The following is a 56,896-nucleotide window of genomic DNA, read 5'->3' on the forward strand; positions in this document are numbered from 1 at the left end:
CTGCCCGGCGCCGACGAGACCGCCGGCCCCGCCACCCAGGGCACCGAGGCCGGCCTCGGCCAGTCCTCCGCCGAACATGCCTTCGGTGGTGAGCCCCAGGAAGGCGGTCGCCGCCAGCGCAAGCAGCGCGGTTCCGAGGCCGCCGATCCGGCCGAAACCGCCGACGCGACCGCCTGACGCGATCCATCTCCCCCACGCCGCGCCCAGCCTCCGGGCGCGGCCCCTTGAAGGGTCCGCTTCGCACGCCGCGAGGCGGGCCCTGTTTCTTTTGACAACACGCCCGCGCGTCGACCATCAGCGAGGATTCCCACATGCCTTCACTTGCGCAAGACAGCGTCCCGACCCGATCGCCCCACGATCTGTGCGGTCTCACTGCCGACTACGTCGCACTCACCAGCGCTGAAATCGTTTCCGCCGAGGACCGCGTGGGCAAGTTCTGGGCCGGTGACGGCAGCCGCGAATGCATGCTGGATGACGATTGTCTGGTCGCTCGCCATGTCGTGCCATTCGGCAGCTATCCCTGGCACCTCTGGCACCACATCGCCGCAGAAATCCTCGGCGAGGCCTATGACCTGCAGGACGCCTCGCAGATCGAGCGACTGATCCAGCTCCGTGGCCTGTTTCCGCGCGACGGCGCGTCGGCCCCGCACTGGATCGCGCTCGACCAGACCGATCTCGCGACCTTGCTGGAACGCCAAGAGCATCCGGATAGCGAACGGGCCCAGCTTTCCCGTCTGCGCCTCGATGGTCTCGATGCGGGTCTGGGCCTTCCCGCGCCCGATTATTATGTCGATGCGCGCGGGATCTCCCGAGAGACCTGGGAATCGATCTCGCCCCTGACCTTCGACCAGGCCTATGCCGATCCGGAAGGCCAGCCCTACGACCTCATCTTCGACCGGCCCGACCTCACCACCGCACACGCGTCCGGCCTCGCATTCGCGGCGCTTCACGAACTGCAAATCGTGTTGACGGAGGAAGGCCCGTGCCTCCCGAAGAGGGCGGCTCCAGAGCGATGCGATGTTCGAGACCTATACGGCGAAGCTGGCGGATATGATCGCGACCGCGCCCGCCTGTCTCGCCCTTGCCCCTGGCGATACCAACGACCGGATCGCCGCCGCAATCGACTTCGTGGAGCAGCGCTGTCCAGGATGGTCCGAGGGCTTTCCCACGTCGCCCTCTGGCGGCGAGCTTCGTCCCGTTCCTCTCGCATGGAGCCGCCAGATCACAATCGCGGGGCTGCGTGACGCGCCCGGCGAACATGCCCTCGTGCAGGACGCTGACGAAGTCCCCGCCTCTTACGCCATTTATGCCGAACGCCACGATGGCTCTCTGGAATGGCTCGGAACGGCGGCCTCTATTTCCCATGCGACGCGTCTCACAAGCGCGATCGGATCGGCCTCGGCGCCGCGCATGCTTTCCGCATTGACCGATTGAACCCTTTGACCGCGGCGCGGTCGCTCAATGCGATCACGGCCCGAACCTGGTCTCGCCGCCTCCTTTCCCCTCCAAAATGGTCCCCGACGTGTCCGGTCCCCTCCCGGCCGGGCACGACCCTTGAGGGCCTGCCTCGCACATTCCCCGCGAGGCAGGCCCTGTTTTTGTTCTGTGGGCAAGCCTCTTCCCCTGTTCCTCGGCAACCCCTTCATCGTCTCGGGCACAATGAAGCTCATGGGCGGCGCGGCCGCGCTCGTTCCCGAACTTGCGCCCGACCCCCTGTTCTTCGCCTATCTGGTCGGCCTTTCCGAGCTCATCGGCGCCCTCGCGATCGTCAGCGGCTATCCCGTCCACACGGTTGGCATCCTGCTCGGGCTCGGTGTCTCGCAACGGCGAAGCAAGCGCACATGGCAATGTGATCGAAATCCTGAAGAACGCGACCATGGCGGGCGGCTTCTTCCTGGTCGCCGCGACCGGCGCTGGCTCGATCTCCCTGTTCCGCGGGACACCGCCCGGCGCGCTCGCCCGTCTGAGGTAGATAGCGCTCACCGTTTCTGCCGGACTTTCCTCGCGCTGATAGGCCACATCGAGCCGCCATCTTGGCGGCGAGCAGGCCGGCCCGACCGCAGGAAGCGTCGCCGAGGTCTCTGCCCGCCAACCGCTGATATCGCTCGAGCCGGCGCACCTGTCGCCGTTCCGCGGCGCGCTGTCCTCTTGCCGCACGATCCAGCGCCGTGCCCTTCCTCGTGCCTGGCACTCGCCGACCGCTGCCGGGTATGACCTGATGGCATCTCGCCGTCCCGGACGCCGAGCCAAGTCGATCCCGCACGCGAGGCCGTCCCCAGACCCCTTGGGCGCGGTCGAAAGTCAGACGCGCCGCAGCCGTGCAGGGCAGGTGTCTCGCTTCGGCTGACTCCGAGTGAAACCGTCCATGGCGCGGGCCTTTTCGATATCGCCGGTGGGCCACCCGCTTGAGTGGATGAACGCTACGCCCGTGCGGGGCCCCCGCAACCCGCCATTTCCCGACCGTGTTGAGGCCTGGCGGCCTCTGCCCGCACCACTCGAAAAATGGGGGTTTCCCCTCGCGGGCGCTCGGGTGCGGCGTCCCCTCGATCACGGGCCTTCGCAATTGTTCATCCCAGCGGGATCGGCCCGCTGGCGTGAGACGCGAAAGGCATCAGGCCATGAACAAGGTTTTTCTCTCGGGCCGCATCACCTCGGACATCACCCGCTTCGGCACGGACAGCAAGGGCGGCGTCAGTTTCAGCCTCGTCACCTCCAAGCCGGTCATCAAGGACGGCCAGGTCCAGAAGGACGACAACGGCTACACCGAGACCTACGACGAGTTCCACACGGTCAAGGCCTTCAACGGCCTCGGCAAGTCGGTCGCCAACCACAAGAAGAAGGGCGACAAGCTCCTGGTGGTCGGCGAGATCCGCTACAGCCGCAACGAGCGCGACGGGCGCACCTACTACAACACCGACATCGTCGCCGAGGAAATCGAATTCCTCTGACCGTCCTTCCGGGCGGTCGCGCGCGGCCGCCCTCCACCTTTCGATGGAGAGCACGATGTTCACCCTCACCAGCTTCAACGACATCGCCGGCATCGCCCACGGCATCGAGACCACCAACCCCTGCATGGTCGAGCGCATCCGCCGTGCGGCCGACAACATGGGCCGCCGCGAGATCGCCGCCCGCCTTGGTCAGGCGATCACCGAGGCGACCGACGCCGCCCACGCCCGCGACTTCGAGCAGGCGCAGTTCGGCGAAGCCAGCGCCGACGCGATCGTCGACTGCGAATATTATGACGATCTTGCCGCGGCCTGGTCGCTGGTCGCCAGCGAGCACCAGCTGATCGTCCCCCATTCCATCTTCGCGCACGACGGGTCGGTCCATTGACCCGTCAGCTTCCAACAGGACAACACTCATGCACGCACAATCCACGCCAGCCCGGTCCACCGACCACTGCTTCGGCATCATCATGCACCACCGCCTCGCCTGGTGGCTGGTCGAATTTCCCGACCTGGATGCGACCCCGCTGTGCGCCCGCAAGCTTTCGGGCCGGCTCACGCCGGCCCTTGCCGACTGGCTACTCGGCGAGACCGGCGATCCGCGCCTCGGCGACGATATCGCCGCCCTCAATCCGGACAGCCGCTGCTGGTCCGGCGAATTCTCCTATGTGCCCGCGGCCGGCGCCGCCGATCTGTTCGACATCGATGCCCATCCCTGGGGCAGCGAGGCCAGCGAACTGGAGACCCGGCTCGCGCGCGCGATGATCGATGCGACACTGCACCCGATCCCCTCGGGCTTCGTCTCGGTCTTCGGTGCCTTGCCGCCCGAGAACCAGCCGGTGCTCGCGATCCGGCTGAGCGGCTATATCTCCGCGACGTTCGAGCTGATGACCGCATGCTATATGCCGACCTACCGGCCGCGTTCGCCCTGGCGGGACATCTCCGGCGATGCCATCGGCGACAGCGGCAGCGACATCCTTGGATGGCAGCTCGCCGCCGAGTGGATCAGGCCAACCTGAAGTCGGCGGCGACGTCGGCATACGCCGGCCTCGCCCCGTGCCGAGGGCGAGCTTGCCGCCCGCCCAGCATCTCCTGAAACCCGCGGCGCGGCGCCCTCGACGGCGGCGCGGGCATTTGCCGTGCTCACCCGCCTCTGATCGGATTGGGTTCAAGGCGAATGTCGCGTCGCGTCACATCTGCGTGCTGGCTGCGGCGTAAGTTGCTTGTGCTGCGGCATCTCACCGATCGATCAGACTTCGTCTGAAAACCGGGGTGTGGGGGGCCGGCGAGGTCCAGGTCATCGGTCCTGCGATAGGGCTGTCCAAGAAGGGTTGGCGCATCCCGCCCTTCGCTCGGGCGAAGGACGGGACCGGGGCTCTATTCGCTAAGCCGCCGCCCGCGCGTGCCGCGCGAGCCCCGCCTAAGCTCACGGAGCCGAAGCGGGCTTCGTCTCCGCCCTGCCGGGTCACGATCCCACTTGCGGTTGGCGAGCGGGGCAGGGTTTCCATTCCTATTCCTCTCTTGTGTCTGCCTAGTGTGGCATGCGGGGTTGGCGGTCCGTCGAGCATGAGCGGTCCCCCCAATTTTTGCGTGCGCCCGCTGGCGCGGCCCCCCGAAAAAATCGGTTCCCCCGCTCCCCGCGCGGCGGCGTTAACCCGGGTCCGGCCGCGAGCGGCCGGCTTCCCGGTTAACGTGCCCGACCTCCCTGACCACCGCATGCCCTGAGCCAGGCCTCATCCCGAGGATGAGACATCCAGAACCCATGGAGGCTCACATGACCAAGTCTTTTTCGAACTTCGCAGATCTCGCCAGCTTTATCGCCAGCGAGACCGACAGCCACGGCCGCGCCACCACCTACGAACACGCTTTCATCGAACATGACGAACGCGCAAAGCTCTCGCCGGTCGACGAGGCCGAGCAGCTCGACATGCCCGATCCGGAGCAGGCCCGTGTGGCAGTCGAGATGGTGATGTCGACGCTGTTCGATGTGTTCCGCGACACGCGCCTCGAACCCTATGCAGCCGATCTCGCCTGGGGCTTCGTGAACAGCTTCCACGTCGTCGCGAAGCGCATCAACGACCGCGAAGACGATGCCGCGAAGGAGCTTGGCGAACTCGCCCGCAGCTTCGACCCGAGCGAGATCTACGCCGCGCAGCTCGAAGACGCCCAGCTTCTCTGCCAGACGCTGCAAGGGTGCCGCGATGCGATGGAGTGCATGCGCGACCACGCCTCCGAAGTCTATCGCGTCGAGACCGGACGACCCTATTCGCCGACCCGCGGCAGCCGGGTGTCCCGAGGTGTCACCGCATCGATGATCGATGCCCGCGACTATCTCGCTTCCCGCATCCGGGAGCGCCGCGAGCAGTTCGCGCCCGAAGGCCCCGTCGTCACATTCTCCGGCGGGCAGGTCTGGGAAGACCATGAGGTTCTCTGGCGCGGGCTCGACTCGATCAAGGCGCGCATTCCGGAAATGATCCTCGCAACGACCGCCCAGACCAAGGGCTGCGATGCGATTGCGCAGGCATGGGCCGCAGCGCGCGGCGTGAAGGTCATCCTGTTCAAGCTCGACCGCCGGTTGGGCGCCAAGGCCGCCTTCGTGCGCAACGACCGGCTGCTGGCCCTGAAGCCGGTGGAAGCCGTCGTCTGCGAAGGCTCGGGCATCCAGATGAACCTCGCCCAGAAGCTGCGGCAGGCAGGCGTGCCGCTCCATGTCGTCAAGCTCGATGAGACCGTGAAGGCGCGGCTCGCCCAGCCGAAGACCGACCTCCCGAAGTCCCGCGACGAGTTCGATCCCTGGACGCAGGACGACTACTACCGCGACATGGTGAACGGCGGTCGCCAGCGTCGTCGCTGACGCACCCTCGAGAGGCTCCGGCGACCGCCGGAGCCTCTCTTCCCCTTTTTTGCGGGCGATGCGGCGCTCGGGGGCATCGAGCCCCGTCGCGCCGCGGGGTCTGAGCGTCATCACGCTCGAAGGCGAGCAGCAAGGGGTGTCTCCCCTCTCATCGTGACCAAAGAAAAGGGGGGCAAGAGCTGTGGTTCAACAAGGGAGGACGAGATGTCCATCACGTTCCGCATCGCCACGGCCGCTGACGATCAACCGCGTCCGAGCGCCACCATCAACGCACGCCAGCTCGCCGCCCTCCGGACGCTTCTGCGCCAGCAGGGCGAACGCCTCGGCATCGTCCTGCTCGAGCCGGACGACTTCCTCTCCTATAGCTTCGAAGCCCGCGTCTGCCCGCTGGCGCTCGCTACCGTTGCGCGTGTCTTCAATTTCGACCCTGATGCAATCACCGTCATCGAAGAGGCACAGTTCCGGTCCCGGCGGGTGAGCATCTATCGCGGTGACTCCGGCACGATCGTCATGGCGGTTGCACTCACCTCGGATCCAGGTGTCGAACTCAACCTTGCCAACGGCAATGCCTATGCATTGCTCGAAGGCCTCGGCCTGCGCCCCGACAGCGTCGGCGAACTCCCCATCGATGCCGTGCGCGAGCGACTTGCCAATCCAGCGGTTCGGCAAAACGCCGCCGAGCACGGCGTGTCGCATTATCTCGCAGGCCTCGATCGGCTCCTCGCGACGGCCCACGCCGACGACAGCTCCCGACTGGAATGGGCCTAATCCCCGCCCTTGCCGTCCACCGGGAAACGGCATGTCGCACCGCGCGGCGGCGCATCTCTAATCGCTGCCTTGGCCTATGCCGATCCGGCGGTCTTCGTCTTCAAGAGCGTGTCGACCGCGCGCTGCAGATGGCTCGACGCTTCCTCTTCCTTGATCGCCAAGAGATATTCCTGTGCCTGCCGCATAAGCGCCAATGCCATCGCCCGCGTGACCGTCGGCTCCTTCTCGTAAAGCTCCATATCGCCCATCCTGAGCGCGACATTGTTCAGGGAGCAATTCGGAGCGCTCTTCGCCAATCAGCTCCCGCGCCAGGGCGCGGGAGCCGGGGCTGGTAACACGTCGAGACATGCGCCTACGCTTTTAGTGCCGGGGCACCTGGACATATGCGCAGGCACCCCGGCGTGAGATCACACCGAGTTGCCTTCTCGACGGGATTACCAGTCCCGGCGCCACGGCCATTGCGGCGCGGTCATGCGCCTAACACAGACGTATCAAGAGACCAAGGCGAAGCAGCCGATCGCCGTCCCGACCGACCACCCTCAGCTTCCAAACCGCTTCCGGAAATCCATGTGGAGCCGCGCCGCGAGATCGCTCGATCGGACGACACTAGAGCGCTTTGCTGTTAACCCTGCCCACCGTTCCGGCGGTCAGGGGCAAAGCAATGCGCTCTTACATCTCGGCATCAGACAGAGGCTTCATCGCCAAAGTATGACGCTGGGTGTCCATCGGCCGTCAAGGATCAGCGGTGCCCCCAATTTTGCCGCCGCTCCGCGCTGCTGCGCGACACCAAAATCGGCTCCCCCACTGCCCGCTGACGCGGCGGCTTCGCCGTCCCTGACTACCTCAACACCGCGTCGCGATGATCCCATCCTCATCTGATCGAGGTGAGGAGCGCATCATTCGATGGAGGCTTCTATGGACAATCTCGACCAATCCCTCTCGGCCCTCTTCAGCGGACCCATCTGCCCGTCCTGCGCCACCCCCTTTACGGCCGAAGATTACGACTTCTGCGAGGGGGCCGCTTGCTGCCCGAATTGCAATACGCTGTACAAGGTTGGCAAGCCGCACGTGCCCCGCGCCCCCGAAGACACACTCGACGATGAGGGCTATCAGCCGCACCCGGAGGACGCGCAGGAATATCACTTCTTCGACACCCCGGATTCCGTGGCGCTGACGCAGTTCCGTCTCGATGCCAAGCGGCTTGCCGGCGCAGCCATCCGTGAGACGGCGGGCGCCAGTTACGAACTCTACGCGATCCGCTTCTCCGACGCCTGCCAGTCCTACATCGAGGACCTTGACCCGGACCTCCGACCCGCCGCCATCGCGATCGCGCTGCACCACGGCTATGTCGAGGACGAAGACGAACGGCATGCGGGGTTCGGACCCGGCCTCTGTTCCGTCAGCGGCATCGACGAGGCCTATTGCCACTGCGGACGGCATCCCTGAGCGAACCGCTAGGGGCCGGCGACACGCCGGTCCCATTCCTCTTCCGGCACCGATCCACGGGCTCGCTCGCGTGCCGCGCGGACCTTCGGTCCGCACGCCGCTACGCATTGCCCGCGTCTCCCGAACCAGAGGGGAAATCTCTCACAGTCTTCCCATTCTGTCGGGCGGGCGAGGCCGCCTCAAGGACGGCGGGGCCCCACCATTTTCTTCGGCGGATCTAGCGCCGCGCACAGCATTCGGCGTCTGGTGGCCGCCGAAGAAAATCGTGACCCCCACCGCCGCTTCGCGGTCGCCGGCGAGCCGGCGATCCCTGACCCGACCTCGCCCGCCCGACGCGCCTTCCCCTGTCATTCAAGACAGACAGGAGACGACCATGCAGACGATCACGAACACCGCCGCCGCCGACAACGCCGCCTACTTCGCAGCGGTCGCCAGCGCCGAACGCCGGGCACTACACAGCTACTTCGATCAGCACGTCATCGAGGACGCCGAGCTGGGATACCTCGCCATCGACGAGGGCGATTATGATAACCTCACTCAGACGTTGATCGACCGGATCGTCTACACCGCGCCGGGCGGGATCCTCGACGAATTCTGAGACCGCCGACAGGGGAGGGGCGCGTGACGCCTCTCCCTTTTTTTGCTTCTGGGGAATACGGGCATAGGGGGCATCGAACCCCCTATGCCCGTGCCGCGGCGTTGCCGCGGCAGGCCGGGTTCAGACCCGCAGCCGCTTCTCGACGTCGTCGATCCCGAGCGATTTGATCCGCTCGGCCAGCGTTGCGAGGCGCTTGATATCTAGCTTCAGCAGGCCCGCCTTTTCGACTGCCGATATGGCCTGCTCGCGCTCGCGCTCTTCAAGCCTTTTGCGCCGGTCCTCCAATCGCCGTGCATCTTCTTCGAATGCCGCGCGCTCCTGTTCCAATGTCTTTGCCATAAGTGCCTCTGTTCAAAGCTGATCGGGCCATGAACATGCCGACTATAACGCCAGCCTCCTCACGTCGGAAGAAGAAGAATCGGGGTTGGGCGCATCGAGCTGACGCCCGATGACGGCTCTATTCGCTAAGGCTCCCGACGCCCCTATGGGACGCCGGCAACCTAAGCTCACGGACCCAAGGCTGTCGCCTCGTCTCCGCCCATCCGGGTGACGATCCTCGCCTGGCTGATGCAACCGCAGCGATCATCGACCGCCAATTCGTCGCGCCTTAATCGCTGGTGACTACGAGCCCCTGCGATATCTACACGCTGGCTAACTCGCCCGGGATTTCTCTTTCCCGCTTCCGCCTGCCGGCGGACCCATGCCCAGCCGGACCCGGCTACGGGCATCTCCAACCACCTCCACACAGGCCTAGGACCAGGAATAGTCTCCAAGGATTAGCACACCCTACGCACCTGAAGGTGCAGGGTTTCCGTTGTTACACAACGGGTTAGCGCGGAAGGAAGGGAGAGTATGTTGTAGTACGGCAATGGCGGCGCATGAAATCGGCGGAAATCGGCTATTTCGGCGTAGTATGCGAGACTACGAGGGGAGGGGGCATGACGATCAACTTGCCCGTGACCGGCCCGAGCGCTATAAATAGAGCCGTTCTTCAGTCCCCACCAGCCTCCCTGCTAGGAGGTTGGTCTTGGCTACCAGTTACAGGCACTACAATATTCGCCTCGAGCGCTCCCAGTGGGACCGCCTCAGCGCGATTGCCGCCGAGCAGAAACTGAGCGTCGCCGACATCATCCGGTCGGCCCTCAACGTCTTCCTTTCATCCTCCGATGTCCTGACCGCCAGCCAGCGCCGGCTCGCCCGGATCAGCGAGTTCCAGCAGCTCGCCCTGGACGTCATCATCCGCGAGCAATATCCCGAACTGCGCGACCGTCTCGTCGCCGAAACCGACAAGCGCCTGGTGCAATATCATGGCGCGTGAGGACATCCGCTCGAACGGGAAAAACATCCCGCTGACCCATCATAGCGCGCGCGGCCGCGTGCAGCGAAACTCGGGCAATTTCACGCGCGGCTCCCAGCTTCTCACCCACGAGATGCTGATGTGGTTCTCAGGGGCCAAGCTGCCGATCTTGGCGTGGTTCTTCGCCTTCCTCCTGGCGTGGTTCATCATCCTCTCGATCCGCCTCGATGAGCACGGATTCCAGCTCGTCTGCATGAAGGTCTATGCGGGCCTCTGGAACTGGGTCGACCTCAATCCGAACAAGCGCGTCAACGTCACGCTGCCGAGCGGCGAGATCTACAAAACCATCATGCCGGCGGTGCCCTATATCCCCGCCGTCCAAAAGGCCTGGGCCACCACGGTCCACGCGTTGATCGGCTCGCTCCTTGTCTCGATCTTCGTCGTGACGCCCCTCGCGATCTGGTTCGTCGACATCTCCCGCAGGCGCGGCAAGACGATCCTTCAGGAACGCCACGAGCGGGGCGCCATGCTGGTCGACTACGCCGTCCTCGTCTCCGAAATCGCCCAGCACAATGCCGCCAAATTCGCCGAAGATGCGCGCCAGTTCTTCCCCCGGCTGAGCCAGGCTGCCGTGCTCCGTCTGCCTTTTTCCGAGCGAAAGGCAGGCGGGATCCATCATCCCTATTCCCTCGCCGGCGTCCCCTATCCGCACCGCCTCGAGCAGTCCCACACGATGCTCATCGGCACGACCGGCGCGGGGAAGACGACGGAACTCAGAAGCCTCGTCACCCAGATGCGCCAGCGCCAGGACAATGCGGTCATCTTCGACCTCACCGGCGCCTATGTCGAAGCCTTCTACGATCCGGCCCGTGATACAATCCTCAACCCCATGGACCAGCGCTGCCCGGCCTGGTCGATCTTCAACGACTGCTCGACCTACAGCCATTTCACATCCGCCGCCGCGGCGCTGATCCCGTCCGATGGTGGCTCTTCCGAACCCTTCTGGGCCCTTGCTGCGCGCACGCTCTTCATCGAGATGTGCGTCCGCTTGGCTGAGCGCGGCCAGACCAGCAATCTCGCTCTTTCCGAAAACCTGATGACGGCCGACCTGAAGCGCGTTCACCGGTTCCTTGCCAACACCATCGCCGACCCGTTGACCGCCCCGGAAGCCGCCCGCATGGCGGAATCGATCCGCGCCGTGTTCAACACCAACGCGCAGGTTCTTCGCTTCCTCCCCGACGAGGGCGAGCAGTTCTCGATCCGCCAGTGGATGACCGTCGACCGGGCGCCCGGATCGATCCTCTTCGTCACCTCCGACTACGACGATCTGGAGATGAACAAGCCGCTGCTGACCTTGTGGATGAACCTCGCCATCACCAGCCTCATGACGCTGCCGCGCACGCGCTCGCTGCGCACCTGGTTCATGTTCGACGAGGTCGGCGCGCTCCACCGGCTGCCCGCGATCGAGAAGGGCCTTCAGACCGCACGCAATTTCGGCGGCGCGATGATCCTGGGGCTCCACAGTTTCCAGAAGCTGGTCGAGGTTTACGGCGAAGAAGGCGCCCGCAATCTCGCTTCGCTCGCACGCACCAAGCTCATCCTTGCGACCAGCGAATTGAAGACCGCCGAGGAGTGCTCGCAATATATCGGCAACCGCGAAGTGCGGCAGATGGATGAGGCCTACAGCTACGGCTACAACAACAACCGCGACGCCTCGACGCTAACTCCGCGCAAGCAGGTGGAGCCTCTCGTCATTGCCGACGACATCACGAACCTGCCCTCGATGCACGGCTTCGTGAAATTCCCGGACGGCTTTCCGGCTGCGCGGATCCTGCTCGAGTGGAAGGACTATCCCGAGGTCGCGCGCGGCTTCATGCCGCGCCCCTCGATGCAGCCCGTTCGCTCCAGGCGCGGCGAGGAAGCATTTAGCGAAGAAGGTGACGAGGCGGGCGGCCGCGACGGTGCCGCGCAGATCATCGACGAGGTGGCCGAGGCGAGCAATGTCGCCAAGGAAATGGCGGCGCGGATCCTCCAGACACCATCCGAGGAAGAGAGCGCCGACCCGGCTCGTGCCACCCAGCGCAATGACGACAAGAACGAGCAATCGACCCCTGCAACCCGGGCGGGCGACAAGGCGCTCGGGAAGGATGGCGAGCAGGCTGCGACGACGCGGGGCGAGGGTGATCGTCGCGATGCCCGCGGCGCCGTCTCACCGGCGCCCCAAGTCGAAGATCAGACCCTCATCGAGCTGCGCCAGGGGTTTGCGGCCGGGCGCGACGGCGACGATCTCGACATGGGGATCTGACCCATGCACTCGATCGCCTCAGTCCGCTCCGCAGCCGGTGCCGCGAACTATTTCGCGAAGGACGATTTCAAGGATAATTACTATACGGCCGACGGCTCGGCCGAGGTCAGCGCCTGGAGCGGGGAAGGGGCGGCCAGTCTCGGGCTCACCGGCGAGGTCGCACGCGACGATTTCGAGAAAACGCTGAGCGGCTTTCTGCCCAGCGGGGAGGGCGTCGCCCAGGTCGAGAACCGCCGCAATGGCATCGATCTCACCTTCTCGGTGCCCAAGTCGGTGTCGGTCATGGCCTATGTTGCCGACGACAAGCGCGTGCTCGCCGCGAACATGAGCGCGGTCCAGAAGACCATGGCCTGGGTCGAGAAGAATCTCGCGGAGGGTCGTAAAGACGTGGAGGGCCGCAAGGTGCCCGTGCGTACCGGCAATCTCGTCTATGCGCTCTTCCAGCACGATACGAGCCGGGCCCTCGATCCGCAGGCCCACGTCCATGCCGTCGTCGCCAATTTGACGCGCATGCCCGACGGCAAATGGCAGGCGCTCCATGCCGACAAGATCTGGAGCAACAACACGACGATCGGTGCCATCTACCACGCGTTCCTGCGCGCGGGGCTCGAGCAGCTTGGCTACCAGGTCGAAATGAAGGGCAAGCACGGCACCTTTGAAATCGCGGGCGTGCCCCAGGCGGTGATCGAGGCCTTCAGTCAGCGGCGTGAGGCCATCCTTGAAAAGGCCGCCGAGCTCGGCATCGTCTCCGCCAAGGGGCGCGACGGCGTCACCACCACGACCCGTGATCCCAAGCTCAATGTCGACGACCGGGGAAGCCTGATCCAGGGCTGGATCGACAAGGCGGTGGCGCTCGGGTTCGACGGCAAGACCATACGCGCTTCAGCCGAGGCGAAGGCGGGCCAGGGCGCTGCGGACAGCCGGCTCGAGCGCGGCTTCCGCGCGGTCACCGACGCGATCGCCGGCGCGCGCGTGCTGATCGGGGGCTTCCTTCATTCGCCCGATCCGTTGGTAGACAGCGGCCTTGCCCGCGCGACGAAATCCCCGGCGGTTGCGCGATCGCAGCTCGCGGTCGCGTCTGCCGTGCGGATCCTCGCCGAGCGAGAGGCGGCGTTTGATGTCAACAAGCTCGCAAAGACCGCGCTGGATCTTGGACTGAAGGGCGTCACGATCGACACGGTCGAGCACCGCATCGGACAGCTTTTCGACAGCCGCCAGCTCATCCCCGGCGCGCCCCGCCTCGAGGACAAGGGCGTCCAGATGGTGACGACGCAGGACGCGTTGCGCATCGAAGTATCGATCCTGAAGGCGGTTGAGGCCGGAGCGGGCAGGGCGGCTCCGGTCCTGCCCGCACAGGAGGCGCCCACGCGCCTGCAGGAGATCACGGAACGACCACTCAATCCCGGCCAACTTGCTGCAGCCACGTTGATCCTTGCCTCCGAGGATCGGACCGTCACCGTCCAGGGCGTCGCCGGCGCTGGCAAGTCGACCATGCTGCAGGCGGTCGCCCGTATCGCCGAAGCCGAAGGCCGCGATATTCTCGGGCTCGCCTTCCAGAACAAGATGGTCGCGGACCTCGCCAAGGGAGCCGGGATCAAGAGCCAGACCATTGCCTCGTTCGTGCTTGCCAATGAGCGCTATGTGAGCGAGCGCGATACGCCAAGGTTCGAGGACGCGCGGGCGCGGTTCGCTGGCGCCATGCTGGTGGTCGACGAGACGTCGATGGTCTCGAGCACCGACATGCTGAAGCTTCACGGCATCGTCGAGGCGCTCGGCATCGACAAGCTCGTGCTTGTCGGCGATCGCCAGCAACTCTCCTCGATCGATGCCGGCAAGTCGTTCGCCATGATCCAGGCGGCCGGCGGCACGATGGCCCGGATGGATGAGAATATCCGCCAACGCACCGATACGCTGCGCACCGTCGCCGCGCTCGCCAATGTCGGCAAGGCGGGTGAAGCGATGAAAGTGCTCGGCGACAAGGTTCATGAAAGCGCGAACCCACCTGACGCGGCCGCGGAGATGTGGCTGGCGCTCTCGGCCGAGGACCGCGCCGCGACCCAGGTATTCGCCTCGGGCCGGGAATCCCGCGCGATCATCAACCAGCGCATTCAGGATGGTCTCGCGGCGGAAGGCAGCGTGCGCGGCGAGGGGGTCCATCTCATCGTCTATGATCGCGTGAATCTGACCCGCGAGGAACTGCGTTATGCGTCGAGTTACCGTCCGGGCTTGACCCTCGACGTCGGGCGCGGCGGCGCTCAAGACGTTGGTCTCGCGCAGGGCCGCTATGACGTGACCAGGGTGCTGCCGTCGGGCAAGGTCGAGCTCAGCGACGGACGGCGCAAGCTGCGCTTCGATCCGCAGCGTCTGTCGCCCACCGAAAAGCGCGATCGGCTCGAACTTACCGAAAAGAAAGACCTCCACATCCGCGAGGGCGATCGCATCCGCTGGACCGCGAACGACAAGCCGCGCGACCTGCACAATGCCGCGCTCGCCCGCATTGTCTCAGCCGATGCGAGCGGGGTCACCTTCGAAACGGCGGGCAATCAGACCATCACGCTGGCCCGCGGCGATTCGATGCTGTCGCGTCTCGACCTCGCCTACGCGCTCAATATGCACATGGCGCAGGGCATCACCACCGACAAGGCGATCACGGTTATGGACAGCCGCGAGCGCAATCTGTCGAACCAGCGCCTGTTCAATGTCGGCGTGACCCGCGTGCGAGACGAGTTGGTCATGCTCGTGGACGACAAGGAGAAGCTGGGGCGTCAGCTCGATCACAATGCCGGAAACAAGACTTCCGCGCTGGAGACGGTCGGCCGCCTCGATATCGACGGGAAGAGGGGCGGCGCCGTACCGCCCAAGTTCGATCCCGGCCCGATCGTCGGGATCAACCTTGCCGACCAGCCCGATATCCTGGCGGATCTTCCCCCGATCCCGGACGGGCCGCTCGGGCCGCCCGTCCAGTCCAAGGGCGACGACCTCAAGGCGCCCCCCGACCTCAAGCCTGAAAAGACCGATCTGCTGCCCCCGCTGCCCGAGCGCAGCCTGGGTCTCGACCTGTGACGATGAACCGCCGGCGCGGTGCCGGCATATGCAAGTAGAGCAACGATGGCGTGGGAATTTGACGAAGGTGGCAAGTTCGGCAGCGAAAAGGCCGCCGAGGACTATGCGCGGCGCAATGGCCTCAGCAACGCGGACTTCCGCACACGGCGCAACGGCGACCAGGTCGAACTGGAGATCCGCCGCTCCGCGCTGGACGGGCGCCAGCTTCGCGATGGCAATGAAGGCCGCAAAGACGGCTGGTTCTGACCGAGATCAAGGACGGCAATAGCCGTGCTCGGGGAAATATCCAGCCGCGACCTGAACGATCGCGTCGCGGCGGCTCTGCCGCTGCGCTACCCTTCGATTAGGGACATTGAATGCATCGGCTTCTATCTGGCGCACTCCCTTATGTCTGATGCCGACGAGCGCCATCAGACATAGTATTTGAAGGGCTGCTTCTCCTGTCCTTTCGCAGATCCCATCGTCAAAACGTCACCTACCATTCGCGCAAATCGCACCGTCACCGGCAGGCCGTCATTAAAGTTGCAACTGTTGTAGTTGATTTTGGTGAGGCCCATGATGTCCGCAAGGACCGTGCGAATGTCGGGCTTCGCATTTTTGCTCCTCATCACCGTGACATGAAGCGGATTGGGCGTCTCAGGTCCGATGTAGGTGTCGAGCTGCGGCACGTAGCCGGTCGTCCAAAGGTAGGCGGTCTGCTGGTCAAGCAGCAGCGCGGTGCCGCGGAGGACGGGATAGTCGCCGTCGCGGAACAGCTTGGTCTCGCCGCCCGTCGTCCGGATACGCACGCCTACGACGTTGGTGCCCTTTGGTGCCGCCGCGCAGAAGGCATCCCACTCCTCGTCGTTGAAATAGGTCTGGCCATGAATGAATAGCTCCTTCGGAGGCTCACCATGCATCTCGATGTAGGTTTCGAGGACCATGTTCAGGAGGCGCTTCGCAGCGTCTTTCTTGAGATGATATTCGTAGTCGCCGGTCTTCCACGGACCGTTCGCGCCGCGGAAGACGACGCCGTCGCCTTCATTCAAGAACATCTGAGCAGCGCAGCAAGCGTGACCCTCAGGATCTTGGGGCAGGCTTTTATAGACCATACCGATGTAGCAGACACCGGGTCGAACCGTCGCCAAGCGCCAAGGCGGTTTCGGCTGGGTCTTGTAATAGAGACCGGTCGCGAGGTTCCACGCCACCGTGGCGGCGTCCTGCGTCTTGCGCACCGGATACCCGGATTTGTTCAAGAACGCGTCAGGCGCCAGGGTTGTCTCGCGGACGAGCTGGGTGGGCGCGATCGTCAGGAACTCGGCCTTGATACGCCGATGGAAGTCTGGGACGTCGCTGAAGATATCCTCATTGCTCTGGTCGATAACGCCGGCGGCGGCGAGTAGTGGGAGGCTCTCCTTCACCTTCTGTCGGCGTTTGAAGTCGCCCACCTCCATCGCAACGCCCGCGCGCTTCGAACCAGGCCGGCAGCGCTCGTAGACGATCTCGGGCAGGACAAGGACCCACACGTCGACCGCCTGTTCCTCGTTCCGGAGATGCTTGCGCACCCGATCGATGTAGAGTTTGGCCACCTTGTCGACGGCCTCATGCAGGTTGAGGATGCTGGTCGCCTTGTCGATGTCAGCCAGCGGGATCGAGAGAGTGCTCACCTCGTCCGGTTCGAATGTGATGCCAAACGTCTCTTCTAGACCGGGGAAGTTGGCGAGATGCAGTCGGTCCTGTTTTTCGCCTTTGCCGGGCGGCGGGACCGCAACCACCTGCTGCAACTTGCGCGCCCAGCCACGGAAATGGCTGATGCCGTCTGTCGTGCCAACAACACCGACGCGAATTTCGCGCGTTTTCTTGGCGCGGGCATGCGGCCCATAGAGAAAGAGCCCGTCCTTCGGGTGCGGACTTGGCTGGCCATAAGCAAACTCAAGCTCGGGTTCGTGGAGGTGCTCGACAATCAGCGATGTCTCGGCGAACTTCATGCTGCCACCTCTTCTTCGTCGGCTTCGGGGCGGCCAAGCGTGCTGATATCCGTTTCCTCCTCATCGGCGTCCAGGGCGTCGGGAAGGTCGGTGCTAACAGGCGACGAAAACAAGATGGGGGCAGCTTCCAACACCGCGTCCGCCGTCGCGGAAAGGCGTAGCCTGATGTAAGCGGATTCGCCCGAGATAAGCTCCAGAAATGCCAGCATCCGGCCATACCATTGCTTGTTCCTCCAGCCCTTGCAGATCGTCCGCCTGAGCCGATGCAACTTCTTGGCATCCTCGATCTCGAGGCCCGCCGGCGTGCCATTGTCACCTGCAAAGAGCACCCGCGACTTGAGCTTAAAGTGCCAAAACGGCCAAAAAGCGGGGAGGGCAGTCACGCCAAACTGCCAGATATGGCCCTTCGCGACGTTGCGCAGCATCGACGACCTGCGCGCACCTTGTTTGCCCCATGGAATGCGCTGGCCCGTGGCGGCGAGATCCGGCGAAGCATGAAATCCGACACCTCCCGAATATTGATATTCCAGGAGTCCGCGCTCTTTGCAGAACTCGTACCAAGCCCTCTTCAGCATCACGTTGATGATGTTCTGGGCCGGCTGCTTCTCAAGCCGCAGCTTGTCGTCGCCGTTCTCGACGAACGTCTTGAGGGGTATGCTGCGTTTGAGCTTGAAGCGCCCGACCGATGCAAAGCCGTCGTCGATTTCGTCTTGGTCCGCGAATGACAGGAGGCCGCGGCCCTGCACCGCGATGGGGTAAGCGTGGGTTGCGGCAGCGCGCTTCAGGCGATCGGCATCGATCACGCCAGTCGCCTCGTAAAAATGGATTGCATCCGGCGCTTCAACGACGCGAAGCCAGTTTGACGTCAACCGTTCGGGCTCATTTTTGAGCGGAATCGCACCCCGCCGCCGGAACAGCTCCCAGTTCGGGTCAATCACGGCCCCTTCCGTGCGGCGAGGAGCTTTCTGGCGCTTGAGAGCCTCAGAAAGCGTGCTCAGACCCTCTCCCCATCCGCGAACGAAATCGACTGCGATCGCGTCGCCCAGACCCTTCATCTTGCGGCCCTGCTCAAGCTTTAGCTGGATGATGAAGCGCGTGTCGCCGATCGCCTTCGCAACATCGAGCGCGATGTCCAGGTCGTCCTGTATCGCTTGGTCGTCGGCCGTGGCATTGCGGCAGACGAGCAAGACCTTGGCGGCGCGGTGCTCAATGGCGCGGTTGATTTCGCGCCGCCAGCGATCACCTGGCTGCAATGTCAGGATGTCGGCAAACACCTGGTAGCCCTCCGCTTCGAGTTTCGGCGCGAGCCACAATGCGAACTCGTCATCGGCTGGGGAAGACTTGAGGAGGAATAGCGTGTCTCGAGCCGGAGGCTCTGCTGAAGAGTCAGCGTCGCCCGGCACGGGCAGCAGGTTGGCGAGCGCCGGCGGGATCGGTGCTGGCTTCGGGAGGGCGTCGGCGACCGCCGCGGTGACGATCGTTTTGAGGACGGCCGTGTTCTGACCCCAAAGCTTCTGGTGCGCCGTCTCGATATCGGGATATTTTCGCAGCAGGGCGTTCAGGTCGCTCGGGCCAAATATGTCGCCGGTGCTTTGGAGCGCGGGCCCGATTGTCGCCACCAGGGTTGCCTTGTTCTTCGGAGTGAGCGGCGCCGACGTGGCGAGGACGTAGCGCGCGGGCTGAAGCGCATCGATACTGGTGCGCTCGCTCTTCATCTTCGAGTTCAGCTTCGAAGCGCCGGACCCGATGTAATGCTTTGCCTGCAGAATGATGTTGCCGTCGGCCGCCGCATGGCGGCCATCCATGCCGTCATCTGGCCCTTCGGGAAACGCCTCAAACCGGACGCCCAACTCCCGCCCGATCAGGTCACGCGCGAGATCCTCGAAATCGGAGTGGGAGAGTGACGAGAAATCATAATCCATTCGAGCTGTTTGTGGGATCAATTGGTACGGGGTCAAGGAACTCGAAGATAAGATCACCCACGGTGTGCCATCCGTGACACTTTACCCAGAAACGCTTGGTAAAGTGTCATTGATGACAATCACTTGGCTGAAGGAGGGGGCTTTCCTGAAACTGCTGCCCGAACGATGAAGGCATGTTAGCTAGGGGGCCTGGGCCAATAACGAGAATCGTCACCTGAATGCCGCACCACATCTTCTACTCCTGGCAGAGCGACACCGATAATCGAATTGGCCGCGGCTTTATCCAGCACGCGTTGGATCGTGCCATCCGCGCTGTGAACGCGGACGCGGACGTCGATCCTGCCGATCGCAATGTGCAGGCCGACCGCGATACGGTCGGGGTATCGGGCATGCCGCCTCTGGCCGAAACGATTTTCGGCAAGATCGACCGCGCTGTCGCCTTTCTCTCCGACCTCACGCATGTCGCGACGCGGGCAAAAGGGCAGCTTTCGCCCAATCCCAATGTCCTGCTCGAGCATGGTTGGGCGCTGAAGTCGCGCGGGTGGGCCAGGATGATCGGCGTGATGAACACGGCCATGGGTCACCCGGACGAGCATCCCCTCCCGTTCGACCTGACCCATTTCAAGCGGCCGATCCTGTTCTACTGCCCGCCGGATGCGACGGACGAGGATCGCCAAGCGGCCCGGCTCGGGCTGCAGAAGGATCTGGAGACCGCGCTTCGCCTGATCCTCGATGACGAGGTCCTGCGCGCGGCGCAGCCGCCGGAACAGCCACATCCTCACGATGTCGAATTGCTCCAGCGGTTCCGGACCCAGATCCCGGAGCGGCTACGCCAGTTCCTGCGCGAGCATAACTTCGGCGAACCCTATCCGCGAAAGGCGCTCGATCCGCTCGGCGATATCGCTGCCACATGGGCCGGGGCTGAGTTCGATTTCGAGGATCAAGTCCTGCAGGAGGCGGGCACGGCGCTGCGTGCGGCCAATAGCTCGCTGATGGAGCTGGTCTACGAACGCACCCATGTCATGGACCGCAATCCGAATATGGCGTGGCCGAGAACCGACTATAACGTGAAGCACGGCACCCAGCAGGGCACGCACGATGCCATCAGGGAATTGAATGCGCGATCTACGACCCTGATCGAAGCGATCGACGCTTTCGAGAAGGCCGGCCGCTCGCGGGTCCGTATCGCGGCGCCGGCACCGGCAGCGCCGCAGGTCGATCCCCGGTGGGAAGCCGCGAGGCAGGCAGCAGGGGAGCTTGCCGCCGACCGCATGCGGGGCGGGCTCCCTGAGATCGTCGCCGTTCCCAGCATGATCCTCCGCCTCGTTCCTCTTGCCGCGATGGATCGGCCTTCCCTTGACCCGAAGGTCGTGCTGGCCGCCGCATCGCGTTTTCCGCCTGACACGCAGGTCAGGGTCCAGTCGGATTCCGACGAGCGTCAGTGGTGGAGTTTCGGGCTGCCGCTGATCCGCACGGACAACAATCCCGAAACCAGATGGCGGACCCGCTTCGTGCGCCCTGGTGTCATCGAATATGAAGCGACCATTGGTGGTCGTGTCGATGATGCGGACGAGCAAATCCTCGTTGATGGCCGAGCGCTTGAAGGATCGATCGTGGCGCATGTTGAACGGCTAGCCGGCGTCCTCGCGGCGATCGGCCTAGCCGGACCAGGTCTGGTTTCCATCGCCTTGCGCGGCGTTGAGGATGTTGAGCTCACGCGGTCCCGTGGGGGCGGCAGGACGATACGAAAGCCGGAGCTGTTCCTACCCGAGTTGCAGGCGGAGGATCTTTCCGCCGCCATGCAGCCTCAGCTGCGCGACCAGTTCAATATCCTGTGGCAGGCGTCCGGATGGGCCGATGGCTCGCCGTCGTTCGGCTGACGAGCGACACCATGATCCTCAAGCCTCCTCCGCCTGAAACGGGAGACATCGGACTCGCGGGTTTTCGCGCGGCGGCCAAGCTTTACGAGGACACGCTGCGCAACAGGACCTACCGCGAGCTCTACCGAAAGGATCTCGCGAAGTGGCAGAAACTCTATGGGACGCTTGCGGGAAAGCGCGCGCCGGGCTCGGCCGCGGCGACGCACTTTGCGCGGCTGTCGGCGCTCTGTGGTGAGCTGCTCTCGGAATATGGCCCGGAGGCTCCACCGAAGAAGCGACCGTCCAAGGCAGTCGCCCCGGTTTCGCTGACCTACCCCGATTTCCCTGAGGAGATCACCCACCGGATCCACTTCCTGGAAGGACCGGGTATCCGCCGGCAACGCGCCGTTGAGCTGGCTACCTATGCGCCGGCCGTGTCGCGACAAACCTCTCCGCGCGGGCGCGCGCTCATCTCGATCGGGGTGCGCAAGGATCAGGTCCGGTTGTTCGAGCGCATTGTGGAATCGATCGGTGATCTCGCCACGGGCGACTATTCCGTCGCCGGCTTCGATATCGGCTATGTCATGCGGCCCGACGGAATTCCGCAGGGCCAATCCTGGACGTCCAATCCGCTCGATCCGACGTTGCCGATTGCGCGCATTTGGAACGAGAATGAAAAGGCGAGGGGTTACGGCTTTCAGGCCCGACTGCTTGGCCCCCAATGGCGGGGCGTCGACGGCAAGGGTCTTCCCGAAGACTTGCCCGACCTGACCGCAGGACCATGGGATCCAGATCCGCACTGGCAGCGTGTGCTCGAGCTTACGGAGGCTGATCGCCTCGACGAAGCGCTGGCCCTGGTGGAAGCCATTCCCGGCCGTGACCGCGAGCCGTTGTTCGACGAGGTCATCTATCTGCGGTTTCTCACCAAGACGCCGCTGCAGGCCCAGGATATCCGCGTCCTGGCCCGCAAACATGCCGAGAACTCGCTTATCGCCGGGCGACTGCTCGAGGAATTCGATGCTTTCCTCGACCATCTCGACGCCCAGTTCGCCTTGGAACCGCCGGTCCTTGAGGAGATGACCCGGTTGCGACCGGATTTTGGATCGTCGATGATCCCGCCGCTGCCACAGGCTGCCGATTGGGCGACATACCGGCGCCACATGGCGCAATTCTCCAACCCGAGCGGTCAGCGCGGCCGAATCTTCTCGAGGAATATCGGCGTCGCCGACACCGGCGCTTCGGAGTTTTTCGCGAACTCCATGGTGGCGGCCGAGGAAGCGTTTCGCCGGGAGCGTTCCATCCCTGAGATAGGGCGTGGCTGGGTGTCCGAGGTCGCGCTTTTCGATCTGGTTCGCTCGATTTGGCCCTCAGCGGTCCACCAATGGCGGCCGGCGTTCCTCGGTATGCAGTCCATCGACATCCATGTGCCGGAACTGGGCCTCGCAATCGAATATCAGGGACAGCAGCATTATGAACCGATCGCGCTCTTCGGCGGACAAGAAGGCTTCGAGCTTACCTGCGCGCGGGACGCGAAGAAGCGGTTGCTGCTCGCGCGTCACGGCACGCGTTTGCTCGAATGGCGCTTCGACGTGCCTGTAACCAGGGCCGCCTTGGTCAGTCAGCTCGCCGCAATGGCGATCGTCCTTCCAGATTAGAGCGCGAGCGCCTTTTGCCGCGGACCGCTCGTGATCTCTTCGACAACGAAGGTCCGCGCCGGGGGCGTTTCCAGCAGCTCGATTTCGGGGATCGTGTAATCGAGCCACTGCATCCGCTGTCGGCGCAGGATGATCGCGCCATGGCGATCCTGATACCGGCTGACCTCTGGATTGGCGGCGACCGTGATGACCCGGAACGACAACGGCCACTCGGCCAGCGCCGGCTCCCAGACCGCCGCCAGGTAGAAGAAGTTGCCGTCGTCGAGCTTCACTCGATACTGCTTGTCGCCCACGGTCATGTGAAATTCGGACGCCGGCACGAGGCAGCGCTGGTTGGGAAAGGTCTTCCCCTCCGATCGCGCGAACCGATACGACGTGCCGTCGCTAAAGCGGGGATTGGAGCCCCACCGCGCCTCGACCATTTCCACTTCTTGCATATCGTCCGGATTTCGCCGGATGATGGGCAAGAGCTTCTCGAGGGGAGCCTCGGAGTCGAAGGCTGTTGGCGTCGCCATACAAAGAACATATACGGAACGAACTTGAGTCGCAAGGGCGAGCGGAACGGATGATCGATGTGCAATGACTATCGTTTGGAGGTCGACATAGCCTCGATTGTCGAGGATTTCGACGACCTCAAGATCAAGATCAAAATGCCCGAGGGTACGCCGAATGTCGCGGCCCGCGAGGATATCAAGATCAGCGATATCGCGCCGATCGTCCGCAGCGGCGAGGGCAGGGGTGTGGGCGAACTCGTCAATCGACGATGGAGCTGGCCGGGGCACAACGGCAAGCCGGTCTACAATTATCAGTCGGAAGGGCGCGAGTTCTCCTCGCATCGCTGCCTGATCCTTGCCGACGGATTCTACGAGTTTACGCAGCCCGAGGATCCCAAACAGAAGCGCAAGACAAAGTGGCTCTTCACGATGCGAGACCATGATTGGTTCTGCATCGCGGGAATCTGGCGGTCGACGGCGGAGGGCGAGGCCTTCACATTGCTGACCACCGAGCCGGGCGAGGACATCAAGCCCTATCACCGGCGGCAGATAATCCCGCTTCCGCGCGATTCCTGGGCCGACTGGCTCGATCCGTCCGTACCGGCGAACGAGGTGCTGCGCGTCCTTCCGAAGGGTAGCCTCATCCCCACCCAGGTCTATCCGCCGCCGAGCCAGCAACAGGCGCTCTTGTGAGCCAGCGCCGGGAAGCTGCCGGAGATCCGGCTTGAGCGATCCAGATCGTCACCATTTCCTGCCGCAGTTCTATCTGTCCCGATGGGCGAACGGTCAGGGGCAGCTCTCGACCTATTCGCGCCAGCGCGGGAAACTCTTTGTGCGCGAATACGCGCCCAAGTCGATCGGGGCAGAGAAGGGCCTCTACGCCCTGAACGGTGTGGCGCCGGAGCATCGAAACGCGATCGAGCGTGAGTTCATGGGGCCGGAGGTGGATGACCCGGCTTCGCGGGCGCTGCGTATTCTGCTGAGCGAAACCCGGCCGGTCCTGCCGATGGATCTGCGCATGGCGTGGGTTCGTTTCCTAATGTCCTTGCTTGTCCGCCTGCCAAACCTTCTCAGGAAACTAAAGGCCGATGCGTCAGAGATGCTGGCGCAGGAAATCATCAAGCGGCCCGAGGAATATGAAGCGCTGCGGCGGGCTATCGATCCGCCAACCCTCATGGAGTTTTTGCGCGAGCGTGGCATTGATGGCCTGGTCGAGGATTTCGGCACCACCCTCATCCCCGGCCTGGTCGAGCTTCCGCAGATGAAAGCCGACATTGCGCGGATGGACTGGCGCGTCTTTCATTTTCGCGACGGGCCCTACGGACTCGTTACCAGCGACTTCCCGATCTGCATGCTGCCCGGGCTCGCGTCACCGGACTGCCTGATCTCGCTGCCGTTGTCGCCGACGGCGATCTTCCTTGCCAGCTACAGCAGTGATCTCCTGAATCAGCTTGATGCCCTTCAGCCGCCAGCGCTGATCGACAGCGCGAACCGCATATCGATCCAGAGCGCGCAGCAATATGTCTATGCCGACAACAGGCAGTATTATGATCTCGTAGATCGCTTCCTCGAGCCCGTTTCTCGCGGGCCCGAATAGCCTTTCTGACTTTCCGATGCCGCGGCTGCTCGTCGAGCCTTGAACCCTCTCCCATTGTGATAGAAGAAGCCGATGAACCTCGAAGAAGACGCCAACATCTTTTTCCGGATTTCGGCCGATTTCCCGCGAGAGGATGTCGAGGCGATTGCGTCGAGGCTCGCCGGTTCTAACAGCCTCATCCCAGGGTTCATTGCGCCAGCGGCGGGCTTGGTGTCGATCGAAGCTCTTCTCTATGCGGAGCTCATTGACCGGTCGAGCACCGTCGTGCTGGTCGATCGCAATGTAGCGTCGCGGATGGCGAAGATTGCGAAGGAAGGGGTGCGCAGGCCGCTCGATGGTCCCACCCAGGTTGCCGTCGACCTCATGGCCTTGTCTCAATCCATGAATTTGGACCTGGAGCCGGTGATTGCTTTTCGTGAATTGGCGCACGCGCACGGAAACGAAGCCGCGCTTGAGGAACTGCAGTGGTTTCGTTCCGCCGATGTTGGGCAGGCGCATGCTTGGATCGATGTGGCTCTCGGCAGGGCTGACGCCCTTCCGTCGACCGGCCCGGCTGACCGCGAAGAGTATGACCTCGCGCAGCCATTCCATCGTTGGCGCTGCAATTACGTGGTGCTGCTCAAGGCTGCTGAACTCGAACTCTCACCGATGAGTCCGCGCGAGCGTGCCGAGAGGCTCTATCAGTGGATGGCCAGCGATTTCATCATCGCCGGACCCGCAGCGCTCTATAGCTCGATGTTCTTCTCGCCGTTCGCCGCCAAGGCGGGGCTGTTCAAGCAGCTCCGGTCGCCGGATCGGCAGCGAGCGCTAACCGGAATCCGCAATGCCGCCTGGGATGTCACGTATCTGAGTGATCTGTCACGGAGAGCGATGACGGAGCCTTACGAGACCAAACGGTTCCTGCTGGCAACAGCCGACAGAGCGCTCGCTGAGATCGCGCCGCTCCTCTTTATCGACGCCGAGGACATGGCAGGCTTCGAGACAGCGCTCGCTGCGAGAGTGGAGCCATGGTGGCGAGGTGATGCCGCAGCGGTTGCACGCTTCGCGACCGACGCCATGGCAGAGGCAGAAAGCCGGCCGCCTCCGGAAGGTCCCGAGGGTGTAGACGACTATGTTGGCTATCTCATGGGGCTCGGCGAGCAGAAGATTCTCGGCGGCTAGCGGAAGTCGCGCGGCTTGACCTTGATCCCCTCGGTCTGCCGTCCCGGAACGATGCCCGAGCCTAGCCGCAGATCAGGAATGAAGATGTCGCGCGGCTGCCGGCCGAGCGGCGATTCCGGGTCGCGTGGATCAGGGCGCATCGGGCTTTTGACCACGTCGGCACGGCTTAGCCGGTAGATATCGGCGACATCTGCCCGGTTGCCGACGCTCGCGAGCAGCGGCGACAGGTCTTCGAGCCGCTGCGCGATCACATGGATCACCTCGCCCTCGCGCTGGACCTGACCCCGCACACCCATCATCGACGAACCCAGCACGATGCGTCGATGTTTCTCAAAGACATTCGTCCAGACGACGAGGTTGGCGACATTCGTTTCGTCTTCGAGGGTGATGAACATGACCCCTTTCGCCGAGCCCGGCTTCTGTCTGACCAGCACGATCCCGGCGAGATTGATCCAACGGCCGTCCTTCACGGATTGAAGTTCCTCGCATGTGATTATCTTGCGGCTGCGCAGCTCGTCGCGCAGGAAGGCGAGGGGATGGGCACGTAGCGACAGACCGGACGCGCGATAGTCCTCGACGACTTCAGCGCCGGCGCCCATCGGCGCAAGAATGACCGTCGGTTCGATCGCTTCCTCTCGCAGCTTGCCCTCTCGCTCGTCGGCCGCGGCGAACAGCGGCAGCGCCGCGTTGCCGAGTCCCTTCACGCTCCATAGTCCCTGGCGCCGGGTGCTCCCCAGCGATCCAAATCCGTCGGCCTCGCCGATACGGTCGAGAGCGCCCCGGCCTACGCCCGATCGGCGCTGGATTTCTTCGACGCTCTCAAAGGCTTGATCGGCGCGCGCGGTGACGATGGCTGCGGCGTCCTTATTGGCAAGATCAGTCACCATGCGCAGACCCAGACGCACGGCGAGGTAGCGGCCGCCCGTGGGCTCCAGCGTGCAATCCCAGCGGCTGTGGTTCACGTCGATCGGGCGAACCTCAACCCCGTGCTGCCGCGCGTCGCGCACGATCTGAGCGGGCGCATAGAAGCCCATGGGCTGGGCGTTCAGGAGGGCCGCGCAGAATATGTCGGGGTGATGGCACTTCACCCAACTGCTGGCATAGGCGATCAGCGCGAAGCTCGCTGCGTGGCTTTCAGGGAACCCATAGGAGCCGAATCCCTCAATCTGCTTGAAAGTACGCTCCGCGAAATCCTGATCGTAGCCGCGTGAAACCATGCCATCGATCAGCTTGTCCCGAAAATGGGAGACGCCGCCGGTGAGCTTGAAGGTAGCCATTGCCCGGCGGAGGAGGTCGGCTTCGCTCGCGGTGAAGCCGGCGCACTCGATCGCCACGCGCATCGCCTGCTCCTGGAACAGCGGTACGCCCAAGGTCTTCTCGAGCACCCGTCGGAGCTCTTCGGTGGGGTAGGTAACCTCCTCCTCGCCGTTTCGACGCCGGCGGTAAGGGTGGACCATATCGCCCTGAATCGGTCCCGGGCGGACGATCGCCACCTGAATTACCAAATCATAGAAGGTACGCGGCGCCATCAGCGGAATGGAAGCCATCTGCGCGCGACTCTCGATCTGGAAAACGCCCAAAGTGTCTGCTTTGCGGATCATCGCGTAGGTCGCCGGATCCTCTGCCGGTATCGTGGCGAGATCGAGTTTCACCCCTTTGTCGGCCTCTAGGAATTCAAACGCTCTCCGCATGCACGATAACATGCCGAGGGCTAGGACATCGACCTTCATGAACCCCAATAGGTCGATATCGTCCTTGTCCCACTCGATGACTTGTCGGTCCTCCATTGCCGCTGGCTCGATCGGAACGAGCTCGTCGAGCCGATCGCGGGTGAGCACGAACCCGCCTGGGTGCTGCGATAGATGCCGCGGCGTATTGATGAGCTGCCGCGCCAGCTCCAGCGTCAGCGCGAGCCGCCGATCGCTGAGGTCCATGTTGAGCTCTTCGGCATGCTTTTCCTCGACGCCCTCGCGACTCCAGCTCCAGACCGCACCGGAGAGGCCGGCCGTCATGTCCTCGCTGAGACCCAGCGCCTTGCCGACGTCGCGGACCGCGCCGCGTGCACGATAGCGGGTCACGACCGCCGTCAACGCAGACCGCGTCCGGCCATAGGTCTCATAAATCCACTGGATCACTTCCTCGCGGCGCTCATGCTCGAAATCGACATCGATATCGGGCGGCTCGCGCCGCTCGGCCGAAACGAAGCGCTCGAACAGAAGCTCAGATCGGACAGGATCGATCGACGTGATGCCGAGTACGTAGCAAACCGCGCTGTTCGCCGCTGACCCTCGCCCCTGACAAATGATCTCACGCCGCCGCGCCTCGGCGACGATCGAATGGACCGTCAGAAAATACGGTGCGTATTCCAGATCGGCGATTAGCTTCAATTCGTGCTCGAGCTGGGTACGGACCTTGCCCTCGATTCCTTCAGGATAGCGCTCGGGCGCCTTTTCCCAGGTGAGCCGCTCCAGCTCTTCCTGCGGCGTTCGACCAGGAACGCTGATCTCGTCCGGATATTGGTAGCGCAGCTCTTCAAGACTGAACGTGCAGCGTTTTGCTACCTCCAGTGTGCGCGAGACCGGGGTGGCGTCGTTGAGATAACGGCGGAAGAGCCGGTCCATTTCCTCGCCGGTCTTCAGGTGGCGGTCTGCAAATCGTTCGCGCCGATCGCCAAGCTCGTCGATCGTGCATCGCTCTCGGACGCAGGTCACGACATCCTGCAGCATCCGCCGATCTGGCGAATGGTAGAGAACATCATTGGTGGCGACGGTCGGCACGCGGGCGGCGGCCGCCATGTTCGCGAGATCGCGCAGTCGGATCGCGTCCTTCGGCCGGCGGCGAATGGATAGCGCTAGATATAGGCGATCACGGAAGATCCTCCTGGCGCGCGAGAGCGCCCCTTCGGCCACCGTATCCGCGCGGTCCGGAACAAGGATCGCAATGAGACCCTCATGCCACTGCTCGAGGTCGGGCCAGTCAAGGTGGCAGGCACCCTTTCCAGCGCGCTCTTTGCCGATGCTCAGCAAGCGGCACATATGCCCATAGGCGGCGCGATCAGTCGGGTAGACGAGAAAGGCCGTGCCATCCACGAGATCCAGGCGGCAACCGATGATCGAACGTACGCCTGTCGTCTTCTCGGCGTCCCAAGCCCGCACGACGCCCGCCACGGAACTGCGATCGACGATACCGAGCGCGGGCAGTCCCAGCAGAGCCGCGGCAGCAAACAGCTCTTCGGGCGATGACGCGCCGCGCAGGAAGCTGAAATGCGTCGTGACCTGCAGCTCGACATAGCGGGCATCGCTTGTCATGCGAATGCGCCATGGATGAACCAGCGCATGTTGCCGGTGGCATGGCTGGTCCCGTCGCCTAAGCGAAACAGCCAGTAGCGGCCACCCGTTTGGGTCTCGACCTGATAATAGTCGCGGACAGTGAGGGCCTTTTCAGCTTCAATCCCGCTCTCACGCCACCATTCGCCATGGAGGCGTTCCGGGCCGTCCCCCTGGGTCACACGGTATCGTTTGCGCCGCCAGATGAACATGCGCGGAGCATCGTCCGGCAGAAGCGCAATCACTTCGATCGGCTCGGGCCGATGCAGCAACCGAGCGGGGCGGGGCAGGGCATCATCCCATCCCGCATCGGTGATTTTGCTCAGGGCCGGCAGCATGGTCGTGGAGCGCTCTGGCATCGCGCTCGCTTGTGGACTGACCCGGTGAAGGCTGCGTTGGCCGAACCGATTGGCTAGAGCATCGACCAGAGCCGCGAGGTCTGGACCCTGACGCCCGAGGCTATCGAGCCCTTCGCCCTGTGTTGAACCCAGAGCTTCGACGAGCGGGGTGACCAACGTCATGGCTTCGATGCCTTCGCCCGGCTCGATCGTCTCGATTTTGGCGCAGAGCAGCTTGGCGAGATGACGCGCATCACGAGACGCGGCGGCTGTTCCGACCCGGACCGCCTGATTGTGTCCGTCGACCCTATGGAAATAGCAATCGAGCCGGCGTGCGCCCTTGCCGATGTGGCTGAGCTGGTCGACGACATCGGACACGAGGTCGCCAATTACCAAGGCGAAGGCTTCCGGTGTCGCGATAGGCTCCATGAAACCCCGCCGAGCCTTTGGAAGGTGTTCGGGGAAGATCGGATCAATCGGCTCATGGAGCGTCCCCAACGCCTGGTCGAGACGTCGATGCAGCTCACGACCAAACCGCTTGGCAAGCGGTGGCCGCGGCGCGTCGATGAGCTGCTCAATGCGCTCGAACCCCAATTTTCGCAGGGCTTCGACATCACCTCCGGGAAGTCGGAGCGCCGATATCGGCAGAATCGCGATCGCCTTGCGGTGATCTCCGGGCTCGATTGTGACGGGCCGACCCGCAGGGACATGCCGTGCAACGGCGTGAGCACAGCCCGCAGTGTCGGCAACCGCGATTTGCACCGAGAGCCCGGACGCCGCGATGCGACGATGAAGATCCTTTAGGAGCGCCTTCTCCGTCCCGAACAGCGACGCGCAACCCGTGATGTCGAGCCAGAGCCCGTCCGGTGCATCGGGGGACACAAACGGTGAGTAGCGCCGACCTGCCCAGAGCGCGAGACGGCGCAGGCCCTCAAGATCCGCATCGGGCTCCGCGTCGACCACCCGGAGTTCTGGCGCCAGCGAGCGCGCTTTTGTGACTGTCATTCCTGGTTTGATGCCGAGAGCGCGAGCGCCAGCATCGATCGCTGCGATGACGCGGCGACCGTGGTCCGGGATGGCCGTCACCAGCGGCGCATCGCAGGCGATTGTATCGTGCCGCTCAGGCGACGAATTTGCGTTCTTCCTGCGCAGCCGGTCGGTCGACCAGTGCGGCAGGAAGAGCGATACGACCCGTTGCATCGCAGCCCTCCACAATCCAGCTGTGCGGATTTCCGCCGCGCACGCGTTCCAGCTCAACCCGCCAGCGTGGTCGCCCCAGGCTCGGAATGCCGAGATCTTCACTTGGGTGAGCCGTTACTCGCCAACGCGTTGCGGCCGCCGTTCCCTCGACGGCCTGTTCAACCCTGGAAGCGCGCCGGAAGACGAAGGCGGCAACGCCCGAACTTTCTGCTGCAAGCTGCAGGCGCTTGGAGGCAGTAGTCGAATATTTCTCCACCTCCCCGACCACCCCGGCAAGGCCTGGTTGGCGCAAACATTCCTCCATCGCGAGGAGCACGTTGGTATCGCTGCCAGCCTCGACGTGAATTACGCGGTTCGGATGCAGCCCCGCCAGGTGAAGGGCAGGGGCGAAGAGATCGCGCCAGCGGAGGCACCAGAAAACCGGACCCTCTACACGCGCGAGAATTCCGGCAAGGAATACGGTAGCGCTCGCCTCATCAGCCAGATCGGTACTGCCCGCGATCTCGTGAAGCGTGCCGGTGGCTATGCCACCGCCTGGCAGGCGACAATCAATGCTCTCGATCCCGAACGGAATGGCGTCGTGTCGCCCATCAGTGCCCTCGATCTGCGCGATGCGCGCACGTAGATCATCAAGGACGGCTGACTCGCGCATAGCATCACAGAGACTCGGAAGGTGATTAATTCGTTCCCTCTTTGTTCTGACGAGGGCGCACCAGAGTCAAGCGTGATGGAGATCGCCTCTCGCGCCGTCGCCGCAACGACCGGCGAAAAAGGGGCACATTTCCGACGCGAAAAAATTCGTGGTGGTCTCTTGGATAGCGGCCGACGTTGGAATCCGGCAGATTGCTCTGATGAACGATCTTAATGGCAAGTCTATCGCGGAGATGCTCGCGCTCCATGCCGCAATCAACGAGGAACTACGATCGCGCAATGTCTTGCGGTCTGCCAACAATCCGACGGGAGACCTGGCCGAATATCTCTTTTGCACAGCTTTCGGTTGGGAGCAGGAGGCCAATTCGAAGAAGGGCTTCGACGCGGCGGACTCGGACGGCGTCCGCTATCAGATCAAGGGCCGCCGGCTGCACAGGCGCAACAAGTCGCGTCAGATGTCGGCGATCCGGTCGACGGACGGTTTCGATATATTGGCCGGCGTTCTCTTTAACGACGACTTCTGCGCCATTCGCGCGGCGCTGATCCCTGCAAGCGTGGTGTTCGAGCGAACAAGCTTCGTCGATTATACGAAGAGCCATAAATTCTACCTTCGTGATGATGTGTGGGATGCACCAGGCGTGAGCGACGTTACCGAGCGCCTCCGGGCCGTCGAGCAGGCCTAGATACCAAGTGCGGCTGAGCTGCGGTGGCCGCCGCGCGAGCGGCCAAGCGGGCAAGAAGTGTTACAGCAGAAAAAACTGACGAAAGACGCACGAACGGGATTCACATTGCCGCAAGCGATGCTAAGATTCATCTTATGTTCCACCAAGCCGACCTTTTCGATGCCGTTGAAGTCGGCCAGGGAGCGCCTGCCAAGAGCCTGAATTTGCCGGCGCTGATCGAACGGATCGCGGATTTCTCGCCGCGACCGCGCTACGCGTTCATGGTCCTCAACCTCATTGCCAAAGCCGCCGGGGGAAACAGCGGTTCAGCGGGCCCATATGTCGATACCGAGGACGAGGTTCGCGTGCCGCTCCGCGATTGGCTGTGCGATTCACTGGTTCCGATGGCAAAGCGCGATGCGCGCCGCCTGATCATCGTCGAAGAGGTCAAAGCGTCGCTCGCTGCGCAGGACGCCTTGCCAGAGGACCCAGGGGAGGCAGCAAAGGCGATCGACAATGAGGTTCGTGAGCGGGTCCGGCGCTCTGGTCGGTGCAATGTCAGTCGCGCCGTCTCCGATCTCGTCCGCGCCGGTCTGGTCCGGCGACACTATCAGGGCTACCGTGTAGACCACCATAATCGTGGCGCTCAACGTGAGGCGGTGTACACGATCACTGAGGCAGCCGCGCGGGCCCTTTGGTCGCAAAGGGCCTGATACCCCATCCGATGAAGCTCGTTTCACAGATTTGCCGTTTTCAACGATTCGTTGAAATGCGCGTTTCAGTGAAATTATTTGCTATTTCAGCCGAATCGTGGTTTCAGCGGTTCGGTGAAAGACCCAATTGGCATCGAACGACGGGCGGCAGAAGCGCTTGAGGCCTTTCTAGGCTCAATCCCTCAATTCGCCGTCGGCCCAATGACGCTGAGTGGCAAGCCAGGCGAGGCTGATCGAGGCGTAGACATCGTCGCTGAAACCGAATTCGCCGGCCGACCACTCAGACTCGTGGTCGAGGTCAAAAGCAACGGGCAACCCCGGATTGCGCACCAAGTAGCCTACCAGCTCAAACGTTATCTGAATCAGACTGGCCAAGAGGGCGTGCCTATGTTCATCGCGCCCTATTTATCCGAACAGGCGCAGGCGGCATGTCGCGAGGAAGACATCGCCTACCTTGATTTCCAGGGCAACGCGCGCCTCGTTGTCGATACCATCTTCATCGAGCGCAAGGTTGAAGGGAAACCCGATCCCGAACGACGTTCTCTGCGCACCCTATTCAAGCCAAAGTCGACCCGGATCCTGCGCGTATTGCTGAACGAGCCGCATCGGCCTTGGCGCGTGACCGAGCTTGCTGAAGAAGCCAAGGTCAGCCTCGGGCTGGTCAGCACGATCGGCACCGCCCTGCGTGAACGGGAATGGGCCGACCAGAGCGAACAGGGGCTGCGGCTCGTCGATCCTTCCGGTTTGCTGGACGAATGGGCCCGCAACTATGAGCAGCCCAGAGGGGAGGAGGTCCGCCTCTATACCCACCTTCATGGCAAAGCCCTAGCGGAGCGGCTGCGTGATCTAGCAACCGAGCAGGGAAGGGTGGCGCTGGCCTCGTTCAGCGCGGCCGATTGGTACGCGCCCTTCGTTCGCCAGAGCACCAGCTATTTCTACGCGGACGAGAAGGGCCTTGGCGCCTTGCAAACAATCCTAAATCTGACTGCACCCGCAAAGGGTGCGAACATTGTCGTGCGCGTCCCCGATGAGGATGGCGTGCTCGACGACGCGCGGGCCGTCGCACCGGGGATCATCGCGACTAGCCCGGTTCAGACCTATCTCGATCTCATGGCGGGCGGCGAGCGCGGCGTCGAAGGGGCAGAACATCTGAAGGACAAGCTTTTGCGGTGGCCTTCATGAACGACGAACCGCAATCGGCCACAGACTATGACGATCGCACCAGCGCCGCGGTGAAGTCGGTGCTCGTTGAGATTGGCCAGACACTGGGCAGCTTTCGCGGGAAGTTCGCGGTTATCGGCGGCGCCGTGCCTTGGCTGCTGCTCGAGGACAGCGAGATGCGCCACGTCGGCACACTCGACATAGACCTCAGTCTCGACGCACAGGCTCTGGCCGCCGGCGAAGAATATGTCGCTCTTGTCGATGCCCTCCACGGGCAGGGTTACGCCCCCCGCGACACGCTTAGATATTTCCAGATGGTCCGGACGGTGCAGCCGAAGGATGACGCACCTCCGATCGATGTGATCGTTGATTTCCTGCGCCCCTATGACGCCGTCCTGGAGAAGAACCGGCCGCCGCTCACCACTGAATTCGCAACCCAGCGTGCATCCGGCGCGGAGCTTGCCATTCATTTCCATGAGCTCGTCGCGATCGAAGGCGATATGCCCAAGGGCGGGACCAACAAGGTGATGATCGCCGTCGCCTCGATTCCGGCGCTTCTCGCCATGAAGGGCTTCGCGCTCGATGGGCGCTACAAGCAGAAAGACGCCTACGACGTCTATTATTCGATCCGGAATTATCCCGGAGGAATCAAAGCACTCGCGGGCGATTGCCGCCCGCTGTTGGAGCATCGAAGTGGCCGGGATGGCTTCGCGCATGTGGTTGCGAAATTCGACGATCCGGACGGCTATGGTCCTACATGCGTGCGCAACTTCGTAGAGGGCTCGGATATCCTGGACGGCCGAACGCCGGACGAATGGCAGCAGGACGCCTTTGGTCAGGTCGACGCCTGGGCTCGCGCGATGGGACTTAGATGACACACGGATCCGCGGGGCCACAATGAAGCTCATTCACACCGCCGACTGGCAGCTCGGAAAACCATACGGGCGGTTTGAGCCGGAAGTGCGCGCCGCACTTTCCGAGGCGCGCTTCGATGCCATCGATGCGATCGGGAGGGAAGCAGCTCGTCACGGTGCGGCTCATGTTCTGGTCGCGGGTGATGTCTTCGACACCGAGGGACCTGAAGACCGCACGATCGTTCAAGCGATATCCCGCATGGAGCGCCATGCGTGCCGGTGGTGGCTCCTCCCGGGCAATCACGACTTTGCCCGCAATGGCGGTCTCTGGGACCGTGTTCGCCATCGCGCGGGGGGCGGTATCACCGTCTTATCGGAAGCGCAGGCCCACGAAATCGAGCCCGGAATCTGGCTCCTTCCAGCGCCCCTGACGCATCGCCACAACCTTGATGATCCCACCGAGCTTTTCGACACCATGGCGACACCGGGAGGCCGCATCCGCATTGGCCTCGCGCACGGATCGATCCACGACTTCGGCACTCAGGGCGAGACCAAGAACCAGATCGCGCCCGACCGGGCTCGTCGCTCCACGCTCGATTATCTCGCGCTTGGAGATTGGCACGGGACGCTCAATATCGAGGCGCGCACCTGGTATGCGGGCACCCCCGAAACCGATCGCTTCCAACGCGATGAACCTGGTCAGATACTATTGGTCGACATCGGCGAAGGTCGCGATCCGGTGGTGACGCCAATCCGCACGGGGCGCTTCCAGTGGATCAAGCGAAGCTGGACAGTGAACGATCAGGCCGGCTTCGATGCCGAGTGCGACCAATTGTTGGGATCGATCGATCCGCCTTCGACGCTCCTTGAACTATCGCTGGCCGGAATCACGAGCCTTACGGACCGGGTCGGGATGCTGGGCAGACTCGAAAACGATGTCGGGCACCGTGTCCGCTATCTCGACGTTCGCGCAGTCGATCTTGTCGGCCGCCCCAGTGCAGACGATCTTGCTAGCCTCTCGGTTGAGGGCATGCTCGGCGTCGCCGCGGCGAAACTTTCTGCGGCAATTGAAACAGGCGGCCCCGATGGGTTGATTGCAAAGCGCGCCTTGGAGCGTCTCTTCGTCGAGTACAGCCGGGAGGACAGGGCATGAGCCTGTACCTGCGCCGTATCGCCATCGACGGCTTCCGCAAGTTTCGGGAGCCGATGGCGATTGAAGGGCTCACCGACGGTCTCAACGTTGTCATCGAACCCAATGAGACCGGCAAGTCGACAGTGCTCGAGGCGCTTCGCGCGGCATTTTTCGTTCGCCACGGTACGAAGAACCAGCTCGCCCAATCGTTCGCGCCTTATGGGGAAGCCGTCGGTCCGGAAATTCAGGTTTCGTTCGATGCCGATGGCGCACCATGGACGGTGACCAAGCGCTTTCTGCGCGGCGCATCGATCGAGGTCACCGGTCCACAGGGTAGAGCACAGGGCGAGGAAGCGGAAGCCCGCCTACACGCGCTGCTGGGATCGGTGCGCGACACCAGTCAGAAGGGCGACGCCGGCACATACGGCGCGCTTGGACTTCTTTGGGTTGCACAAGCTGAGGCACTCGCGGTCACCGGGCCAGGCCAGATAGTGCGTGACACGGTCCGCTCGACGCTTGAAGCCGAGGTCGGTTCGATCATGGGCGGCCCCGCCTACACGCGCGTCCGAACCCGGATCGACGAGCAATATGGGCGCTACTGGTCCCCAACCGGGCAGAAGCGCGGGCGGCAGAACGAAGCACGAGAGCGCGTTGACCAGGCTGAAGCGGCCGCCCGCGACGCCGCCGAACGTCTGGCTGGACTTGAGAGGACGTTCTCCGAACTCGAAAATGCGCGCTTCAGACTGAAGGTCGTTCACCGCGAGATCGCGGACGACACAGACGTGCAAACGCGGAAGGATCTCACTGCTTCTCTCGAGACGGCGCGCGCAGCTGCGCAAATCCTCGCGACCCGGCGGGCCGAGCATGAGGCCATCAGCGCGAAGACGCGAAACCTTGAAGATCTCGTCGATCGGCATCGCAAGGCGACCGACGAACGCACTAGCGCTGAACTCGCGCTGGGTGTTGCGCGCTCACGCCGCGCCGAAGTCCGCGAAGGCTTGGCCACAGCGCAGCAACGGCTCGTTGAAGCGCGCAGCGCCTTGGAAGCCGCGCGCACCGCTCGCCAGGAAGCTCGAGGTGCCCTCAGCACGGGCGAGGAGCTTTTACGCGCGTCGCGGCGCCGCAGCGCGGTGTCCGCGGCACGCGCGCGTCACGCCGAGCTGATCGACCTCGAGCGGCTTCAGGAAGAGGCCACAGTCCTCACCGCGTCGCTGATACCGGCCAAGGCGATGGATGCGATCGAGGCAAACGAGCGACTCGTAGCTGAGGCGCGCGCGGCGCTCGCCGCAGGTGCGACGCGGATTGCCCTTGTCGGGAACGCTGAGGGCATATCGATCGATGGCGAACCGATGGCGCTCGGCGAGCGAACCCTGTCGGGTGAGACCCGTCTCCGGTTCGGCAATGCCGAGCTGATTATCACGCCGCCGGCCGGGGCGGCGAGCGCTGAGGGAGCGCTCTCCTCGGCGCTGGAGCGACAAAAGTCTGCATTGGGCGAGTTCGGGCTCACGAGCTTGGCGGAGGGGCGCGCTCGCAATGATACCGCGCGAGACGCAGTAGGCGAGTTGCGCACGATCGCGGCGCGCATCTCCGCCGTGACGCCGGCCGATGCCCTTATCGGGCTCGCTGCCGGCCCCGATGCGCTCAAGCTCTTCATCGCTGAAATGAACGACGAGAGTAAGACCGTCGAAGCCGACATCCCCGATATCACACTCCTCACTGCCCGGCTCGAAGCGGCCGACACCGCTCTCGCGAGGGCGGAAGGTGCACAGGAAAGCGCTGTTGAGGCGCTCCGCCGAGCAGAACAAGAGGACGCGCCGCTGGCCAGCGCGGAAGCGGGCGCGGCCAGCACGCTCGCCAACGCTAACAGTCAGATCGAGACGATCGAAGGCCGCCCGGAATTCCCAACCCTGGCGGCAGACGTCGTTCGGGCCCGCGAACAGATGGCTGAAGCAGCCGTGAAGCTTGAGGAGGCCACCCGGGACGCGACTGCGCACGATCCTGCGGCGATCACGCGAAGGATCGAGACAATCGATGCGCGGGTAAAGGCGGCGGGGGAGGCTCGTGCCAAACTCGAGATGGACGTCGCGCGGCTGGAGGGGACTGTCGAGAGCGAGGGCGGGAAGGGGCTCGCCGATCGGGAGGCAGGGGCTCGCGAGGAGGCTGAGGCGGCACGTGCGGCACTACAGCGGATCACCGAGGAAGCCGACACGCTGAAGTTGTTGCGCGATACGCTCGATGAAGCGCGGGATGAGACGTCGGCAAAGTTTGTAGGGCCCGTCGCCAAGCGCGCGAAACGCCATATCGAGCGGCTCTTGCCCGGCTGCGACCTGAGCTTTTCTGAGGACCTCACGCTGGAGGCGATTGTGCGAGGCGGTATCAGCGAAGGGTGCGGCGATCTTTCCCGCGGCACACAGGAGCAGCTGGCGGTCCTGACACGGATCGCCTTTGCCGACATGCTCCTGGAGCAGGGCCGTCCGGTGTCACTGATCTTGGATGACCCGCTTGTCTATGCCGATGACGCGCGGCTCGACCTTATGGTCGAGATCTTGAGCGAGGCGGCAGAGCGGATGCAGGTTATCCTGCTGACTTGTCGGGACAGGGCTTTCAGGCACGTCGCCGCGAACCGTGTGTCTATAGACCGATGACGTGCTGGCTGAAGCCTGCGCACTGCCGGGGATGGCGCGTGACAGCAACAGTTCGGGCAGGCGCTATAAAGACGAGATGTTGGGGGGATTAGAAAATGGGCGTGAAAAAGCATTTTCCTCGCGGATCCGAGTGGCGGCAGTGGGATCTGCATATCCACACTCCTGCTTCTTTTCATTGGAAGGGAGAGCGCTTCTCAGCGAGTGGATGCACAAGCCGGGACAACGAGTTGATCGACGAGATGATAACGGCGATCAATGATACCGCTCCGGCGGTCTACGCCATCCAGGATTATTGGGGTTTCGATGGGTGGTTCGCGCTGAAACGGCGGCTAAGCGAAGGGACGGGTCCCGGACTAGAAAAGACCGTTTTCCCCGGCATCGAGCTACGGCTTGCTGCGCCGATCCAAGGGCGCTTGAACGCGCACGTTCTATTTTCGGATGAAATTCCCGATCAGCATCTCAAAGACTTCCTTTCGGCCCTGAAGCTCGAGATCACCGGCCAGCCGCTCTCTCCTCACGCTCTCATCGCCTACGCCCGGGCGGCCAACGCAGACAAATTGAAGACCCACAGCTTTGAAAAAGCCGAGGTCATGGCGAGCGACGAGACGGCGCTCCGCGCTGGCTACGTGATAGCGGAGCTCAATGTCGACAGCTACAAAGCTGCGGTTCGGGCGGTCCCAGACGGCATGGCTCTAGGTTTCATGCCGTTCGAAACGAACGATGGGCTCGCATCCGTCAAGCATCAGGAACATTACGCTTACGCAATCGGCCTATTTGACAGCTCGCCAATCTTCGAGACCAGAAAGGAAGGCCTCTGGAATGCCTTCGTCGGTCGCAAGTGCCCAGAGAACGAGAGTTTTTTCGATGCCTTCCAGGAATCGATCGGAGGAATCCCTCGGCTGCCAGTTTCAGGCAGCGATGCGCACCAATTACGTGGGACCGCTGGTGACAACAATGCGCGCGGATATGGCGACTTCCCCTCTCAGCGGATCACATGGATCAAGGCCGACCCCACGTGGCGGGGCCTGCAGCAAGCCATCAAAGAGCCGTTCAAGCGATGCCACATAGGCCTTACGCCACCCAAGTTGCAGCGGATCTCTGCGAACAAGACCTTTTACATCGACACTGTGTCCCTCTCGAAGGTCGATGGCAGTTCGTTGGCAGAGACCTGGTTCGACGGTTGCGCAATTCCCTTCAACGCGGATCTCGTGGCGATCATCGGTAACAAAGGCAGCGGAAAGAGTGCCCTAGCGGATGTGCTGGCACTCGTTGGAAACTCGCAAGAACATGCTCATTTTTCGTTTTTAAAAGCGGATCGATTTCGAGGCAAAGCCGGCGAGCCGGCGCGGCAATTTTATGGCAAGTTAGATTGGCTGGCCGGAGAGCCGAGCCAAGCGAATCTAGCTGCCAACCCGGCCCCTGATCGAGTGGAGATGGTCCGTTATGTGCCGCAGGGGCGTTTCGAGGCTCTGTGCAACGAGCATGTGACCGGCAAATCAGAGAACTTCGAACGTGAGCTTCGGTCCGTTATCTTCTCTCACATACCAGCTGAAGACCGTCTGGGCGCACTTGACTTCGACCAGCTCATCGAGGCGCAGGAGAGCACCCTTCGCGCGCGGCTAGATGAAGCCAGAAAGAATCTGGTTACCCTGAACCGTCTCATCGCCGGAACAGAGGACCAACTCCATCCTTCGATTAGAAAGAATATCGAAGAACAAATCCATTTGAAATCCGTTCAACTGGCGGAGCTGGAGCTAAGCAAACCACCTGCGATCGCCGCTCCTGCAGAGACTCTTACGCCTGATCAGGAAACCGCCGCCGCTACGCTGGCAGAGATTTCCACGGCGATCGCTGCGTTGGCCGACGAAGAAAAGGCTATTGGCGAAGCGTTGACGAGACTCTCCGCGCAGCGGAAAGCGGCGCGCGATGTTCTCGAGCGGTTCGCGCTCATTCGGGAGCAGATCGCGGCGGCGGGTACCGAAATCGCCGGGCAGTTGGAACTGCTTGGGTTGCGGCTGCCCGATATCCTGACTTTTGAGATTAACGAAGGAAAGGTGCGCGAGGTAGATTCCGGCGCGGAGCGAGAAATGGGGACCCTAGCCGCCCGGATTGAGGCGATCAAAAAAGAAAGAGCGGACTATTCCGGCCGCGCCGAACAAGCCACCGAAGCGCTCAACGGACCACAGCGAGCTTACCAAGACCATCTTAACGCCATGAAGACGTGGCAGATGTCCGTAGGCGAAATCGAAGGCGCGCCTGATGTGCCGGACAGCAAGCTGGGGCTGGAAGCACGACTGTCCCAACTGGACCAGCTTCCACGCATACTAGATGAGCGACGCGCGCAACGCACTGTGCTTGCAGCCCAGATTTTCCATATTCTGGCGCTACAACGAGATCAACGCCAGAAACTTTTTGAGCCTCTTCAGAAAGTCATTTCAGAGAACAGCCTGATACGGGACGAATATCGCCTCCAGTTTCGATCCCATCTCGCGGCTTATCACGATCTGGTTTCAGAACGGCTGTTTTCCCTTGTTAAGCAGAGTATTGGAGAGCTGCGCGGCGAAGATGAAAGCCGGGCCGCCATAAGGGCGCGTGTTGAAGCGCAGGATCTTGATACCGAGGCAGGCGCTTTGGCGCTCGCCGACGATCTTCATAAACTGCTGCATGATGCGGCACGTCAGCGGGCGTCAGACCAAGCCGACCTCAACGGGCTAATGCGGAAGGACAGGGCGCCGACGGAAGTGTATGATTTGATATACAGCTTTGAGTATCTTGAGCCCAAATACACTCTATTGTTCCAGGACACGCCAATCGAACAACTCTCGCCGGGGCAGCGCGGGGCACTGCTTCTGATCTTCTACCTTTTGGTCGACAAGAAGCGAAATCCCATCATCCTCGACCAGCCCGAGGAAAATCTCGACAATGAAACGATCGTTAGTCTGCTCGTGCCAGTCCTCAACGCGGCAAAAGAAAACAGGCAGATCATCATGGTGACGCACAACCCAAACTTGGCCGTCGTGTGCGATGCGGAACAGATAATCTTCGCGGAGTTCGACCGGAAAGCTATGTGCAGCATCACATATCTCGCGGGCTCGATCGAAGACCCCGCGCTTAACCAAGCTGTCGTCAATGTTCTCGAGGGCACGAAGCCCGCATTCGATAATCGAGGGAATAAGTACCAATAGCGGCCAGAAGTGATCGGCGCACCGCTCAGTCATGGCCATCGCAAGAAGCGCTATGTCCGATAAACGCGATTCTCGGACATAGGAATTGGCTTCGGGAGAGGGCGCCGCTAGGCTTCACGTGATGGCCCGCGACCTGCTTCCGATCTCGACCAACCTGCCGGCCGACCTGCTCGCCGAGATCGAAGGCGCGCGCGATACGCTTGCCACGGCCAAGGCCGGTTCGACCCAGAAAGCCTATGCCTCGGATTGGGAGCGGTTCTGCGACTTCTGCGACGCGCGCAATGTCGAAGCGCTGCCCGCGCACCCCGACATCGTTGCCCTGTTCGCGCATGTCGAGGCCGACGCCGGCATTGCTCCGGTCACGATCGGCCGACGGATCGCAGCGATCAACCATCATCACAAGGAGGCAGGTCTCGCGTCGCCCAGCGCGCGGGACGCCGCCGGCGTCATCGCCCAGATGATGGCAGGCGTGCGCCGCAAATATTCCCGGAAGAAGGACCAGAAGACGCCGGCGGCGGCGGACGTGCTCACCGCCATGCTCGCGACGATCCAGGGCACAGGCCTGCGGGCAAGGCGCGACCGGGCGATTCTCGCGGTCGGCATGGCAGGCGCGTTCCGCCGCTCCGAGATCGCGGCGATGCAACTCCCCGATCTCGCCTTCGAGACGTCCGGCGTGCGGATCACCATCCCCCGCTCGAAAGGCGATCAGGAGGCTGAAGGCCAGGAGATCGCGATCCCCGAGGGCCGCCGCATCCGGCCCGTGGCTCTTCTCACCGACTGGCTTCAGGCTGCCGATCTGCAGGGTCTAGATCCCTCGACCGGCAAGCCGCGGACTGGCCCCGTGTTCCGTCGGCTGACACGGGGTGACGCGCTCACAGTGGACCCGATCACTGACAAGACCGTGGCCCGTCTTGTCAAAGTCTGCGCGTCGACGGCCGGGCTAGATCCGACCCTTTTCTCCGGACATTCGCTGCGCGCGGGGTTCCTGACCGAGGCGGCCGCCAAGCGTGCGAACCTGTTCAAGATGAAGGACCATTCGCGGCACAAGTCGCTCGACACAGTCGCGGGCTATGTCCGCGATGCGGCGATCTTCGACGATCATGCCGGCGAGGAGTTCTTATGACGCCGAGCGGCGTGGCGCCAGAATGGCAGGCCTACGCCATGCCGGACTATGATGCGGCAATGACGCGGGCATGCGCCGAGCTTCAGCAGCGTATCCTCGCCGACCCCACCTATCGGATGTCCATTCTGACCGACCCGCGTGACCTGCATCGAGCCTTGTTTGCCGAGTTCACGCCGTCCGGTTACACCGAATATGCTGGCACCTATCGGGGCACGGTCGGCACCTCGCTCGAGGGACGGCGCATGGGCGCCCCGCAAATTTTCGATCTCAAGAAGAGCTTCGCATTCGAGGAACCTCAGAAGGTCACTGCCGCGCTCGATTTCATGCTTTCCGAGGTTCGGCGCGAACTGGTCCCGGCACGAGCTGCCACGCCTTATGTTCAGCTCCTGACCTTGACCCACCTCTTCTGCTGGTTTGGGAAGATCCACCCCTTTCTCGACGGCAATGGCCACGTCCAGCGGGCCCTGTTCGCCGCGGCGGCGGCCGAGCTGGAAGTTCCGCTCGCCTCGCGATTCGCTATCCATCCGCGCCCGTTCGACCGGCTTCTGGCTTGGCCGCTGGAGAGGTTCACGATCGCCAAGCCTGATCAGCGCGAGCATTTTCTCGCGATGGTCGCCGAATATCTGAGCTCTTGGTTGGCCGGACCATTTGACCGGCCTGCGAGCGGCATCGCGCCGTAAGCGGCCCGGGCAGCTTCGAAGTTTTAGAGTTCGATCAGCGTGTAGCCGCGATCGCCGAGCACAGTCCGGGTCCAGTCCTTGGCGATGGCGACACCCTCCGTGTCCAAGGAGATTGCCGCGTCGGCCCGATCGAACAGCGCGATGCAAAGCTCATCGTTGTCGAACCGCGATCGGTACTGGATACCATCGAGGCTGGTGGTGCTGTAGATTTCCGCTGAGATCCGCTGCGGCACCGCATACGCGCCAGGATTATCCACCGGATCGAAGTCGGCCGAGACTCCGGCGGTGGTCGTTCTAAACCAGCCGAGACCCGGTCCGTGGACCTTCGCCAGCCGGATCGGTCGCGTTGCGGAGAAGCTTGCAGCGCGTCTCCTGGCGACCTGATCCCAAAGGACATCCCGGTCCGTCGGCCTCCTCAGCAAGGTCTCCGCAAAGGGGCCGACGAGCGTCTTGCCCAAATAGAGCACACCGAATTTGCCGTCCGGATCGTCCCAACGCCAGGTCGCGTCCTTGCGGCCATACCATTTGGCCGCGACCGTCGCGGCGTGCACGCGATGAAGCACTCGCCCCGTCGCGATCGTCGCCACGGGTATCCCGCCTTTCGCTCCCATATTGCGTCAATCTTCGAGCGTACGGGCGAAACGCACTAGGCGCTCAACTTCCGCATCGCTGCCCTTCAGCAATGCGATCGGGCTCGTTCCGTCGAGCCCCTCATCGCCGCTGACGAGGAACTGCAGGACGGCCCAGCCCGTTGTATTCGGCGTGGCACCGAGAACCTTTGCAATCCCGGGGAGAATCGCATTGCCGTCGAACTGAAATGCCGGGAAGAGTTGTGTCCCGTTATCCTCGACCATCAGCAGTCGGCGATCCTTGACTGCCTTGTAGACGGCCTGGATCGTCTTGTGCCCCAACAGCGTGCGCACCTTCTCCGCCGTCAGCGCGCCGCCTGCGGCGTCGATCATCCGCCGTTTGAAGGCGATGGCGTTCGTAATTCTTTCCGCGGCTTCCGGATTATCCGTTTCGACCGCCGGGATGCCAAGCGCGAGATGGAAGACAAGGCTCGGCACGTCGACGCTGCTTATCGCCGCCGCCTTTGCCGCCGCCGGCATCATCTTGATGATGCGGTCGGTGCTCGCCACAATGCGGTCGTGGAGGATGCGATCCGCATCAACGAAACCGATATTTGCTGGGCGAACCATTCGATCATTCCTGTTGAGTCAGTTTCATATACTCCAAAACCAACACGATTTCAACTCGTGGATGAATTCGAATCTCTCAGCCCGGACCCACGAAGCAATCGGGCGCTCTCCCGCGATGCGCATTACCGCGTGCTATTTCTCGAGAGCTGCTTCCAGCGCGATGAGACCCGCTGCGTGTCGTTCCGGCTGCGCCTTTCGAAATTTGCGGATGTTTACCAACTTGAATTGAGGAGCGGGCAGCTCTCGAAGCGCTGGCAATGGGAAGGCGTCCCATTCCGGGTCTGGGTCACGCGGGTTGGCGGGAGGCGGCGTTCGATTTCTACCTTGATCCGGGCAAGCGCCTCGCCGATCGCCTGCAGAGAGGCCGCCCGGTCTTGGAGGGGAAGGTAGGTTAGATCGATATCGACCGAGAGCCGCGGGAGGTCCCACTCGAACAGGTTGATCGCCGTGCCGCCTTTCAATGCGAAGGCCGGCTCCGCCATGACCAAAGGCAGGACGTCCAACAGCAGGCGAACCTGGTCACGATATTGGTCAGTTGCCACTCGACACAAGCTCCCTGGGGAGGAGCAGTCTGTATTTCGGGACGTACCGCCCCATTTTCGCAAGGCTGCGATCGCCGGAGCCCAGATCTATCTGGTCCACCTTCACGTGCCGCATGACCGGTAGGTCCGCCCGTTCCGCAAGGTAGAGGAACAGCCGCCGGACTTTCACCGATGTGCAGGCCTCGAGCAGGGACTGCATGAGCTTGGGGCGAAGCGACGTCATGCCCTCCACGATCTGGCAGGCCTCGACGAGATCGAATTCCCTTGGCGCGAGATGCAGCAGCTCCAGTATCGCCCGCTCGGACGTAGCGGCTGTCAATGGATAGCCTTCCGGGGTGCGGTGCTCGGTGAGCCCGATATCGTCCGGCAGGAGCTTGGTTTGCATATGACGGACCTCCCCCCCCCAATGCGCCTGAAACCATGCCGGCAGAACCACGTGCAGCGGCGAGAAGAGGTAGGCCCTGCTCTCTCCGAAGCGCACATAGTGGCTATTTCCCGTCATCTCGATCGCCGTGAGCGCGCCCACGTGGACCGGCAGCTTCAGCTGGGACTGAACGCTGTAAAGCGCTCCCTGCCAGGTCACGGTTTCCATCGGGCGCTTGAATGCGCCCCGACCCAACGAGACGAGCCACTGCGAGGATTTATAGTTCTGTAGGTCCTGTGCTGTCAGACCGAGCGCCTTGAGATGCGGGCTGGTCGCCACCGTGTGTGGCTCCCATGCATCGAGCAACGACCTCAATTTATCAGTTCGACCTACCTTCATGGCATATCTATGGCATAAATTCCAAGGTCGATCAATGCCTCGGAATTTCCCATCCTAATATGCCAACGGTATAGCTATCGCCTATAATTCAATGTTAAAGGCGGACCCGACATATTCCTGCGGCATAGCCCGGCGCATCCCGTCTTGTGAGAACGATGAACGGGGCTGAACCCCGTAAGATACATACTTTGGTTCATGCTCTATGCTGCTGACCGAATGGACTTCAGGAACTCGACCTCCTCGGGATGCCGATGGAGAAGCTCGATCAGGCCCACAGCCGCATCGCTCGGCGACATGGCCCCGCTTTCATATTTCTGGAAGGCCCGGCGACCACCGCCGATCAGATATCCGGCTTCTTCCTGTGTCAGCTTCAAGCGCTTGCGGACTTCGCGGACATGAGCCGCATAGGCCTTCTTCAGCTCCCGAAACACGCGATCGGATTCGGCGAGATCGGCCCCGGAATGAATCGCGTCGCCATCATCGTCGGGATACCAACCGGGCACCTCGACGGTGCGCGTCATCGAGCCGAACTTCACCGTCTGCGGACGCACGCTGCGTCGCAGGAGCGTGCCGGTCTCGGGATGGATGCGCGTCTCAATCATTGCCGACCTCTTTGAACGATGTGAGCGCGACGTCGATCAACGTTTCGCCTGCGAATTTCAGATACAGCCACCGCTGGTCCCACGGCATGTTGTAGGTGTCGTGCCATACCTTCGAGTTGGGCGGATTGTGCGCTGTCTCCGACTTAATGAAGTCGCCGGCTTCAAGTGCTTGCACCACCTCAACAATGTCTCCCAGCGAATAGCCCAGAGCGCGGGCACCCTGGACGGCAGTGCGCGTGATCTCCAAGGTCTCAACCTGCGCGAACTTCGCCCGGACCGCAGCCAGATTATGATGCGGCTTCCGCTTGATCGCCATCCCAATATACACCTTGAAGGTTAATTCATCAAGACTGGTCCAGTTCGCGAAATCGCTCCTCCAGCGGGGCATTTCGCGCGCTAACGCAGCTGAGCCGTATCACGTAAGCAGTTGCGAACAAACCTCGAACGCACTATGGTGGAGGCGCGGAGAAAGCCGATGCGTTTCGCCAAATTTGACATAGAGACTTACAATCGAACAAAGGATCTCTCCGCCGGTCCCATTTACGCGATCGTCGAGGAAGAAATCCCGGAAATCGAGATGATCACCGACCAGGAGGGCAATCCGACGCGTGGCGGAATGATCGGCTATGCCTTGGCCTATGCTCTGATGGTCAGCTTTGTCGGAGCTATGTTCTACCTGCTCTGACCTATTCGCGAAGCTTGGGATCCTGGAAGAAGCCGCGATCATGATCGCGGTTCACTTCCTGCTCCAGATCGACGGCACCCAGCACGCGCTGCCCTCGTATCGTCTGAGCCGCTGCTCGATCGTTATTCAACTCGCCCTTGCCGGCCTCGATGATTGCGGCGGCGCCCACATCGCCAGCACCGGCAGGGCCGGCGGCCAATCGCCCGGGTCCGTGCGGACGGTAAGATGTCTTGACGTCTGCCGCGCTCGAGACGCTTGGCCGGCTCACGTCAACGAGGTCCGGGTCGTGCAGGCGGCCCGCAATCTCGGCTCGAATGCCATCCTGCTTGTCGTGCATCCAGCGCGTGATCATTTCCTGGCGCACGAGACGCTGCTGGTCGGTCAGATCGGTTGCCCAAAGCTCAGGCGCTTCAAGACCCGGGTTCTCGACCTGCTGGTGCCGATACCATTGCGCAAGATCCTGGCTCAGATTTTCGCTGAGCTGCATGCCATGCGTCTCAGCGTAGCTCGCATCGCGTGAAAGCTGTTGGGAAAGCTCCTCAAGCCGGCGAGCCGTTTCCGAATAGGACTTCGCCCGCGCCAGTGAATCCTCCGTGCTCGACGACGCGGACGATGTCGCAGAAGCTCGGCTGAAGCTGCCGCTGCGTGAGTAAGTCCCATCGGACATCGTCGCGCCGCTGCCGCTGGCATGTTCGTCCCGCACCCCACTCGACGATGTGTTGGCACTGTCACTACCAAGGGTTTCATCTGTGGTGTGACGCAATGCGTCTGTTTGGCTGCCTGACTTAGAAATACTTCCCCCAATGCTGGGAAGACGACCGAGCACTCCTCCGCGACCACCAGCCCCACCTCCCGCTTGGCGACCGCCTATTCCGGCCGAAACAGTCCCCGAAAACTGATCGCTCGTCTGCGCCTGGCGGTCGTGGCTCTGTCCTATCCGCTGGCCCTGAGAGATCGTATCGCGTTCCTCCAGGCCCTGTGAACTGCTTCCGGTCCGTCTGTCGAACGCCTCCACAGAACTATTCGCCTGACGCCCGCTGCTCGACTCCCAGCCCGACGAGCGTTCGGTGGAGGTACCGAAGGCACTGCGGTTCGCGTGGGTCGCCGTCAGGATGTCGGCTGCGGCATTCTCATAGGCCTGCGCCTGGCGGTGCGCCTCGTTCGCCATCTCGCGCCATTCTGCCACCGAACCCGTGCTCATCGTGGGTGTAAAGCCCAATCGCGAAATCGCGCCGCTCGTATCGAACACCTCCTGGCCGTTGCCGAAACCCGACACGACCGCGCCGTTGTCCTGTCGCCACCCGACGCTGGTGGCACCGCCCATGAAGCTCGGCGCCGTTGACCACTGGTCGCTTTGGCGCATATTCGATGTCGCGTTCGCCCAGCTCACATTGCCGTAGGAGTAGTTGCCAGTGGTCTGCTCGAGGGCTGCGGCTTCCGCCGCATTCTGCGCTGGCGCGAGCATCGAGGTCGCCTGGCCGGCGATCGACATCGCACCGCGCGCGAGGCCCGCGGCGAGGAACGGGATGCTCATCAGCATGAAGCCGGCAATCGTCGCCGTCTCCCCATTCACCGCGCCAATTCCGGCGTAGGTGCCGAGCGTCACCCCGCCGGCGGCGACACCAGCGGAGGCTGCCTCGGCCCGCGTCATGCAGATCATATGGAGGATGACGTAGAGCGGCCCCCAGGCAGCCAGGTAGAAGAACCCCATCGCATAGCCCTTGAGCGACGCCAGCCCCGTTTGTGGCATCAGAAAAAGCGGGAAGATCACCGGGAACATCGCAAAAAATACGACGGTCAGCACGATGTTGAGGATCGGCACCCACGCCATCGCCTGCTGCGCGATCGAATTGTAGGTATTGCGAGCCTGGATGTCGGCACGGGTCTGTGCGAAGGTATCGATCGTCGCCGCGCCCGTTCCTCCCGCCATGCTATTTCGCGCCTGCATGAACGCATTGATCGCCGTGTTCTGCCGCATGGAATCGCTATAACTGCTGCCCGAGCCGGTGAACGCGGCGTTCGCGATCGGCAGATCATGTTTGAGCTTGTCGGCAGCCAGCGAGTTGCTCAGCTTCGGATAGAGTTCTTTCCCCCAGATCGGAGTGTTCGCCTCGATCATCGGTGCCCACTGTGCATCGAGCATCCCATAGGCCTGCCGGCACGTGACAATCGCGCTGGTGACGGTCCCGTCTCCCTGACGCTCCAGCCATTGCTGCGAGCGCGCCTCGGATCCGGGCCCGATGTCGGCCCATAGGTCTTTCGATTGCGCGAGGAGCGTCAGCGACTTTTGGTAGAGCATCACATCGCCGAAAAGGCACTTCTTGAAGTGCTCCTCAAGGTTCGTTGAAAACTCGGCATCGCGAATGATGAAATTGCGGGTCGCGTCGAAAAGCCGCGCTCCGTAGACCATGCCGTTCGTCGAGTAGTTGAGCTCGATTGGCATTACGAAGACAGTCTCTGCCGTACGCGTCAGCCAGTCTCCGATCTGCGTCGTGAAGCTCGCCAGGACACCGAGCCCCAACGGGACGTTGGCGACTGTAGCCGGCGCGAGCGATGGATTGATCCGATCGGTGACCTTCACATCGATCGTAGGCACCATGAGGCAGAGGTAGATGGCCGTTGATTGGAGAAACCAGTTCATCCACACGCGAAAGTTCATGGTGAAGGCGACCACGAGCAGCGAGTAGATGAGGCCCATCACCATCACGACCCGCAGAAGTGATCGGTACCCGCCGCCGCCCGACCAAGCGGCGACCGCGTTGAACGTGTTGACGAGATACTCCCCGCCCCCGACCGTGAAGACTTCGAGCATCGTCCCGCCTCCCCCGCCCTACATCAGGCCCTGTGCGTTCAGGCCACGTGAGAAGTTCAGCGCGGATGACATGCCCGGCGTCATCGAGTTTTGAAGTGTGGACTCGAGCATGATGCTGCGGTCGATGATCTGCATCGTCACCTGCAGCTTGTTAGAGAGCTTTACATCGCGCTGCGCAAATTTCTGCCGTGTGGCCGCGATCTGCTGCTTCCACTGAGTCGCGGTCGCCTGGTCGAATGTCTGATAATGCGTCTGCGCCTGCTCGACCCGATCGAGCATATTGTCGAGCATCGCCGCCAGCAGGTCGACCGCAACGATTTCGGACAGGGTCTCGATCTCGCCATCGGTGAGGGCGTAATGCGCATAAGCCTGAACGGAGAGAATCTTGTAGAGCGGAACCGTGGCGAGGTTCAGGAGCTGCTTCTCCGACGCATCGAGGGCGGTGTCCGTGCGAATCTTGCTGCTCATCGAGCGGATCATTCCCGCGATCCGCGGCCGCAACGCCGACGATGCCGGCACCGTCAGGGTCTGCTCACCGACATCGTAGCAGTCGGTGTCGTTGCACTTGAGCATCTTCACGGCCGGCGCATCAGCTGTGCCGTCAAGCAAGGCCGTTACCACCGCCTCCTCCGCCGGTCCGAACATGACGACTTTCCCGCCCACGCTCGGATCGGTCGACGGCGTCGTCACGACGGTCCCGACCAGCGTCATGATATATTCGGAGAACGATTGGTCGAATGCTCCGAATTTGGCCGACTTCTTCAGGGCTTCCCAGGTATAATTGTGCGGCTCCCCGACGAGCTGGTCCTTCATATTGGCGTCGGTATTGCCCGCGATCGTGCTGTCGCGCCGGTTCCCGTTGTTGCAACCTTGCCGGGACGCAGCCCAGTCCGAAAACACACCTTGGCTGTTGCCGACGGCCTCGCAAATCGTGGAGCGTGTGGTCTCCATCTGTGGCCAGATCCCGCCTACGAGCGCCTGCGCGGTCTCGCAACTCGAGATATTCATCTGGTTGAGAAGCTGTGCCTTCTGGCTGAACTCGTCCATCACCTTGCCGATCTCCGGCGAAACGGAATCGATCGCGAGCTTGAACGCGAAACCCAGAGCGTTATTCGCGGTCGCCTTCAGCATGGCCACGATCTCCGAGGCATTGATGAAGGAGAAGCTGCCAGCGAAAAGGTCGATGCCGCCGCAGCCCGCTCGCGCGCTCGGGAGCTGAAGGTTGAACGGCGAAACGCTCTTCTGTGGAAAGCGCGTCCAGACATTGCCCAGCGAGTAATAGCCGGCCGACTGGCCCTGGAACGCCGTCGGCCCGGTGACATTCGCGGCACCGCCAGCGTCGTTGAAGAAGCCGTTCATCTGCGAGGCGACATCGGCGCGCGCGACGCCGACCAATGCGAAATGCGAAGCGGCGACCAGCGCGAGACCGGTGCTCAGCCTACGGCGCAGCGCGCCCTTTTGCCCGCGCGCCATCAGTAATCGCTCCCCACCTTGGTGTTGGTCAGCATGAAGATGCGATCCATGATCTCATCAGCGCTCAGCACGCCGTAGCCGACCGGGATCGTCCGCCTGGTCTGGGTGTCGAAGAGGACCAGCGCTGGCGTCTCGTTGCCTGGAATCCCCATCCGTGCGCGCTGGCCGGAATCGACGACGTAGTTCGGGAACTCGCGGTTCGGCCCGCCATCCATCGAGACGGCCATCACCGTCATGCGGTGGCTGTCGGTGACCGATCGCAGGATCGGCGCGAAAACCTCGCAGGCACCGCAGCTCTGAGCGTAGAAATAGAAGAGACCGTAGCGCTGGCCGAGGTTCGTGAGGACCGCATCCCGGTCCGCCTGGCGGTTGTCCAGCCAGAGCCGTTTGCCCACTGTCGAGACGGGCCGCTGCAGCGTGTAGTCGAGGTCCGGGTTCTGCCAGAGCGCGCGCTGCCAGGTGTCGGAGAAGGTCGACGCGCGATCGAGCTGCTCGCGCTGGAAGCGCACATAGTTGATCACGTTGGTTTCGGTCGGATCCAGGATGGCTTTCGCCTTCAGCTCATCCAGTTGCTTGGCGATGGTCGCGATGCGATCGACCGCGCTCTCCTCCCGGACCTGCGCCGTCGACCCGGTCTCCTCCGCTGGCTTGGGCTTCGCGCAATAGAACCATTGGCCGAGCCGCCGTTCGCGACAATAGAAGTCGTCGGAGCGATCCTGTTCAATTGCATCGCCCTGTGGCGGCGGTGCTTCCTGCGCGAGGACCTGCGGCCCCCAGATCGCGGCTGACAGCGCGGCGGTCAGGATGAACGTCTTACCGAAGATCGACATGGCTCGCTTTCCTTTCGTCATCGCTGGAGCTGGCGCGGAGGGATGTGAGGAGGATCTGGTCTGCAGGCCGATCCCACCCCGAGACGTGGACGCAGCAGTCCGCCACCGTCGTGCGGTGCTGGCCAGCGCACGGTGTCGGCACCGGCGTGGGAGGCGTACTGCTGGAGGGCTGCAGGACGAACGCTGACACGATGACCGGAAGCTCGAGAAGCGACAGTGTCATGAACTTTCTCCCTGATGTTGAGCCGCACGGCGGCCTCTCTCAGCGCGGGCTTCATCGGGACCACGTCATTTGCCGTGGAGATCGTAGTAGGACTGAATTTTTGCTTGGATGTCCGACATTGTCTGCACCTCGTCGGGCAGCTTCGCGGCATCCATGAAGTCCGCATAGACGTCCGTGAAATCCATCACCGACAGATCGAGCCGGGCGAATTCGTCGACCGTGAATCCCTGGCACTGTTCCTTTTTCGCGCTACCCCAAGGCTTGCCGAGCTGGGGGCGGCCCTGCTCCTGCAGGATGCGCGAGAGCTTGCTTTCGAAACAGCAATAGGCAGTGCGCTTGGTCGAGCAGATGCCGAGAAAACTCGATGAGCAGTACGTGCCGAGATTGTGGCAAAGGCCCATCCGATCCTTGATGTCGAGTTTCATCTCGTCCTGACTGCACGCGAACAGGACGAGAAATGGGGTGGCGAACGCGGCGATCGCCGCCGGCCCGCCAGCCAGCGCCGCGGCGCCTGCCGCCACGGGGACGGCACCCGACACTTTGCCGGCGCAGCAATTGATCAGGCCGAAAACCGGCTTGTGGCAGGTTTCGCGAGTACCCGTAAACACGCGGAAGTTATTCTCGTCGAATTCCTTGCCCGCTTGATCAAGCGCATGCAGGCCGACAAGCGCATCGCGAAATTCGGTGGAGGCTTCGCGAACGATCGGCTCGCAGTCGCCATTGACGCAGTAGACGTCGTCTCCGCAGATATATTGCTTGCCGGTCGGCACTTTGCTTGCCGGTGTCGGGCAGCGATAGACCTTCTCCGTGACTTTGCACGGCCCGTCCTGGGGATCGTCCAGACAATCGTCCCGGACATAGGTGCAGGCCGAGTTCGCCTCCAAATCGCCGCAGTCGTTTCCTGCCGTCATGACTTTGCACGAGAAATCCCGCTTCCATGCCCAACAAGGCTGCGTCACAGGCACACCCTCGATGATCCGGGTCTCCAACCCTTCCGTGCAAACCTCGCCAGCCGGATCGGCGGAGCACATGGTGTCGCCTGCAAGCCCTGTGCAGCCGTCAACGCGCTTGACGGTGACCTTCGCCTCGGTCGTCTTGGCATGCCATCCTTGGCCGGTGATCGGGCTCGGAAGCAGCGATAGATCTGTCAGGTTCTCCGAGCAGACATATTCGGTCGCATAATAATCGTCGCAGAACTTGTTGGTGGAAACGCCGTAGATGACATGGGCGGCGCACGCCTGCATTGCTATGCCTGTGGGCTTGCAGGTGCCCGCGGCGAGATGCGGGGCCATTGCATCGTAGCGCGCAAACGGTGTGCCATAGGCACCATTCGGAACGACGAAGAACTTGTAAGCGTCGGTCGTGGTCGTCTCGGGAACCATGGTAATCGCACAGGATCGCGGCTGATCCTCGATCTTGGTGCCCTGGTTGCAGGTCGCCTCATAATATCCCGTGCCGCTTGTCGGCGGAGGCAAGGGAGTGCAGGCGCCCGAGCCGCTCGAGATCGCCACGTCGTCGAGATAAGTCGTCGGGTCATTCTCCACGGTTGTCGCACGATTAGTGGTCGCCAGAATGTCTGCGTTGCTGAAGGTCGGCCGGATATGATCGGCATCGGTCGAAAGGCGATAGCTTTCGTTTCCCGATTTCATGGCCTGAGCGTCGGAGACAAGCCGATCGGGATCGTCAAAATAGGTGCTCTGAGGCTGGTCCGTTCCCGAATAGCCCGGAACCGCTTTCGCCTGCGCATCGGTCGACGGCACGATCGAGGAATCGTTCCTCTTCTCCAGAGCCATCGCTTTGCCTTCTTCGCGAGCCTGTTCTACCGTCATGGTTTGCGCACTCACCGGCTCGGCGACCAGGAGCAGTACGCAAAGCGTGCTCACAAGGCGCCGCGCAATCACGGGTTGGTCCGCTTCATGTTCGACAGCGCCACCGCAGCCACTCGTGCGCCGGGGCCGTTGCCCTCGGCGAAGGTACTGAGGGCATATTCGACCGTCACATTGCCGATCATGCGATCATATGGCGGAACCTTCGTCGTGCAGGAAAACCCCGCACAGAGATCGAAGTCCGAGGAAACGCTCACATAGGTTGGGACGGCCTGGACCCGGAAGGCGCGGAAGAGCCGCGGATCGATGCCAATGCTTGCGAACTGCCCTTTATTGACCACCCTGCTCAGTCGCGCCACGAACTCCTTGGCAGAATTGTTCGGGAAGCCGCGAAAGACGACCACGCCACCAGCAGCGGCAGTGTCGCGGATGAGTTGCTTCAAAGCTTCGTCTGGCATCGACAGGCTGGCGAACGCGATGAACTGCGGTGCCTCCCCGCCATTGGTTTGCGTATTGCTAGCCGCCCCTTGCACGATTTCATCAAAATCGACCGGACCCGCTGGACCTTTCGGAAGACGTTGTGCGGCGACGCGGCGCATATTCTCGGTTCCCCCGTCGCGCGTCGTCGCGGCCTCTTCCCGGAACCGATCCCCTCGATCCTTTATCTGATCGACGAAGGCCTGCGCCTCGGCTGCGAGGTCAGCCGAGCGTTTCTTTACCGCTTGGACATCAACTCCATCGATGTTTTGGGCAAGCAGCGCTGGGACTCCTGCCATTCCAAGAAGGGCCAAGATACCCAAGGGAAGAAGGCGCATCTTGGATCTCCTAAAACACACAGCAGTTGCGCTTGCGCCACACGAGGTAGCCCATGTCCTCGCCGCCGGCGGGATAGGCGCGGCCAGCGTCGGGCGGCATCGTGGATGCGCCGAGCGCCGAGCAGGCGAAGCGGCCACTGACCGTGGGGATCGGGTTGACCATCTGGAAGCGATATTGTTGCTTCCGCATGATCGGCATGAGGTACTTCCCGCAGAGCCCCTTCGAACCCATCGTGCCCCAGGCCAGCGCTTCGCGGTGCATCTTGTAGGCAAACCGTGAAACCGCGAGCCGGGATGACTGCACATGCCCGATCGAGGATGGGATATTGCCATTCAGCGGGTACATCGATCCCTGGCAGCCTGCACACCAGAAGAGGGGGTCGAGAGGAAGGTTGACGGTGCCGGCGATGCAGTCGCCCGCACAGGCTGCTTGCGCGATCGGATTGGCGAAAACGATCGCCTCAGGGTTGATCAGCGCGGCAAGCGAGTCGTCCTGCCAGAGCGGATCGATTTCGGTGATGTATGCGATGTCGAACGAGGCTTGCTCGAAGCAGACGAAGTCGGTCAGGATCTCCATCCAGTAAAGCAGCGGATAGACGTACCAATGGACATGCCACTTGGCCGTGCTTTGGGATCGGCCGCCTACCATCGACGGACCCGCCAGATATCCCTGGCCGATGTCGAACCCGGGAGCGATTCGGATGCCTCCAAGGTTCGGAAAGCACCACGGCTTCATCGTAACATCTGCGAGCCGGGCGGGCTCCCAAAAGCCAACCGAAATGCCGATGCGTGGAAGCGGGTCAGCGCAGGCGCAAATCGGCGAGGCCGGATTGCCCGGATCTGGTCGACTGCTCGGCCAGATCTTCAGTGCGCCGACGGAAAGCGGGAAAAGGCATGACCAGCAGACATCCGTGATAGGGTTGACAAACTTGCCATTGCAGGTCGGCGCGGCCTCGGCTCGAGGCGCGAAAGCCCCGATGGCCAAAACGAGCGCAAGTGCGGTCACGATAGAGCGGAGCCAGCGCATCAATCCTTATTCCCCAAGGTGTCGAGGTAGGCGCTGTCCGCGCTATGCTTCCTGATGAAGTAGAACGCGGTCCAAAGGACGCAGACAGACAGGAGGATCGCCATCCCGCCTGATGCGCCGCGGCCGACCGCGCGGTGAATCGGGCCGAAAAATGCGGCACCGGCCGCGGTCGAGAAACAGAGGCTCTGCCAGACGAGGCGCATCCGTTTGAGCGCTGCGGTTTCGGGCGCGGCCATAGGTGTGCGCAGAAGGTCGAGCCATAAGGGCATCAGCCTGGCCTCCCTTTACGCAACACGTGCTCAGAAACGCGCATGACGCGGCCGGTCTGGTGAACGACGGCGGGTGTATGCTCGATCCCAAATCGCGAGCTGAGCTTGCCCTCCTGATCGAAGTAGAAGCGCCGTTTTCGGCTTGTCATCGCTTCAATCGGCGATCCGCTCACGAAAATGATCTTGGCGTTGAGGTCAGTGTACCGGGCCGTCGCCCAAGCAATCTGAG

The 56,896-nt window shown here is 62.7% G+C and carries 53 protein-coding genes (1 of these 53 cut by a window edge); 28 read left to right on the forward strand and 25 right to left on the reverse strand.

Annotation, left to right across the window (positions count from 1 at the left end):
• Positions 1-317 precede the first annotated feature (317 nt).
• Complete coding sequence (locus L3X40_RS04335; protein ID WP_237364571.1) at positions 318-950, reverse strand: hypothetical protein; 633 nt, start codon at positions 948-950, stop codon at positions 318-320.
• Positions 951-1,017: 67 nt separating this feature from the next.
• On the opposite strand from L3X40_RS04335, the gene L3X40_RS04340 reads away from it, so the two are divergent.
• The 7 genes from L3X40_RS04340 (at position 1,018) to L3X40_RS04370 (ending at position 6,567) form a co-directional block, all read left to right on the forward strand.
• A complete protein-coding gene (locus tag L3X40_RS04340) occupies positions 1,018-1,434 on the forward strand; it encodes a hypothetical protein (protein WP_237364572.1) in 417 nt (138 codons plus the stop codon).
• 171 nt (positions 1,435-1,605) lie between these two features.
• Positions 1,606-2,214 (forward strand): DoxX family protein, encoded by a 609-nt coding sequence (locus tag L3X40_RS04345; protein WP_237364573.1) that lies wholly within the window; start codon positions 1,606-1,608, stop codon positions 2,212-2,214.
• A 404-nt stretch (positions 2,215-2,618) separates the two neighbouring features.
• The gene (locus L3X40_RS04350) at positions 2,619-2,948 is read left to right on the forward strand and encodes a single-stranded DNA-binding protein (protein ID WP_125964385.1); all 330 of its coding nucleotides are present in this window, start codon (positions 2,619-2,621) and stop codon (positions 2,946-2,948) included.
• 55 nt (positions 2,949-3,003) lie between these two features.
• Positions 3,004-3,333, forward strand: a complete 330-nt coding sequence (locus L3X40_RS04355) for a hypothetical protein (RefSeq protein ID WP_237364574.1) — start codon at positions 3,004-3,006, stop codon at positions 3,331-3,333.
• A gap of 28 nt (positions 3,334-3,361) precedes the next feature.
• A complete protein-coding gene (locus L3X40_RS04360) occupies positions 3,362-3,964 on the forward strand; it encodes a hypothetical protein (RefSeq protein WP_125964387.1) in 603 nt (200 codons plus the stop codon).
• A gap of 755 nt (positions 3,965-4,719) precedes the next feature.
• Entirely contained in the window at positions 4,720-5,799 is a 1,080-nt protein-coding gene (locus L3X40_RS04365; protein ID WP_066764089.1) for a DUF2493 domain-containing protein, read from the forward strand.
• A gap of 204 nt (positions 5,800-6,003) precedes the next feature.
• Positions 6,004-6,567 carry a hypothetical protein gene (locus tag L3X40_RS04370; RefSeq protein WP_047867042.1) on the forward strand — a complete coding sequence of 188 codons (564 nt, stop codon included), beginning with the start codon at positions 6,004-6,006 and terminating at the stop codon, positions 6,565-6,567.
• 74 nt (positions 6,568-6,641) lie between these two features.
• Here L3X40_RS04370 and L3X40_RS04375 read toward each other — a convergent pair whose 3' ends face one another.
• Positions 6,642-6,806 carry a hypothetical protein gene (locus L3X40_RS04375; protein ID WP_156447998.1) on the reverse strand — a complete coding sequence of 55 codons (165 nt, stop codon included), beginning with the start codon at positions 6,804-6,806 and terminating at the stop codon, positions 6,642-6,644.
• A 676-nt stretch (positions 6,807-7,482) separates the two neighbouring features.
• Between L3X40_RS04375 and L3X40_RS04380 the strand changes: the two genes are divergently transcribed.
• Together L3X40_RS04380 and L3X40_RS04385 are read left to right on the forward strand one after the other, a co-directional pair.
• Positions 7,483-8,013, forward strand: coding sequence for a hypothetical protein (locus L3X40_RS04380; RefSeq protein WP_053058606.1), 531 nt, complete (start codon positions 7,483-7,485; stop codon positions 8,011-8,013).
• A 373-nt stretch (positions 8,014-8,386) separates the two neighbouring features.
• Positions 8,387-8,611 (forward strand): hypothetical protein, encoded by a 225-nt coding sequence (locus L3X40_RS04385; protein ID WP_047867151.1) that lies wholly within the window; start codon positions 8,387-8,389, stop codon positions 8,609-8,611.
• A gap of 120 nt (positions 8,612-8,731) precedes the next feature.
• Here L3X40_RS04385 and L3X40_RS04390 read toward each other — a convergent pair whose 3' ends face one another.
• The gene (locus tag L3X40_RS04390; protein WP_237364575.1) at positions 8,732-8,950 is read right to left on the reverse strand and encodes a hypothetical protein; all 219 of its coding nucleotides are present in this window, start codon (positions 8,948-8,950) and stop codon (positions 8,732-8,734) included.
• 688 nt (positions 8,951-9,638) lie between these two features.
• Between L3X40_RS04390 and L3X40_RS04395 the strand changes: the two genes are divergently transcribed.
• The 4 genes from L3X40_RS04395 to L3X40_RS04410 are packed head-to-tail and all read left to right on the forward strand — an operon-like array spanning position 9,639 to position 15,522.
• Positions 9,639-9,929 carry a hypothetical protein gene (locus tag L3X40_RS04395; RefSeq protein ID WP_062769721.1) on the forward strand — a complete coding sequence of 97 codons (291 nt, stop codon included), beginning with the start codon at positions 9,639-9,641 and terminating at the stop codon, positions 9,927-9,929.
• Positions 9,919-12,213, forward strand: a complete 2,295-nt coding sequence (locus L3X40_RS04400; protein WP_100239901.1) for a type IV secretion system DNA-binding domain-containing protein — start codon at positions 9,919-9,921, stop codon at positions 12,211-12,213. The genes L3X40_RS04395 and L3X40_RS04400 overlap by 11 nt, the downstream gene beginning before the upstream one ends.
• Before the next feature lie 3 nt (positions 12,214-12,216).
• Positions 12,217-15,276 (forward strand): MobF family relaxase, encoded by a 3,060-nt coding sequence (gene mobF / locus L3X40_RS04405; RefSeq protein WP_100239902.1) that lies wholly within the window; start codon positions 12,217-12,219, stop codon positions 15,274-15,276.
• Positions 15,277-15,321: 45 nt separating this feature from the next.
• On the forward strand, positions 15,322-15,522 hold the full coding sequence (locus L3X40_RS04410) for a hypothetical protein (protein ID WP_100239903.1): 201 nt from the start codon (positions 15,322-15,324) through the stop codon (positions 15,520-15,522).
• A 164-nt stretch (positions 15,523-15,686) separates the two neighbouring features.
• Here the strand turns inward: L3X40_RS04410 and L3X40_RS04415 are convergent, their stop codons facing one another.
• Together L3X40_RS04415 and L3X40_RS04420 are read right to left on the reverse strand one after the other, a co-directional pair.
• Complete coding sequence (locus L3X40_RS04415) at positions 15,687-17,243, reverse strand: argonaute/piwi family protein (protein WP_237364576.1); 1,557 nt, start codon at positions 17,241-17,243, stop codon at positions 15,687-15,689.
• Entirely contained in the window at positions 17,240-19,165 is a 1,926-nt protein-coding gene (locus L3X40_RS04420) for a toll/interleukin-1 receptor domain-containing protein (protein ID WP_137787984.1), read from the reverse strand. The genes L3X40_RS04415 and L3X40_RS04420 overlap by 4 nt, the downstream gene beginning before the upstream one ends.
• A 218-nt stretch (positions 19,166-19,383) precedes the next feature.
• Between L3X40_RS04420 and L3X40_RS04425 the strand changes: the two genes are divergently transcribed.
• A complete protein-coding gene (locus L3X40_RS04425; protein ID WP_100239907.1) occupies positions 19,384-21,045 on the forward strand; it encodes a hypothetical protein in 1,662 nt (553 codons plus the stop codon).
• The gene (locus tag L3X40_RS04430; RefSeq protein ID WP_100239908.1) at positions 21,015-22,679 is read left to right on the forward strand and encodes a hypothetical protein; all 1,665 of its coding nucleotides are present in this window, start codon (positions 21,015-21,017) and stop codon (positions 22,677-22,679) included. The genes L3X40_RS04425 and L3X40_RS04430 overlap by 31 nt, the downstream gene beginning before the upstream one ends.
• Here L3X40_RS04430 and L3X40_RS04435 read toward each other — a convergent pair.
• Positions 22,676-23,194 carry an SOS response-associated peptidase family protein gene (locus L3X40_RS04435; RefSeq protein ID WP_100239909.1) on the reverse strand — a complete coding sequence of 173 codons (519 nt, stop codon included), beginning with the start codon at positions 23,192-23,194 and terminating at the stop codon, positions 22,676-22,678. The genes L3X40_RS04430 and L3X40_RS04435 overlap by 4 nt on opposite strands.
• A gap of 57 nt (positions 23,195-23,251) precedes the next feature.
• On the opposite strand from L3X40_RS04435, the gene L3X40_RS04440 reads away from it, so the two are divergent.
• The 3 genes from L3X40_RS04440 (at position 23,252) to L3X40_RS04450 (ending at position 25,931) form a co-directional block, all read left to right on the forward strand.
• Positions 23,252-23,866, forward strand: coding sequence for an SOS response-associated peptidase family protein (locus L3X40_RS04440; protein WP_100239910.1), 615 nt, complete (start codon positions 23,252-23,254; stop codon positions 23,864-23,866).
• 31 nt (positions 23,867-23,897) lie between these two features.
• Positions 23,898-24,770, forward strand: a complete 873-nt coding sequence (locus L3X40_RS04445) for a DUF4238 domain-containing protein (protein ID WP_100239911.1) — start codon at positions 23,898-23,900, stop codon at positions 24,768-24,770.
• Between the two features lie 72 nt (positions 24,771-24,842).
• Positions 24,843-25,931, forward strand: a complete 1,089-nt coding sequence (locus L3X40_RS04450; protein ID WP_100239912.1) for a hypothetical protein — start codon at positions 24,843-24,845, stop codon at positions 25,929-25,931.
• On the opposite strand, the gene L3X40_RS04455 is transcribed toward L3X40_RS04450, so the two are convergent.
• From L3X40_RS04455 to L3X40_RS04465, 3 genes are read right to left on the reverse strand one after another with little or no spacing between them, the layout of a single operon-like run.
• Positions 25,928-29,239 carry an error-prone DNA polymerase gene (locus tag L3X40_RS04455; protein WP_010124808.1) on the reverse strand — a complete coding sequence of 1,104 codons (3,312 nt, stop codon included), beginning with the start codon at positions 29,237-29,239 and terminating at the stop codon, positions 25,928-25,930. The two genes, L3X40_RS04450 and L3X40_RS04455, sit on opposite strands and share 4 nt — an antisense overlap.
• Positions 29,236-30,795 (reverse strand): DUF6504 family protein, encoded by a 1,560-nt coding sequence (locus L3X40_RS04460; RefSeq protein WP_029624425.1) that lies wholly within the window; start codon positions 30,793-30,795, stop codon positions 29,236-29,238. Before L3X40_RS04460 ends, L3X40_RS04455 begins: the two co-directional genes overlap by 4 nt.
• A complete protein-coding gene (locus tag L3X40_RS04465; RefSeq protein ID WP_010124803.1) occupies positions 30,716-31,447 on the reverse strand; it encodes an ImuA family protein in 732 nt (243 codons plus the stop codon). The genes L3X40_RS04460 and L3X40_RS04465 overlap by 80 nt, the downstream gene beginning before the upstream one ends.
• A gap of 199 nt (positions 31,448-31,646) precedes the next feature.
• Here L3X40_RS04465 and L3X40_RS04470 point away from each other — a divergent pair, with 199 nt between their 5' ends.
• Both L3X40_RS04470 and L3X40_RS04475 read left to right on the forward strand, forming a co-directional pair.
• On the forward strand, positions 31,647-32,129 hold the full coding sequence (locus L3X40_RS04470) for a hypothetical protein (RefSeq protein ID WP_237364577.1): 483 nt from the start codon (positions 31,647-31,649) through the stop codon (positions 32,127-32,129).
• A gap of 134 nt (positions 32,130-32,263) precedes the next feature.
• Entirely contained in the window at positions 32,264-32,821 is a 558-nt protein-coding gene (locus L3X40_RS04475) for a hypothetical protein (RefSeq protein ID WP_010124799.1), read from the forward strand.
• Between the two features lie 174 nt (positions 32,822-32,995).
• Here L3X40_RS04475 and L3X40_RS04480 read toward each other — a convergent pair whose 3' ends face one another.
• Positions 32,996-33,196 (reverse strand): hypothetical protein, encoded by a 201-nt coding sequence (locus L3X40_RS04480; RefSeq protein ID WP_010124797.1) that lies wholly within the window; start codon positions 33,194-33,196, stop codon positions 32,996-32,998.
• A 12-nt stretch (positions 33,197-33,208) separates the two neighbouring features.
• On the opposite strand from L3X40_RS04480, the gene L3X40_RS04485 reads away from it, so the two are divergent.
• The 7 genes from L3X40_RS04485 (at position 33,209) to L3X40_RS04515 (ending at position 43,601) form a co-directional block, all read left to right on the forward strand.
• Positions 33,209-34,003, forward strand: a complete 795-nt coding sequence (locus L3X40_RS04485) for a type IV toxin-antitoxin system AbiEi family antitoxin (protein WP_237364578.1) — start codon at positions 33,209-33,211, stop codon at positions 34,001-34,003.
• On the forward strand, positions 34,000-34,857 hold the full coding sequence (locus tag L3X40_RS04490) for a hypothetical protein (protein WP_237364579.1): 858 nt from the start codon (positions 34,000-34,002) through the stop codon (positions 34,855-34,857). The genes L3X40_RS04485 and L3X40_RS04490 overlap by 4 nt, the downstream gene beginning before the upstream one ends.
• A 22-nt stretch (positions 34,858-34,879) precedes the next feature.
• A complete protein-coding gene (locus L3X40_RS04495) occupies positions 34,880-35,989 on the forward strand; it encodes a metallophosphoesterase (protein WP_100239914.1) in 1,110 nt (369 codons plus the stop codon).
• Complete coding sequence (locus L3X40_RS04500; protein ID WP_010124791.1) at positions 35,986-38,613, forward strand: AAA family ATPase; 2,628 nt, start codon at positions 35,986-35,988, stop codon at positions 38,611-38,613. The genes L3X40_RS04495 and L3X40_RS04500 overlap by 4 nt, the downstream gene beginning before the upstream one ends.
• Before the next feature lie 95 nt (positions 38,614-38,708).
• Complete coding sequence (locus L3X40_RS04505; RefSeq protein WP_029624422.1) at positions 38,709-41,798, forward strand: TrlF family AAA-like ATPase; 3,090 nt, start codon at positions 38,709-38,711, stop codon at positions 41,796-41,798.
• Positions 41,799-41,919: 121 nt separating this feature from the next.
• A complete protein-coding gene (locus tag L3X40_RS04510) occupies positions 41,920-42,921 on the forward strand; it encodes a site-specific integrase (RefSeq protein ID WP_100239917.1) in 1,002 nt (333 codons plus the stop codon).
• Positions 42,918-43,601 (forward strand): Fic family protein, encoded by a 684-nt coding sequence (locus tag L3X40_RS04515; protein ID WP_237364580.1) that lies wholly within the window; start codon positions 42,918-42,920, stop codon positions 43,599-43,601. Before L3X40_RS04510 ends, L3X40_RS04515 begins: the two co-directional genes overlap by 4 nt.
• A gap of 23 nt (positions 43,602-43,624) precedes the next feature.
• Here L3X40_RS04515 and L3X40_RS04520 read toward each other — a convergent pair whose 3' ends face one another.
• From L3X40_RS04520 to L3X40_RS04545, 6 genes are all read right to left on the reverse strand, one after another.
• Positions 43,625-44,188, reverse strand: coding sequence for an RES family NAD+ phosphorylase (locus L3X40_RS04520; RefSeq protein WP_237364581.1), 564 nt, complete (start codon positions 44,186-44,188; stop codon positions 43,625-43,627).
• Between the two features lie 30 nt (positions 44,189-44,218).
• Positions 44,219-44,800, reverse strand: coding sequence for a hypothetical protein (locus L3X40_RS04525; protein ID WP_100239919.1), 582 nt, complete (start codon positions 44,798-44,800; stop codon positions 44,219-44,221).
• A gap of 212 nt (positions 44,801-45,012) precedes the next feature.
• Positions 45,013-45,342, reverse strand: coding sequence for a nucleotidyl transferase AbiEii/AbiGii toxin family protein (locus L3X40_RS22295; protein ID WP_445177151.1), 330 nt, complete (start codon positions 45,340-45,342; stop codon positions 45,013-45,015).
• Entirely contained in the window at positions 45,332-46,105 is a 774-nt protein-coding gene (locus L3X40_RS04535) for a type IV toxin-antitoxin system AbiEi family antitoxin domain-containing protein (RefSeq protein WP_272907922.1), read from the reverse strand. The genes L3X40_RS22295 and L3X40_RS04535 overlap by 11 nt, the downstream gene beginning before the upstream one ends.
• Positions 46,106-46,305: 200 nt before the next feature.
• On the reverse strand, positions 46,306-46,707 hold the full coding sequence (locus L3X40_RS04540) for a type II TA system antitoxin MqsA family protein (protein ID WP_237364583.1): 402 nt from the start codon (positions 46,705-46,707) through the stop codon (positions 46,306-46,308).
• Positions 46,700-47,095 carry a type II toxin-antitoxin system MqsR family toxin gene (locus tag L3X40_RS04545; protein ID WP_237364584.1) on the reverse strand — a complete coding sequence of 132 codons (396 nt, stop codon included), beginning with the start codon at positions 47,093-47,095 and terminating at the stop codon, positions 46,700-46,702. The genes L3X40_RS04540 and L3X40_RS04545 overlap by 8 nt, the downstream gene beginning before the upstream one ends.
• 87 nt (positions 47,096-47,182) lie before the next feature.
• On the opposite strand from L3X40_RS04545, the gene L3X40_RS04550 reads away from it, so the two are divergent.
• Entirely contained in the window at positions 47,183-47,392 is a 210-nt protein-coding gene (locus tag L3X40_RS04550) for a hypothetical protein (protein ID WP_237364585.1), read from the forward strand.
• A gap of 1 nt (position 47,393) precedes the next feature.
• Here L3X40_RS04550 and L3X40_RS04555 read toward each other — a convergent pair whose 3' ends face one another.
• From L3X40_RS04555 to traW, 9 genes are all read right to left on the reverse strand, one after another.
• Positions 47,394-50,204 (reverse strand): conjugal transfer protein TraG N-terminal domain-containing protein, encoded by a 2,811-nt coding sequence (locus tag L3X40_RS04555; RefSeq protein WP_237364586.1) that lies wholly within the window; start codon positions 50,202-50,204, stop codon positions 47,394-47,396.
• A gap of 18 nt (positions 50,205-50,222) precedes the next feature.
• A complete protein-coding gene (locus L3X40_RS04560) occupies positions 50,223-51,623 on the reverse strand; it encodes a conjugal transfer protein TraH (protein WP_401531486.1) in 1,401 nt (466 codons plus the stop codon).
• A gap of 53 nt (positions 51,624-51,676) precedes the next feature.
• On the reverse strand, positions 51,677-52,507 hold the full coding sequence (locus L3X40_RS04565; RefSeq protein WP_237364588.1) for a conjugal transfer protein TraF: 831 nt from the start codon (positions 52,505-52,507) through the stop codon (positions 51,677-51,679).
• Positions 52,491-52,730 (reverse strand): hypothetical protein, encoded by a 240-nt coding sequence (locus tag L3X40_RS04570; protein ID WP_237364589.1) that lies wholly within the window; start codon positions 52,728-52,730, stop codon positions 52,491-52,493. The genes L3X40_RS04565 and L3X40_RS04570 overlap by 17 nt, the downstream gene beginning before the upstream one ends.
• A 65-nt stretch (positions 52,731-52,795) precedes the next feature.
• Positions 52,796-54,631, reverse strand: a complete 1,836-nt coding sequence (locus L3X40_RS04575) for a conjugal transfer protein TraN (protein ID WP_237364590.1) — start codon at positions 54,629-54,631, stop codon at positions 52,796-52,798.
• On the reverse strand, positions 54,628-55,371 hold the full coding sequence (trbC, locus tag L3X40_RS04580; RefSeq protein ID WP_237364591.1) for a type-F conjugative transfer system pilin assembly protein TrbC: 744 nt from the start codon (positions 55,369-55,371) through the stop codon (positions 54,628-54,630). The genes L3X40_RS04575 and trbC overlap by 4 nt, the downstream gene beginning before the upstream one ends.
• Before the next feature lie 10 nt (positions 55,372-55,381).
• Complete coding sequence (traU, locus tag L3X40_RS04585; protein ID WP_237364592.1) at positions 55,382-56,398, reverse strand: conjugal transfer pilus assembly protein TraU; 1,017 nt, start codon at positions 56,396-56,398, stop codon at positions 55,382-55,384.
• The gene (locus L3X40_RS04590) at positions 56,398-56,634 is read right to left on the reverse strand and encodes a hypothetical protein (protein WP_338331125.1); all 237 of its coding nucleotides are present in this window, start codon (positions 56,632-56,634) and stop codon (positions 56,398-56,400) included. Before L3X40_RS04590 ends, traU begins: the two co-directional genes overlap by 1 nt.
• 32 nt (positions 56,635-56,666) lie before the next feature.
• A protein-coding gene (gene traW, locus L3X40_RS04595) for a type-F conjugative transfer system protein TraW (RefSeq protein ID WP_237364594.1) crosses the window boundary here: on the reverse strand, positions 56,667-56,896 show its end. Its footprint extends 427 nt past the window's final position; 230 of the gene's 657 nt are visible here — the last part of the coding sequence; its start codon lies off the right edge, out of view; the stop codon is at positions 56,667-56,669.

Source organism: Rhizorhapis sp. SPR117 (assembly GCF_021742065.1).

Excerpts from the sequence above, each read along its gene's own strand:
- L3X40_RS04340 (WP_237364572.1), top strand. The coding sequence starts at position 1,018 with ATGTTCGAGACCTATACGGCGAAGCTGGCGGATATGATCGCGACCGCG.
- L3X40_RS04350 (WP_125964385.1), top strand. The coding sequence starts at position 2,619 with ATGAACAAGGTTTTTCTCTCGGGCCGCATCACCTCGGACATCACCCGC.
- L3X40_RS04355 (WP_237364574.1), top strand. The coding sequence starts at position 3,004 with ATGTTCACCCTCACCAGCTTCAACGACATCGCCGGCATCGCCCACGGC.
- L3X40_RS04360 (WP_125964387.1), top strand. The coding sequence starts at position 3,362 with ATGCACGCACAATCCACGCCAGCCCGGTCCACCGACCACTGCTTCGGC.
- L3X40_RS04365 (WP_066764089.1), top strand. The coding sequence starts at position 4,720 with ATGACCAAGTCTTTTTCGAACTTCGCAGATCTCGCCAGCTTTATCGCC.
- L3X40_RS04370 (WP_047867042.1), top strand. The coding sequence starts at position 6,004 with ATGTCCATCACGTTCCGCATCGCCACGGCCGCTGACGATCAACCGCGT.
- L3X40_RS04375 (WP_156447998.1), bottom strand. The coding sequence starts at position 6,806 with ATGGAGCTTTACGAGAAGGAGCCGACGGTCACGCGGGCGATGGCATTG.
- L3X40_RS04380 (WP_053058606.1), top strand. The coding sequence starts at position 7,483 with ATGGACAATCTCGACCAATCCCTCTCGGCCCTCTTCAGCGGACCCATC.
- L3X40_RS04385 (WP_047867151.1), top strand. The coding sequence starts at position 8,387 with ATGCAGACGATCACGAACACCGCCGCCGCCGACAACGCCGCCTACTTC.
- L3X40_RS04390 (WP_237364575.1), bottom strand. The coding sequence starts at position 8,950 with ATGGCAAAGACATTGGAACAGGAGCGCGCGGCATTCGAAGAAGATGCA.
- L3X40_RS04400 (WP_100239901.1), top strand. The coding sequence starts at position 9,919 with ATGGCGCGTGAGGACATCCGCTCGAACGGGAAAAACATCCCGCTGACC.
- mobF (WP_100239902.1), top strand. The coding sequence starts at position 12,217 with ATGCACTCGATCGCCTCAGTCCGCTCCGCAGCCGGTGCCGCGAACTAT.
- L3X40_RS04410 (WP_100239903.1), top strand. The coding sequence starts at position 15,322 with ATGGCGTGGGAATTTGACGAAGGTGGCAAGTTCGGCAGCGAAAAGGCC.
- L3X40_RS04415 (WP_237364576.1), bottom strand. The coding sequence starts at position 17,243 with ATGAAGTTCGCCGAGACATCGCTGATTGTCGAGCACCTCCACGAACCC.
- L3X40_RS04420 (WP_137787984.1), bottom strand. The coding sequence starts at position 19,165 with ATGGATTATGATTTCTCGTCACTCTCCCACTCCGATTTCGAGGATCTC.
- L3X40_RS04425 (WP_100239907.1), top strand. The coding sequence starts at position 19,384 with ATGCCGCACCACATCTTCTACTCCTGGCAGAGCGACACCGATAATCGA.
- L3X40_RS04430 (WP_100239908.1), top strand. The coding sequence starts at position 21,015 with ATGGGCCGATGGCTCGCCGTCGTTCGGCTGACGAGCGACACCATGATC.
- L3X40_RS04435 (WP_100239909.1), bottom strand. The coding sequence starts at position 23,194 with ATGGCGACGCCAACAGCCTTCGACTCCGAGGCTCCCCTCGAGAAGCTC.
- L3X40_RS04440 (WP_100239910.1), top strand. The coding sequence starts at position 23,252 with ATGTGCAATGACTATCGTTTGGAGGTCGACATAGCCTCGATTGTCGAG.
- L3X40_RS04450 (WP_100239912.1), top strand. The coding sequence starts at position 24,843 with ATGAACCTCGAAGAAGACGCCAACATCTTTTTCCGGATTTCGGCCGAT.
- L3X40_RS04455 (WP_010124808.1), bottom strand. The coding sequence starts at position 29,239 with ATGACAAGCGATGCCCGCTATGTCGAGCTGCAGGTCACGACGCATTTC.
- L3X40_RS04460 (WP_029624425.1), bottom strand. The coding sequence starts at position 30,795 with ATGCAACGGGTCGTATCGCTCTTCCTGCCGCACTGGTCGACCGACCGG.
- L3X40_RS04465 (WP_010124803.1), bottom strand. The coding sequence starts at position 31,447 with ATGCGCGAGTCAGCCGTCCTTGATGATCTACGTGCGCGCATCGCGCAG.
- L3X40_RS04470 (WP_237364577.1), top strand. The coding sequence starts at position 31,647 with ATGAACGATCTTAATGGCAAGTCTATCGCGGAGATGCTCGCGCTCCAT.
- L3X40_RS04475 (WP_010124799.1), top strand. The coding sequence starts at position 32,264 with ATGTTCCACCAAGCCGACCTTTTCGATGCCGTTGAAGTCGGCCAGGGA.
- L3X40_RS04485 (WP_237364578.1), top strand. The coding sequence starts at position 33,209 with ATGTTCATCGCGCCCTATTTATCCGAACAGGCGCAGGCGGCATGTCGC.
- L3X40_RS04490 (WP_237364579.1), top strand. The coding sequence starts at position 34,000 with ATGAACGACGAACCGCAATCGGCCACAGACTATGACGATCGCACCAGC.
- L3X40_RS04495 (WP_100239914.1), top strand. The coding sequence starts at position 34,880 with ATGAAGCTCATTCACACCGCCGACTGGCAGCTCGGAAAACCATACGGG.
- L3X40_RS04500 (WP_010124791.1), top strand. The coding sequence starts at position 35,986 with ATGAGCCTGTACCTGCGCCGTATCGCCATCGACGGCTTCCGCAAGTTT.
- L3X40_RS04505 (WP_029624422.1), top strand. The coding sequence starts at position 38,709 with ATGGGCGTGAAAAAGCATTTTCCTCGCGGATCCGAGTGGCGGCAGTGG.
- L3X40_RS04510 (WP_100239917.1), top strand. The coding sequence starts at position 41,920 with ATGGCCCGCGACCTGCTTCCGATCTCGACCAACCTGCCGGCCGACCTG.
- L3X40_RS04515 (WP_237364580.1), top strand. The coding sequence starts at position 42,918 with ATGACGCCGAGCGGCGTGGCGCCAGAATGGCAGGCCTACGCCATGCCG.
- L3X40_RS04525 (WP_100239919.1), bottom strand. The coding sequence starts at position 44,800 with ATGGTTCGCCCAGCAAATATCGGTTTCGTTGATGCGGATCGCATCCTC.
- L3X40_RS04535 (WP_272907922.1), bottom strand. The coding sequence starts at position 46,105 with ATGAAGGTAGGTCGAACTGATAAATTGAGGTCGTTGCTCGATGCATGG.
- L3X40_RS04540 (WP_237364583.1), bottom strand. The coding sequence starts at position 46,707 with ATGATTGAGACGCGCATCCATCCCGAGACCGGCACGCTCCTGCGACGC.
- L3X40_RS04545 (WP_237364584.1), bottom strand. The coding sequence starts at position 47,095 with ATGCCCCGCTGGAGGAGCGATTTCGCGAACTGGACCAGTCTTGATGAA.
- L3X40_RS04550 (WP_237364585.1), top strand. The coding sequence starts at position 47,183 with ATGCGTTTCGCCAAATTTGACATAGAGACTTACAATCGAACAAAGGAT.
- L3X40_RS04555 (WP_237364586.1), bottom strand. The coding sequence starts at position 50,204 with ATGCTCGAAGTCTTCACGGTCGGGGGCGGGGAGTATCTCGTCAACACG.
- L3X40_RS04565 (WP_237364588.1), bottom strand. The coding sequence starts at position 52,507 with ATGTCGATCTTCGGTAAGACGTTCATCCTGACCGCCGCGCTGTCAGCC.
- L3X40_RS04570 (WP_237364589.1), bottom strand. The coding sequence starts at position 52,730 with ATGACACTGTCGCTTCTCGAGCTTCCGGTCATCGTGTCAGCGTTCGTC.
- trbC (WP_237364591.1), bottom strand. The coding sequence starts at position 55,371 with ATGCGCCTTCTTCCCTTGGGTATCTTGGCCCTTCTTGGAATGGCAGGA.
- traU (WP_237364592.1), bottom strand. The coding sequence starts at position 56,398 with ATGCGCTGGCTCCGCTCTATCGTGACCGCACTTGCGCTCGTTTTGGCC.
- L3X40_RS04590 (WP_338331125.1), bottom strand. The coding sequence starts at position 56,634 with ATGGCCGCGCCCGAAACCGCAGCGCTCAAACGGATGCGCCTCGTCTGG.